General features: G+C 68.4%; 49 protein-coding genes and 1 tRNA gene (1 of these 50 running past the window's edge). 22 read left to right on the top strand and 28 right to left on the bottom strand.

The genetic code is table 11. From position 1 onward, the window contains the following. Window positions 1-509, top strand: partial view of a protein kinase gene (locus ABZ016_RS31020; protein WP_356920011.1) — the 3' end only. 1,048 nt of this gene lie to the left of the window's left edge; only the last 509 of its 1,557 coding nucleotides appear in the window; its start codon lies off the left edge, out of view; its stop codon occupies window positions 507-509. Window positions 510-546: 37 nt separating this feature from the next. Here ABZ016_RS31020 and ABZ016_RS31015 read toward each other — a convergent pair whose 3' ends face one another. Then, a complete protein-coding gene (locus ABZ016_RS31015; protein WP_356920010.1) occupies window positions 547-1,830 on the bottom strand; it encodes a hypothetical protein in 1,284 nt (427 codons plus the stop codon). Window positions 1,831-2,048: 218 nt separating this feature from the next. Continuing rightward, window positions 2,049-2,177, bottom strand: coding sequence for a DLW-39 family protein (locus tag ABZ016_RS31010; protein WP_003999697.1), 129 nt, complete (start codon window positions 2,175-2,177; stop codon window positions 2,049-2,051). Window positions 2,178-2,514: 337 nt separating this feature from the next. On the opposite strand from ABZ016_RS31010, the gene ABZ016_RS31005 reads away from it, so the two are divergent. After that, complete coding sequence (locus ABZ016_RS31005; RefSeq protein WP_356920009.1) at window positions 2,515-2,871, top strand: DUF6344 domain-containing protein; 357 nt, start codon at window positions 2,515-2,517, stop codon at window positions 2,869-2,871. 303 nt (window positions 2,872-3,174) lie between these two features. On the opposite strand, the gene ABZ016_RS31000 is transcribed toward ABZ016_RS31005, so the two are convergent. The 10 genes from ABZ016_RS31000 to dnaA form a co-directional block, all read right to left on the bottom strand. Next, window positions 3,175-3,753, bottom strand: coding sequence for a hypothetical protein (locus tag ABZ016_RS31000; RefSeq protein ID WP_356920008.1), 579 nt, complete (start codon window positions 3,751-3,753; stop codon window positions 3,175-3,177). Between the two features lie 654 nt (window positions 3,754-4,407). Next, window positions 4,408-4,484: transfer RNA gene (locus ABZ016_RS30995), tRNA-Ile, on the bottom strand. A 167-nt stretch (window positions 4,485-4,651) separates the two neighbouring features. Continuing rightward, complete coding sequence (locus tag ABZ016_RS30990) at window positions 4,652-5,476, bottom strand: DUF3566 domain-containing protein (RefSeq protein ID WP_356920007.1); 825 nt, start codon at window positions 5,474-5,476, stop codon at window positions 4,652-4,654. A gap of 18 nt (window positions 5,477-5,494) precedes the next feature. Next, window positions 5,495-8,089 (bottom strand): DNA gyrase subunit A, encoded by a 2,595-nt coding sequence (gene gyrA / locus ABZ016_RS30985; protein ID WP_356920006.1) that lies wholly within the window; start codon window positions 8,087-8,089, stop codon window positions 5,495-5,497. Window positions 8,090-8,131: 42 nt separating this feature from the next. Then, window positions 8,132-10,180, bottom strand: a complete 2,049-nt coding sequence (gene gyrB, locus ABZ016_RS30980) for a DNA topoisomerase (ATP-hydrolyzing) subunit B (protein ID WP_356920005.1) — start codon at window positions 10,178-10,180, stop codon at window positions 8,132-8,134. A gap of 388 nt (window positions 10,181-10,568) precedes the next feature. After that, window positions 10,569-11,096, bottom strand: coding sequence for a DciA family protein (locus ABZ016_RS30975; RefSeq protein WP_356920004.1), 528 nt, complete (start codon window positions 11,094-11,096; stop codon window positions 10,569-10,571). Beyond that, window positions 11,093-12,214, bottom strand: a complete 1,122-nt coding sequence (gene recF, locus ABZ016_RS30970) for a DNA replication/repair protein RecF (RefSeq protein WP_356920003.1) — start codon at window positions 12,212-12,214, stop codon at window positions 11,093-11,095. Before recF ends, ABZ016_RS30975 begins: the two co-directional genes overlap by 4 nt. Before the next feature lie 37 nt (window positions 12,215-12,251). Beyond that, the gene (gene gnd / locus ABZ016_RS30965) at window positions 12,252-13,127 is read right to left on the bottom strand and encodes a phosphogluconate dehydrogenase (NAD(+)-dependent, decarboxylating) (protein WP_356920002.1); all 876 of its coding nucleotides are present in this window, start codon (window positions 13,125-13,127) and stop codon (window positions 12,252-12,254) included. 173 nt (window positions 13,128-13,300) lie between these two features. Continuing rightward, window positions 13,301-14,431, bottom strand: a complete 1,131-nt coding sequence (dnaN, locus tag ABZ016_RS30960) for a DNA polymerase III subunit beta (protein WP_356920001.1) — start codon at window positions 14,429-14,431, stop codon at window positions 13,301-13,303. 858 nt (window positions 14,432-15,289) lie between these two features. After that, complete coding sequence (dnaA, locus tag ABZ016_RS30955; RefSeq protein WP_356920000.1) at window positions 15,290-17,320, bottom strand: chromosomal replication initiator protein DnaA; 2,031 nt, start codon at window positions 17,318-17,320, stop codon at window positions 15,290-15,292. Between the two features lie 392 nt (window positions 17,321-17,712). Here dnaA and rpmH point away from each other — a divergent pair, with 392 nt between their 5' ends. The 9 genes from rpmH (at window position 17,713) to ABZ016_RS30910 (ending at window position 24,658) form a co-directional block, all read left to right on the top strand. Further along, window positions 17,713-17,850: a 50S ribosomal protein L34 gene (gene rpmH, locus ABZ016_RS30950; RefSeq protein WP_005482975.1), complete on the top strand. Its 138-nt coding sequence runs from the start codon at window positions 17,713-17,715 to the stop codon at window positions 17,848-17,850. A 21-nt stretch (window positions 17,851-17,871) separates the two neighbouring features. Then, the gene (gene rnpA, locus ABZ016_RS30945) at window positions 17,872-18,243 is read left to right on the top strand and encodes a ribonuclease P protein component (RefSeq protein ID WP_003991512.1); all 372 of its coding nucleotides are present in this window, start codon (window positions 17,872-17,874) and stop codon (window positions 18,241-18,243) included. Beyond that, window positions 18,240-18,614 carry a membrane protein insertion efficiency factor YidD gene (gene yidD, locus ABZ016_RS30940; protein WP_356919999.1) on the top strand — a complete coding sequence of 125 codons (375 nt, stop codon included), beginning with the start codon at window positions 18,240-18,242 and terminating at the stop codon, window positions 18,612-18,614. Before rnpA ends, yidD begins: the two co-directional genes overlap by 4 nt. A 3-nt stretch (window positions 18,615-18,617) precedes the next feature. Next, window positions 18,618-19,901 carry a membrane protein insertase YidC gene (gene yidC, locus ABZ016_RS30935; RefSeq protein ID WP_356919998.1) on the top strand — a complete coding sequence of 428 codons (1,284 nt, stop codon included), beginning with the start codon at window positions 18,618-18,620 and terminating at the stop codon, window positions 19,899-19,901. Between the two features lie 15 nt (window positions 19,902-19,916). Continuing rightward, complete coding sequence (locus ABZ016_RS30930) at window positions 19,917-20,429, top strand: R3H domain-containing nucleic acid-binding protein (protein ID WP_356919997.1); 513 nt, start codon at window positions 19,917-19,919, stop codon at window positions 20,427-20,429. Window positions 20,430-20,554: 125 nt separating this feature from the next. Further along, window positions 20,555-21,271, top strand: coding sequence for a 16S rRNA (guanine(527)-N(7))-methyltransferase RsmG (rsmG, locus tag ABZ016_RS30925; protein ID WP_356919996.1), 717 nt, complete (start codon window positions 20,555-20,557; stop codon window positions 21,269-21,271). Window positions 21,272-21,536: 265 nt separating this feature from the next. Beyond that, complete coding sequence (locus ABZ016_RS30920; protein ID WP_356920064.1) at window positions 21,537-22,613, top strand: ParA family protein; 1,077 nt, start codon at window positions 21,537-21,539, stop codon at window positions 22,611-22,613. Beyond that, window positions 22,610-23,719, top strand: a complete 1,110-nt coding sequence (locus ABZ016_RS30915; protein ID WP_356919995.1) for a ParB/RepB/Spo0J family partition protein — start codon at window positions 22,610-22,612, stop codon at window positions 23,717-23,719. The genes ABZ016_RS30920 and ABZ016_RS30915 overlap by 4 nt, the downstream gene beginning before the upstream one ends. Window positions 23,720-24,040: 321 nt before the next feature. Next, entirely contained in the window at window positions 24,041-24,658 is a 618-nt protein-coding gene (locus ABZ016_RS30910; protein ID WP_356919994.1) for a GNAT family N-acetyltransferase, read from the top strand. Window positions 24,659-24,752: 94 nt separating this feature from the next. On the opposite strand, the gene trxA is transcribed toward ABZ016_RS30910, so the two are convergent. The 7 genes from trxA to ABZ016_RS30875 all read right to left on the bottom strand — a co-directional run bounded on the left by trxA (window position 24,753) and on the right by ABZ016_RS30875 (window position 34,494). Further along, window positions 24,753-25,085 (bottom strand): thioredoxin, encoded by a 333-nt coding sequence (trxA, locus tag ABZ016_RS30905; protein ID WP_003991504.1) that lies wholly within the window; start codon window positions 25,083-25,085, stop codon window positions 24,753-24,755. A gap of 44 nt (window positions 25,086-25,129) precedes the next feature. Continuing rightward, complete coding sequence (gene trxB, locus ABZ016_RS30900; RefSeq protein ID WP_356919993.1) at window positions 25,130-26,098, bottom strand: thioredoxin-disulfide reductase; 969 nt, start codon at window positions 26,096-26,098, stop codon at window positions 25,130-25,132. Window positions 26,099-26,263: 165 nt separating this feature from the next. Beyond that, window positions 26,264-27,184, bottom strand: a complete 921-nt coding sequence (locus ABZ016_RS30895) for a hypothetical protein (protein ID WP_356919992.1) — start codon at window positions 27,182-27,184, stop codon at window positions 26,264-26,266. Next, window positions 27,181-27,906, bottom strand: coding sequence for an RNA polymerase sigma factor SigM (gene sigM / locus ABZ016_RS30890; protein WP_356919991.1), 726 nt, complete (start codon window positions 27,904-27,906; stop codon window positions 27,181-27,183). The genes ABZ016_RS30895 and sigM overlap by 4 nt, the downstream gene beginning before the upstream one ends. 27 nt (window positions 27,907-27,933) lie before the next feature. After that, entirely contained in the window at window positions 27,934-29,634 is a 1,701-nt protein-coding gene (locus ABZ016_RS30885) for a protein kinase family protein (RefSeq protein WP_356919990.1), read from the bottom strand. A 119-nt stretch (window positions 29,635-29,753) separates the two neighbouring features. Further along, complete coding sequence (murJ, locus tag ABZ016_RS30880; RefSeq protein ID WP_356919989.1) at window positions 29,754-32,054, bottom strand: murein biosynthesis integral membrane protein MurJ; 2,301 nt, start codon at window positions 32,052-32,054, stop codon at window positions 29,754-29,756. A 43-nt stretch (window positions 32,055-32,097) separates the two neighbouring features. Continuing rightward, window positions 32,098-34,494 carry a DUF6049 family protein gene (locus ABZ016_RS30875; protein ID WP_356919988.1) on the bottom strand — a complete coding sequence of 799 codons (2,397 nt, stop codon included), beginning with the start codon at window positions 34,492-34,494 and terminating at the stop codon, window positions 32,098-32,100. A 258-nt stretch (window positions 34,495-34,752) separates the two neighbouring features. Between ABZ016_RS30875 and ABZ016_RS30870 the strand changes: the two genes are divergently transcribed. After that, complete coding sequence (locus ABZ016_RS30870) at window positions 34,753-36,198, top strand: CCA tRNA nucleotidyltransferase (protein WP_356919987.1); 1,446 nt, start codon at window positions 34,753-34,755, stop codon at window positions 36,196-36,198. 112 nt (window positions 36,199-36,310) lie between these two features. On the opposite strand, the gene ABZ016_RS30865 is transcribed toward ABZ016_RS30870, so the two are convergent. The 4 genes from ABZ016_RS30865 to ABZ016_RS30850 all read right to left on the bottom strand — a co-directional run bounded on the left by ABZ016_RS30865 (window position 36,311) and on the right by ABZ016_RS30850 (window position 40,103). After that, window positions 36,311-36,823 (bottom strand): hypothetical protein, encoded by a 513-nt coding sequence (locus ABZ016_RS30865; protein ID WP_356919986.1) that lies wholly within the window; start codon window positions 36,821-36,823, stop codon window positions 36,311-36,313. 125 nt (window positions 36,824-36,948) lie between these two features. After that, window positions 36,949-38,211, bottom strand: a complete 1,263-nt coding sequence (locus ABZ016_RS30860; protein ID WP_356919985.1) for an MFS transporter — start codon at window positions 38,209-38,211, stop codon at window positions 36,949-36,951. Between the two features lie 89 nt (window positions 38,212-38,300). Next, window positions 38,301-39,383, bottom strand: a complete 1,083-nt coding sequence (locus tag ABZ016_RS30855; protein ID WP_356919984.1) for an inositol-3-phosphate synthase — start codon at window positions 39,381-39,383, stop codon at window positions 38,301-38,303. A 45-nt stretch (window positions 39,384-39,428) separates the two neighbouring features. After that, a complete protein-coding gene (locus ABZ016_RS30850; RefSeq protein ID WP_356919983.1) occupies window positions 39,429-40,103 on the bottom strand; it encodes a PadR family transcriptional regulator in 675 nt (224 codons plus the stop codon). 781 nt (window positions 40,104-40,884) lie between these two features. On the opposite strand from ABZ016_RS30850, the gene ABZ016_RS30845 reads away from it, so the two are divergent. Further along, window positions 40,885-43,155 (top strand): transglycosylase domain-containing protein, encoded by a 2,271-nt coding sequence (locus ABZ016_RS30845; RefSeq protein WP_356920063.1) that lies wholly within the window; start codon window positions 40,885-40,887, stop codon window positions 43,153-43,155. Window positions 43,156-43,275: 120 nt separating this feature from the next. Then, entirely contained in the window at window positions 43,276-44,787 is a 1,512-nt protein-coding gene (locus ABZ016_RS30840; protein ID WP_356920062.1) for a glycosyltransferase 87 family protein, read from the top strand. Between the two features lie 104 nt (window positions 44,788-44,891). Here ABZ016_RS30840 and ABZ016_RS30835 read toward each other — a convergent pair whose 3' ends face one another. From ABZ016_RS30835 to ABZ016_RS30825, 3 genes are all read right to left on the bottom strand, one after another. Further along, window positions 44,892-45,923 (bottom strand): alanine racemase, encoded by a 1,032-nt coding sequence (locus tag ABZ016_RS30835; RefSeq protein ID WP_356919982.1) that lies wholly within the window; start codon window positions 45,921-45,923, stop codon window positions 44,892-44,894. Between the two features lie 113 nt (window positions 45,924-46,036). Next, window positions 46,037-47,158, bottom strand: coding sequence for a peptidoglycan bridge formation glycyltransferase FemX (gene femX / locus ABZ016_RS30830; RefSeq protein WP_003991488.1), 1,122 nt, complete (start codon window positions 47,156-47,158; stop codon window positions 46,037-46,039). A 167-nt stretch (window positions 47,159-47,325) separates the two neighbouring features. Beyond that, window positions 47,326-47,643 carry a hypothetical protein gene (locus ABZ016_RS30825; RefSeq protein ID WP_356919981.1) on the bottom strand — a complete coding sequence of 106 codons (318 nt, stop codon included), beginning with the start codon at window positions 47,641-47,643 and terminating at the stop codon, window positions 47,326-47,328. A 273-nt stretch (window positions 47,644-47,916) separates the two neighbouring features. On the opposite strand from ABZ016_RS30825, the gene rpsF reads away from it, so the two are divergent. The 4 genes from rpsF to rplI all read left to right on the top strand — a co-directional run bounded on the left by rpsF (window position 47,917) and on the right by rplI (window position 49,626). Beyond that, the gene (gene rpsF / locus ABZ016_RS30820) at window positions 47,917-48,207 is read left to right on the top strand and encodes a 30S ribosomal protein S6 (protein WP_003991486.1); all 291 of its coding nucleotides are present in this window, start codon (window positions 47,917-47,919) and stop codon (window positions 48,205-48,207) included. 78 nt (window positions 48,208-48,285) lie between these two features. Beyond that, complete coding sequence (locus ABZ016_RS30815; RefSeq protein ID WP_356919980.1) at window positions 48,286-48,879, top strand: single-stranded DNA-binding protein; 594 nt, start codon at window positions 48,286-48,288, stop codon at window positions 48,877-48,879. A gap of 45 nt (window positions 48,880-48,924) precedes the next feature. Then, window positions 48,925-49,161 (top strand): 30S ribosomal protein S18, encoded by a 237-nt coding sequence (gene rpsR / locus ABZ016_RS30810; RefSeq protein ID WP_003949403.1) that lies wholly within the window; start codon window positions 48,925-48,927, stop codon window positions 49,159-49,161. A gap of 18 nt (window positions 49,162-49,179) precedes the next feature. Beyond that, window positions 49,180-49,626, top strand: a complete 447-nt coding sequence (rplI, locus tag ABZ016_RS30805; protein ID WP_003991484.1) for a 50S ribosomal protein L9 — start codon at window positions 49,180-49,182, stop codon at window positions 49,624-49,626. A 139-nt stretch (window positions 49,627-49,765) separates the two neighbouring features. On the opposite strand, the gene ABZ016_RS30800 is transcribed toward rplI, so the two are convergent. Beyond that, a complete protein-coding gene (locus ABZ016_RS30800; RefSeq protein WP_356919979.1) occupies window positions 49,766-51,103 on the bottom strand; it encodes an MATE family efflux transporter in 1,338 nt (445 codons plus the stop codon). A gap of 460 nt (window positions 51,104-51,563) precedes the next feature. Between ABZ016_RS30800 and dnaB the strand changes: the two genes are divergently transcribed. Both dnaB and ABZ016_RS30790 read left to right on the top strand, forming a co-directional pair. After that, on the top strand, window positions 51,564-53,045 hold the full coding sequence (dnaB, locus tag ABZ016_RS30795; protein ID WP_356919978.1) for a replicative DNA helicase: 1,482 nt from the start codon (window positions 51,564-51,566) through the stop codon (window positions 53,043-53,045). Window positions 53,046-53,238: 193 nt separating this feature from the next. Beyond that, window positions 53,239-54,072, top strand: a complete 834-nt coding sequence (locus ABZ016_RS30790) for a PIG-L family deacetylase (RefSeq protein ID WP_356919977.1) — start codon at window positions 53,239-53,241, stop codon at window positions 54,070-54,072. A gap of 121 nt (window positions 54,073-54,193) precedes the next feature. On the opposite strand, the gene ABZ016_RS30785 is transcribed toward ABZ016_RS30790, so the two are convergent. Further along, window positions 54,194-55,309 (bottom strand): FAD-dependent monooxygenase, encoded by a 1,116-nt coding sequence (locus ABZ016_RS30785; RefSeq protein WP_356919976.1) that lies wholly within the window; start codon window positions 55,307-55,309, stop codon window positions 54,194-54,196. Window positions 55,310-55,410: 101 nt separating this feature from the next. Between ABZ016_RS30785 and ABZ016_RS30780 the strand changes: the two genes are divergently transcribed. Continuing rightward, window positions 55,411-56,094 carry a TetR/AcrR family transcriptional regulator C-terminal domain-containing protein gene (locus tag ABZ016_RS30780; RefSeq protein WP_356919975.1) on the top strand — a complete coding sequence of 228 codons (684 nt, stop codon included), beginning with the start codon at window positions 55,411-55,413 and terminating at the stop codon, window positions 56,092-56,094. Window positions 56,095-56,170: 76 nt separating this feature from the next. Then, window positions 56,171-57,556 carry a serine hydrolase domain-containing protein gene (locus tag ABZ016_RS30775; RefSeq protein ID WP_356919974.1) on the top strand — a complete coding sequence of 462 codons (1,386 nt, stop codon included), beginning with the start codon at window positions 56,171-56,173 and terminating at the stop codon, window positions 57,554-57,556. The last annotated feature ends 115 nt before the right edge of the window (window positions 57,557-57,671 follow it).

Below are 57,671 nucleotides of genomic sequence, written 5' to 3'. Positions count from 1 at the left end.
CCCACACCTCCGGCGGCACCGACGGCACCTGGCCCACCCCGGGCGCACAGGCCGTAGGCCCCGACCCACGCCAGGGCACCGCTTCCCCGGCCGCTCCCACCCCACCGCCTTCCATGTCGGACACCGGCAGCTTCCACCTGCCCCCTCCCCAGGCCACCGTCACCCCGTCCACGTCACCCGGTCGGCCGCACGACGCGCACCCGCTGCCCCCTTCCCAGCCACTCCCCCCGGCGTACGCCTACCCGAGCCACGCCGGCCCGACAGGCCACCCGAACCACTCGAGCCACCAAAGTCACCCGCTGCCCCCCGCAGCACAGCAGCGCACCGGCACGTCCACCGCCTCGTACACCGCCCAGTCCCCGCAGACCCCACCGCCCGGGCAGGCGACTTCCCGGCACCGAGCGCCTCGCCCTCCCCGATCCGGCCCTCCGGCCCGCGTGGCGATCCCGCTGCTGCTCCTCGCCCTGGTCTGCTACGCCGTCGGTTTCTGGGCCCTGAGCCGTATCTGAGGCCCGAGGGCCCCGCACCGGCATGGCGTCCGGCGGGCTATGCGGCGCTCCTTCGCCTGGCCAGCACGGTCCACACCCCGAGCCCCACCAGCAGTGCGCTCCCGGTGCCGATCCCGCCCACGGCGACCGCGCGCATCGCGGTGTCGTCACCGCCGGTCACGCCCTCGGCCGCCGCCTCCCGGTCCTGTTCCGTGACCTCGAAAACGCCCTTGGGCTCGGACTCCCCCGCGTACCGGGGCCCGTCCTGCGCCGCCCCGCTCACCCGTACGCGCAGGGTCATCTTGAAGGGCCCGTCCCCGAAGCTGTCGGCGACGCTCTGCGCGAGATGGGCGACGAGGTAATAGGAGCCGGCGAAGCGCAGCGCACCGATCTGCTCGGTGGCGGCGTTGCGGTTGGCGTGGGCGACCGGCGGCAGGACAGGCAGGCTGCCGGACTTCTGGTCACCGTCGTATCCGACGGCCACGTCGGCGACATGGCCGCGCGCGGGGTTGTAGAGGTCCAGGTCCAGGGCGCTCGACGTGTAGCCGGTGCCGCCGGAGTCCGAGCTGCCCAGCTCGGCGGTGATGTGGAGCTGCTGTCCCCAGTCGACGGGGACCTCGTAGAAGAGCGTCTGGCCGGGCCGGAGGTCGTCCCGCCAGACTCCTTGTTCCAGGGGTGTCGCTCCGGTGAACCCGGCGCCGCCGCGGCGCCGCTCGGCCTCGCCCTGGAGGGGCTGGGGTGAGGCGGAGTTCCACGCCTCGGGCGCGCTGGTCGGCCCGGCCTTCGCCGTGCGCGGCTCCGTCATGGCGAGGAGTTCCAGATCCCAGGCGTCGGGCGAGGAGCCCTCGCCGTGCGGGTCGACGCGTTCGACGGAGACGTAGTAGGTGCCGGCCTCCCGGCACAGCGACTGGGTGGGAGATATGTCGCGTCTGCCCCACGCGGCGATCGGGTGGGGACTGCGGGCGGCCCCGAAGCTCTCGGTGTCGACGGAGCAGGAGGTGCCGTCGTCGTTCTGCAGGGAGACCTTGAGCCCGTCGATGACGGAGACGGTGCTGTCGGGGGAGGGTACGGCGGTGACGGAGACGTAGGCGTTCGACGTGGCGTCGAGTTCGATGCGGTAGCTGATCTTGCCGCTGCTCGGGAGGGAGCTCCTGTAGGGCGTGCCGGGCGTCAGACTTTTGGCGTCGGCGGTGCTCTTCGCGCCCTCGATGTTCTGGGCGCCGGCGGCGAAGCCGTACGGGCTGGGTGACACGGCGGTCCCGGAGTCCCGTGGGACGGCCAGAGCGGCCCGGCCCGGGACAACCGCGGCTGCCGCCCCCAGTACCACTGCCACGGCACTCATGCGCAGGGCCACCGGCGGACGGCGGTGCCTCGCCCCCAGGAGCCGCCCCCGCGCCGCACGACACCGTCCCCTCACGCGCCACCCCTCACCGTCGCCGGACCACGAACCGTGAAACCGTGGCCCATCCTGCCCCGAGGGCCGGGCTCACGACCGGCCCTCGACACACAAAACCCCGACCGCGACGCGGCCGGGGTGTGCTCGTTATGGGTTGTCGTGACTCACGAACCCGTGGGCACGGAGTCAGTCGCCTCCGTCCACAGATCCTGCTCGGCGCGATCCGCCTGGATCTGGCGGTACACGAGGAGCCCGCCGATGGCGGCCAGTGCGACCAGGAGAAGCTTCTTCACCGCGCGACCTCGTCTTTCCTTGACGTAGGGGACCTCTGGCGCCCGACTATACACACCGACCGATACCGATCGGTGACCTGCGTCGGCCCTCAACTCCCGTCCGGGCAACCGGGATAGAAGCGGAGGTCACCGCTCCGATCGGAGGGTGATCACACGCCGACGGACGGTTACTTTGACCGCCCTTCTCCTCTCTCCTCACATTTTCGCCCCTCTTGCGCCCATCCGAGTGGTGTTCATCTGAACATCGCGGCGCCACGGGCGTCGGTCCACCACTTCTCGCCCCACATACACATCATGAGGAAAGTACGCAAATCGCCCGACCCGAAAGTGAGGGGTTATGGCCCGGAACAAGGTCATGACGCTGTGGACCACCATCGTCGCCGCCTTCGTCGCGCTGTTCACGGCGCTCGGATTCATCACGACGACCGCCGCGGCGGCCGTACCGCAGGCCGAGCAGAAGCGCAACAGCGAGCGCATCCCGCAGCAGCGCACGACATCGGCGTCTCCCAGGACCCATGCGAAGGCCCTGCCCCCGACGATGAAACAGCGCATCCGCGCCGAGGCCCACGGCAAGACCCCTCGCTGCCGCCACCGCCCCCTCACGGACCCGCCGTCATCCGGCACCACCGACTGCACCGACGACGACACCGACGCGGACCCGTCGGCGAGCTATCTCGCTCCCCTGCAACGCTGAACCTCCGGCACATCCGCACGGCGATCCCGCGTACGAGCCCGGCAGCTCGACAGAGCCGCCGGGCTTCCTCATGCCCCGACGAACCCCTCCCGCACCGGAGACAGAGAAAACCCCCAACCGCTACCGGTTGGGGGTCATCATGCTGTGGGGCTGCCAGGATTTGAACCTGTGGCCTCATCCTTATCAGGTCGATCATGTGTGTCTGATCGCCTGCGTCATCCGGTGATGTCAGACATCAGCGGACCACTTGCCGGTTCTCGCCGCAGGCAGCATGGACCACCAACCAGGAGGTGCGCCCGCGCCCTACTCGTGGAACCTCCGTATGCCGTCGGCGCCGAGGACCTCGGAAGCCGTACGAAGGAAGTCCAGGTAAGCGTCGTAGGACTTCTCACGCTCCTTCTCCAGGAGCTCGATGGCATCGGAAGAGCAACTTCCCTGTTGCTCAAAAGCAAGGAGACAAATCATCACATGGCCTCTGAACTCGGCGAGCGCACCGCTGAGCTTCACAGTGATGCTGGTGATGGTGCGTGGTCCCTCCACAGCGACCTGAGCGTAGCGGTGTTCAAGGTCTGCATCGTTGGTAGCTACGGTTTCGTATGCTGCCCGAGCTTGTGTGATGTGCTCGGCCTTACGTGCTCCTTCCGCCCCTTCGGCCAGCGTGAGTGACATGCCCGCGTCGGTCAACAGGCTGTGGTCTCTCAGCGCAGCCTCTGCGTATGCCGTATAGGCGGTCTTCCTCGGCTCCCTGATGAAACGCGCGTACTCAGCGCTGAGCTGTGAACGGGCCTGAGACCGCGTCAGCAGTGCTGCGACAATTCCTGCCCCTCCGGTGCCTACCGCGCCGACAGTGGCGCCCAATACGGCTGCGAGTCCTGCATCCATGGTGAGTACCTTGGCTCGGTTTCGTTGTGTAGTGCGGGTGTTTGAAGGGATGGGACGTTGTGATGGGAGCTCCCCGCGCGCACCACTACCGGCCCGCGGTCGGGAACGGCGCCCCCTCCATCCCGGCGCCGGCCGATCCCCCGCCGGAGGCACTGTTCTGACCTGCGGGCATTGTGCGGTGAATGACTCATGGCTACCGGCCCTATCCACGCGTGGGCGCGCGTCGGCGTAGCGCGGGCGGAGCGGGTCCACCCGCCGAAATCGACAACGGCCCAAGGCCGTGCAGCGACCGCCCCGTACTGTCCCGGCCCCTGCACGACCTGTTCCGGAGCTGTGCCACCGTCGATGACGGTTCCGTGACTAGGAAGCCTGGAAAGTCCCTCCCCTGCTCCTGCTCCGTAGGCGCCCACCGCCCCAGCGAGGCGCCTGAAGGAGCCCACTACACCGTGAGCCTTCGGCTCTGCCTCGACGCCGCCGACTGCGCCTGCGGAGGCACTGGCAGGCTGGACGGCGGCTTCTAGGTCTGGGAGGGAGACATTCACCTGGCGGCCGACATGCGGTGTCCGCTCCACGCCACCTGACGCGACCCTGGCGGTTGATGTCAACCGTAGATGTCAAAAGACCCCCGGACCGATGATCCGGGGGTCTTCTCGCTGGTGGGGCTAACAGGATTTGAACCTGTGGCCTCATCCTTATCAGGGATGCGCTCTAACCAACTGAGCTATAGCCCCGCCGCGCTCTGCGGTGTGTGTCCCGCGCGCTGACTCCTGAAGATTAGCGCACGACATGGGCAGTCCCAAAATCGGTTGTCGGGACAACGACCGGACGACGTCAGGGCCACGTCAGAACGAGGTCAGAAAGACGTCAGAACGACGCCAGAACGACGTCGAAGGGGACGTCACTCGTCCTCGGCGAGCGTCAGCTCCACACCGCCGACGAAGCCCGCGGAGAGGTTGTAGATGAACGCGCCGAGCGTCGCGAGGGCCGTCGCCAGGACGACGTCGATGACCGCGATGATCGACGTGAACATCAGGACGTTGGGCAGCGACAGGAAAGCCTGCAGGTCGAAGCCGTTGGACTCGTTCGAGCCGGTCGCCTCGGAGATCGTGCCGCCGACGGTCGAGAACACTCCCATCGCGTCCATGACCATCCACAGCACCGCGGCCGCGACGATCGTGCAGATGCCCAGCGCGATGGAGAGCAGGAAGCTGACCTTCATCACCGACCACGGGTCGGCCTTGGACACCCGCAGGCGGGCCTTGCGAACGCGGGGCGTGGTGCGCGCACCCGTGCGGGGACGGCGCACCGCGGCGGCGCCACCAGCAGCAGCACCGGCACCGGCCGCCTGCTGGGCCGGGTAGGCCTGCGGCGGGTGGTACGGCCCGGCCGGCTGCTGTGCCTGTCGTTCGCCCGGCAGGGGGGAGGCCGCCTGCCCGGCGGTGCCCTGCTCCTGCGCGGCCGCCTTGGGCTGTGGCTGCGGCTGCGGCTGGGCGCCGGAGGCGGCCGGGCCCGCCTCGGCGGTCTGCGGGCCTCGGGTGTCCGTCACAGTTCCCCCCTGGGATCCATGCGAGTCAGCTGAGGGCGAGTCCTTGGCCGGGGACTTGATCGCCTTCAGGTTGGTCGTGTGCGGGTCCGCCGCACGCGCGGCGGAGCCACGGCCGCCGCCGTCCTCGTCCGTACCCTTGGAGGTACCGGTCGGTCCGGCGCCCGTGGCTCCGCTCACGCTGACTCACTCCTCGTGCTACTCGGCCGAGGGCGCCTCACCCTCGTCCGTGCCGGTGGTCGCGGCACCGTCGGCGGTCTCGTCGACGACCACATCGCCGTCGACCTCCTCCGCCTCGCGCCCCGCCTCGGCGTTGCGAGCGATGCCCACGACGGCATCGCGCTTGCCCAGATTGATCAGTTGGACGCCCATGGTGTCACGGCCGGTTTCCCTGATCTCGTTGACTCGCGTACGAATCACACCGCCCGACAGCGTGATGGCGAGGATCTCGTCGGTCTCCTCGACCACCAGCGCGCCGACGAGGGACCCACGGTCCTCGACGATCTTGGCGGCCTTGATGCCGAGGCCGCCGCGACCCTGGACGCGGTACTCGTCGACGTTGGTCCGCTTCGCGTACCCGCCGTCTGTGGCAGTGAACACGAACGTACCGGGTCGAACAACATTCATCGAGAGCAGCTCGTCGCCTTCGCGGAAGCTCATGCCCTTGACGCCCGAGGTGGCACGGCCCATGGGACGCAGGGTTTCGTCCGAGGCGGTGAACCTGATCGACTGTGCCTTCTTGCTGATCAGAAGCAGATCGTCGTCCGACGAAACCAGTTCGGCGCCGATCAGTTCATCGTCGGAACCGTCCTCCATCGAGCGGAGGTTGATGGCGATCACACCGCCGGAACGGGGCGAATCGTAATCCTTCAGAGGCGTCTTCTTCACCAGTCCGGCCTTGGTGGCGAGGACGAGGTAGGGAACCGCCTCGTAGTCACGGATCGCCAGGATCTCGGCGATCGCCTCGTCGGGCTGGAAGGCGAGCAGGTTCGCGACGTGCTGCCCGCGCGCGTCCCGGCCGGCGTCGGGCAGCTCGTAGCCCTTGACCCGGTAGACGCGGCCCTTGTTGGTGAAGAACAGCAGCCAGTGGTGCGTGGTGGACACGAAGAAGTGGTCGACGATGTCGTCTTCCTTGAGCTTCGTGCCCCGTACGCCCTTGCCGCCGCGCTTCTGGGCCCGGTAGTCGTCGGTCTTGGTGCGCTTGATGTAGCCGCCCCGGGTGACCGTGACGACGATGTCCTCCTCGGCGATCAGGTCCTCGATGGACATGTCGCCCTCGTAGGGGATCAGCTTCGTCTGACGGTCGTCGCCGTACTTCTCGACGATCGCGGCCAGTTCCTCGCTGACGATCCCGCGCTGACGGACCGGGCTGGCGAGGATCTCGTTGTACTCGTTGATCTTCGCCTGGAGCTCGTCGTGCTCCTGGACGATCTTCTGGCGTTCCAGGGCGGCCAGCCGGCGCAGCTGCATCTCGAGGATGGCGTTGGCCTGGATCTCGTCGATCTCCAGGAGGTCCATCAGGCCGTGGCGCGCGATCTCGACGGTGTCACTGCGCCGGATCAGCGCGATGACCTCGTCGATGGCGTCCAGGGCCTTCAGCAGGCCGCGTAGGATGTGCGCCCGCTCCTCGGCCTTGCGCAGCCGGAAGCGCGTACGGCGGACGATGACCTCGATCTGGTGCGTCACCCAGTGGCGGATGAACGCGTCGAGCGAGAGCGTGCGCGGCACGCCGTCCACCAGCGCCAGCATGTTGGCGCCGAAGTTCGTCTGCAGGTCGGTGTGCTTGTAGAGGTTGTTCAGGACGACCTTGGCGACCGCGTCCCGCTTCAGCACGATGACCAGGCGCTGGCCGGTGCGCGACGAGGTCTCGTCACGGACGTCCGCGATGCCGCCGATCTTGCCGTCCTTCACCAGGTCGGCAATCTTCTGGGCGAGATTGTCCGGGTTGACCTGGTACGGCAGTTCCGTGACCACCAGGCACTGGCGGTTCTGGATCTCCTCGACCTCGATGACCGCGCGCATGGTGATGGAGCCGCGGCCGGTGCGGTACGCCTCCTCGATGCCCTTGCGGCCGACGACGAGCGCGCCGGTCGGGAAGTCCGGGCCCTTGATGCGCTCGATCAGCGCGTCCAGGAGCTCCTCGTGCGAGGCCTCCGGGTTCTCCAGGTACCACTGGGCACCGGCCGCGACCTCGCGCAGGTTGTGCGGCGGGATGTTCGTCGCCATGCCGACCGCGATACCGGCCGAGCCGTTGATCAGCAGGTTCGGGAAGCGGGCCGGCAGGACGGTCGGCTCCTGGGAGCGGCCGTCGTAGTTGTCCGTGAAGTCGACGGTCTCCTCGTCGATGTCACGGACCATCTCCATCGACAGCGGCGCCATCTTGCACTCGGTGTAGCGCATGGCCGCCGCCGGGTCGTTGCCCGGAGAGCCGAAGTTGCCGTTGGAGTCGACGAGCGGCATGCGCATCGACCACGGCTGGGCGAGGCGCACGAGCGCGTCGTAGATCGAGGAGTCGCCGTGCGGGTGGTAGTTGCCCATGACGTCGCCGACGACGCGGGCGCACTTGTAGAAGCCGCGCTCGGGGCGGTAACCGCCGTCGTACATGGCGTACAGCACGCGGCGGTGGACGGGCTTGAGGCCGTCCCGGACGTCGGGCAGCGCACGCGAGACGATGACGGACATCGCGTAGTCGAGGTACGAGCGCTGCATCTCCGTCTCGAGCCCGACGGGCTCGACGCGCATCGCCAGGGCGTCACCCTCGGGCGTCGTGACGGGAGTGTTCTCGTCGGTCATTGCTGGTGAAGGTCCTTCCTGGTGCGGTCAGCTGAGACCGACTCAGATGTCGAGGAAGCGGACGTCCTTGGCGTTGCGCTGGATGAACGCGCGGCGGGCCTCGACGTCCTCGCCCATGAGGACCGAGAACAGGTCGTCGGCCTGGGCGGCGTCGTCGAGGGTGACCTGGCCGAGGACGCGGTGCTCCTGGTCCATGGTCGTGATGCGCAGTTCCTCGGCGTTCATCTCGCCGAGACCCTTGAAGCGCTGCACCGAGTCGTCCTTGATGCGCTTGCCGGCGTTGCGGCCCATCTCGATCAGGGCGTCGCGCTCGCGGTCGGAGTACGCGTACTCGAAGTCGTCCTTGCCCCACTTGATCTTGTAGAGCGGCGGACGGGACAGGTACACGTGCCCGGCCTCGACCAGGGGCCGCATGAAGCGGAACAGGAAGGTCAGCAGCAGGGTGTTGATGTGCTGGCCGTCGACGTCGGCGTCCGCCATCAGGATGATCTTGTGATAGCGGAGCTTCTCGATGTCGAAGTCCTCGTGGACCCCGGTGCCGAAGGCGGAGATCAGCGCCTGGATCTCCTGGTTCTGCAGGATCTTGTCGATCCGCGCCTTCTCGACGTTGAGGATCTTGCCGCGGATCGGGAGGATCGCCTGGTACTCCGGGTTGCGGCCGGACTTGGCCGAGCCGCCGGCGGAGTCACCCTCGACGATGAAGATCTCGCACTTGGTGGGGTCGTTCGACTGGCAGTCGCTCAGCTTGCCCGGGAGGGAAGCCGTCTCCAGCAGGCCCTTGCGGCGCGTCAGGTCGCGCGCCTTGCGGGCCGCCACACGCGCGGTGGCCGCCTGGATGCCCTTGCGGATGATGTCGACGGCCTCGTTGGGGTTCCTGTCGAGCCAGTCCGCGAGGTGCTCGTAGACGACCTTCTGGACGAAGGTCTTGGCCTCGGTGTTGCCCAGCTTGGTCTTGGTCTGGCCCTCGAACTGGGGCTCGCTCAGCTTGACCGAGATGATCGCGGTCAGACCCTCGCGGATGTCGTCGCCCGTGAGGTTGTCGTCCTTCTCGCGCAGCAGCCTCTTGTCGCGCGCGTACTTGTTGATCAGCGAGGTCAGCGCGGCCCGGAAGCCCTCTTCGTGCGTACCGCCCTCGTGGGTGTGGATGATGTTCGCGAAGGAGTACACGCCCTCGGTGTAGCCGCCGTTCCACTGCATGGCGATCTCGAGGGACAGGTGCTTGTCCTTGTCCTCGGCCTCCAGGTCGATGACGGTGGGGTGCACCGCCTCGCCCTTGCGGGAGTTGAGGTACTTCACGAAGTCGACGATGCCGCCCTCGTAGTGGTACGTGACGGCCTTGACCTCGGCCTTCTCGTCCGCCCCGGCCTCGTCGGCACCGGTCACGGCCTTCGCCGACTCGCGCTCGTCCGTGAGTTTGATGGTCAAACCCTTGTTGAGGAACGCCATCTCCTGGAAGCGCCGCGAGAGCGTCTCGAAGGAGTAGTCGGTGGTCTCGAAGATGTCGCCGTCGGCCCAGAAGGTGACCGAGGTGCCGGTCTCCTCGATGGCCTCGTGCTGGGCGAGCGGCGCCGTCGGAACGCCCATCTTGTATTCCTGCGTCCAGCGGTGGCCGTCGGTCCTGACCTCGACGGAGACCTTGCTGGACAGGGCGTTCACGACCGAGACGCCGACGCCGTGCAGACCACCGGAGACCGCGTAGCCGCCGCCGCCGAACTTGCCGCCCGCGTGCAGCACGGTCAGCACGACCTCGACGGCCGGCTTGCCCTCGGACGGGACGATGCCCACCGGGATGCCACGGCCGTTGTCGACGACCCGGACGCCGCCGTCGGCGAGGATCGTCACGTCGATGGTGTCCGCGTGACCGGCCAGCGCCTCGTCGACCGAGTTGTCGACGACCTCGTACACGAGGTGGTGCAGCCCTCGCTCACCGGTCGAGCCGATGTACATGCCGGGTCGCTTGCGGACCGCGTCCAGACCCTCGAGGACGGTGATGGCACTGGCGTCGTACGAAGCAGTGGCTGAGGCCTCGGCGACTCCGGCCATGGCCTCGACGGACGGATTGTTCTCGTTGGGGTTGCCGGAATCGGCCACGAAGCGCCCTTTCTGGCACAGCACGAGCCAGGCTCGTCGGCGGGTTGCCGGAGCGGCTGCGGCATGTTGCGTTGGTAAGCCTTGATCAGCGTTGCTCAGCTTTTCCCGGACGGTCCCCAGCGAGTGGGGCGGGATTGCCTCCAGTCTACCGGTAGCACTGACACTGATGGGGGTTTGCCGGTACCTGAGTCCGCATGTGCCGCCCTCAACCGGTCTTCCCCGACTCCCGATATGCGGATGGGGGCTCCAAGAGGCTCACGGAGCCACTCAGCGCTTCCGGCCGTCAACCCTTGGCTACTTCGGAGTCAGGTCGCGATTCGCAACCGTGTGCGGTGCCATGACGGGAGGACTCAGCCGGTCACCACGGGCCCGAAAGACGTGACGTAAGTCACCTGTAGGAGTCGCCGGGACCACTGCTTCCCGGGGCCCGCAACGGGCCGAAACGGCGGGCCGGCCCACCGGGACCCAGGACCTTGATCTGCCGCACCGTGCCATGACCCAGGTCCTCGTTGAGACGCGCGACCAGACTGGGAGCAAGACGGCGCACCTCGGTCGCCCAGACCGGAGACTCGCACTGCACGATCAGGACCCGCTCGTCCTCGTCATACCTCTGAGGGGTGCAGTGATCGGCCAGCTTCTCACCGACGATCTGCGGCCAGCGGCCCATCACGCCACCCACCGCCGCCGGCGCCTCCCAGCCGCGCTCGGTGATCAGCCGGTTGATCGCCGAACCGAGCGCCATGGGATCGCGGCCGTCGGCCCGCGCCCCCGAACGCAGCCCGCCACGGCGTGCCTGCTTCTTCTGCCGCGCCGCGTCGCCACGCGCGCGTGCGGCCTCCTTGGCCGCGCGCAGCGCCACTCGCGCGAGATCGACACCGGAAGGCTCGGGGGAGTTGTTCGGCTCCTGATCGCTCATACGCGCTCCACCGCCCCCTCGGACACCGCGTACCGCGCCCCCGACAGCACATGCGGCACGTCATCGTCGACGGCGGCCGTCACCAGGACCTGCTCACCGGGCGCCACCAGCTCGGCCAGACGCTCACGACGGCGGGCGTCCAGCTCTGCGAAGACGTCGTCGAGCACCAGCACCGGTTCATTGCCCTCCGCGCGCAGCAGGTCGTAGGAGGCCAGGCGCAACGCCAGCGCGTAGGACCAGGACTCACCGTGCGACGCATAACCCTTCGCGGGCAGCCGGCCCAGCTTGAGCTGGAGATCGTCCCGGTGCGGGCCCACCAGCGTGACCCCCCGCTCGATCTCCTGCTTGCGGGCCTCGGCGAGCGCGGCCGTCAACTGCTCGAACAGATCCTCACGCGTATGCGCCTCACCCGGCGCCGACGGCTTGTACTCCAGGGCGACCGGCCCACCCCCCGGGGCCAGTTGCTCATAGGCCTTGTCGGCCAGCGGCTGGATCATGGCGATCAGATCAAGCCGCTGGGCGAGCAGTTCGGCGCCCGCCCGCGCGAGGTGCTGGTCCCATACGTCCAAGGTGGACATGTCCATGGAACGCCCGCCGTGCCGACGAGCCAGCGCGGCCGACTTCAACAGCGTGTTGCGCTGCTTGAGGACCCGGTCGTAGTCGGAACGGACCCCGGCCATACGCGGCGAGCGGGCGGTGATCAGCTCGTCGAGGAAGCGCCGCCGCTCCCCGGGGTCGCCCTTCACCAGGGCGAGGTCCTCCGGAGCGAACAGCACCGTCCGTACGATCCCCAGCACGTCACGCGGCCTGACCTGCGAGGACCTGTTGATACGGGCCCGGTTGGCACGCCCCGGGTTCAGCTCCAGCTCAACCAGCTGCTGCCGGTCACCCTGCCGGACCTGGGCCCGGATGATCGCGCGCTCGGCGCCCATGCGGACCAGCGGGGCGTCGGAGGAGACCCGGTGGCTCCCGAGGGTGGCCAGATAACCGACGGCCTCGACCAGATTGGTCTTGCCCTGCCCGTTCGGGCCGACGAAGGCCGTCACCCCCGGGTCGAGCGGGACCTCCACCCGGGGATAGGAGCGGAAGTCGGCCAGCGACAGATGCGTGACGTGCATGGTCGTTTCGCCGACCTCCCAAGCCCTCGGACGGTGCTTACTTCGTCTCGACCGCGTGGCCGCCGAACTGGTTCCGCAGCGCCGCGATCATCTTCATCTGGGGCGAGTCCTCCTGCCGGGAGGCGAACCGCGCGAACAGCGACGCGGTGATCGCCGGCAGCGGCACCGCGTGGTCGATCGCGGCCTCCACAGTCCAGCGTCCCTCGCCCGAGTCCTGTGCAAAACCCCGGAGCTTGTCCAGGTGCTCGTCCTCGTCGAGCGCGTTGACCGCGAGGTCGAGCAGCCAGGAACGGATGACCGTGCCCTCCTGCCAGGAGCGGAAGACCTCCCGGACGTCGGTCACCGAGTCGACCTTCTCCAGCAGCTCCCAGCCCTCGGCGTAAGCCTGCATCATCGCGTACTCGATGCCGTTGTGGACCATCTTCGCGAAGTGGCCCGCGCCGACCTTGCCGGCGTGCACCGCCCCGAAGTCACCCTCCGGCTTGAGGGCGTCGAAGACCGGCTGCACCTTGGCGACGTCCTCCTTGTCGCCGCCGTACATCAGCGCGTAGCCGTTCTCCAGGCCCCAGACGCCGCCGGAGACACCACAGTCGACGAAACCGATGCCCTTGGCCGCCAGCTCCCCCGCGTGCTTCTCGTCGTCCGTCCAGCGGGAGTTGCCGCCGTCCACGACGACATCACCGGGCTCCAGCAGTTCGGCGAGCTCGTCGATGGTGGACTGCGTGGCCTCGCCGGCCGGGACCATCACCCAGACCACACGCGGGCCGCTGAGCTTGCCCACAAGCTCCCGCAGGCTGTGGACATCGGCGAGGTCCGGGTTGCGGTCGTATCCCAAGACGGTGTGGCCGGCGCGGCGTATGCGCTCGCGCATGTTGCCGCCCATCTTGCCGAGGCCGACGAGACCGAGCTCCATCAGTTGTGTTCCTTAGGTGTGCGGGTGTCCGACGTGGCGTTTCGGCACTCACGTGCCGCGTCCGAGCCTAAACCCGGACGCTCGCGCACATCTGTGGGCATACGCGCTCATGCGCACGCCCTCACCTGCGGGTTTGTCCTCAGCCTGTGGACAACCGCCCGCGTTCCCCAGCCTCAGCCGCTCAGCCGCACCGGCATGATCAGGTACTTGTAGGCCTCGTCCGCCTCGGCGTCCAGCGCCGGCTTGCCGCTGAGCAGCGCCGGCTTCGTGGACGTCGTGAACGACAGCTGGGCCACCGGGGAGTCGATGGCGCTCAGGCCGTCCAGCAGGAACGTCGGGTTGAAGGCGATGGAGATGTCGTCGCCGTCGAGCTGCGCGTCCACCCTTTCCACAGCCTGTGCGTCGTCGCTGGAACCCGCCTCCAGGATGAGCACGCCCTGCTCGAAGCTGAGCCGCACCGGGGTGTTGCGCTCGGCGACCAGGGCCACGCGCTTGACGGCCTCCACGAACGGGGCGGTCTCGATGACGGCGACGCTGTTGAACTCCGTCGGGAACAGCGTCCGGTACTTCGGGAGGTCACCCTCCAGCAGACGGGTCGTCGTACGGCGGCCGGCGCCCTCGAAACCGATCAGGCCCTCGCCCGAGCCGGAGCCGGACAGCGCCAGGATCACCTGGTCGCCGCTCGTCAGAGCCTTGGCGGTGTCCAGGAGCGTCTTCGCGGGCACCAGGGCGACCGCGGAGGCCTCCGGGTTCTCCGGCTTCCACAGGAACTCGCGGACCGCGAAGCGGTAGCGGTCGGTGGACGCCAGCGTGACGGTGTCGCCCTCGATCTCGATGCGCACACCCGTGAGGACGGGCAGCGTGTCGTCGCGGCCGGCCGCGATGGCCACCTGGGCGGCCGCGGAGGCGAAGACCTCACCGGGGACGGTGCCCGTGGCGTTCGGCATCTGCGGCAGGGCCGGGTACTCCTCCACAGGCAGTGTGTGCAGCGTGAACCGGGAGGAGCCGCAGACCACGGTCGCCCGTACACCGTCTGTGGAGATCTCCACCGGGCGGTTGGGGAGGGCGCGGCAGATGTCGGCGAGCAGCCGGCCGGAGACCAGGACCGTGCCCTCCTCGTCGACCTCGGCCTCCACCGACACGCGTGCCGAGACCTCGTAGTCGAAGCTGGACAGGCTCAGCTGGCCGTCCTCGGCCTTCAGCAGCAGGCCGGCGAGGACAGGCGCCGGCGGACGGGCCGGGAGGCTGCGTGCCGCCCAGGCCACTGCCTCCGCGAGTACGTCGCGTTCCACCCGGATCTTCACTGTTGCCGCCTCCTGCTGTTGCCGGCGCTTCTCGCTCTGCCTGGCCCTCGTCGTCTGTCTCGGTGCCGACGGTCCCTGTGAGGGGGAGGACACCGGGGACCAGTCTGACGCACCGCACTGACAGTAGGTGCCTCTCGGGGTCAAGTCGTGACGAGGGGCGGCCGGGCACCGGAGAGCGAGTTGTGCACAGGACCCGCTTCGAAACGAATTCCCAGCTCTCTCTAGTTGGGAGTAGTAGTAGGGCCTGTGGATACCGTGGATAACCGCGTTTGCCCAGCTCAGAGCGGAAATTTTGTCCACGGGGCCTGTGGGTGGCGGCGGTGGACAACTCGGGGTCTCTGTGGAGAACGGAAAGTTCTGCACACCCCGTGCACAGGGGGAGGCGAGTTCTCCCCAGCGCTGTCCCCAGCTTTACCCAGCTTTCCCACAGCCCAACCCGGCAGCTTTGTGTGACGCCTTTCACTCGACACGGTGAGGAGGCGCGTCGTGTTGCCGAACAGTGGACAGCCATGTGGAGAAGCTGGGGATCGCTGGGGACAACCGACCCCAGCCTGTGGGTTGCCGGTGGACAACTCGGTGCACAGTCTGTGGATCAATCCTCCGTCCACAGTCTGTGGAGAATCTTCGTCCACGAATCCACATGCCGGTGACCTGGTCTGATGGTCCTTCAACAACGCTGCCTGTGGATACAGTCTGGACAACTTCGCAGTCCCCAGGATGTGGACGGGAAAAAGCCACCGAATCTGTGGAGAGTGGCCGTAACCCCGCAGGTAATCGAACAGCCGGCATCCGCGACATGACGAAGGGCGCCCCGGAGGAGGTCTCCGGGGCGCCCTCAGTGGCCTGCTGCGGTGGCCGTCAGCCGTTCTTGATGCGGTTGGTCAGCTCGGTGACCTGGTTGTAGATGGAGCGGCGCTCGGCCATCAGGTTGCGGATCTTGCGGTCCGCGTGCATGACCGTCGTGTGGTCGCGGCCGCCGAACAGCGCGCCGATCTTCGGCAGTGACAGGTCCGTGAGCTCGCGGCACAGGTACATGGCGATCTGCCGGGCCGTGACGAGCTGGCGGCCGCGTGAGCTGCCGCACAGGTCCTCGACGGTGAGACCGAAGTAGTCGGCGGTCGCGCTCATGATGGCCGTCGAGGTGATCTCGGGCGTCGCGTCGTCGCCACCGGGGATCAGGTCCTTCAGGACGATCTCCGTCAGACCCAGGTCCACCGGCTGCCGGTTCAGGGAGGCGAACGCCGTGACCCGGATCAGTGCGCCCTCGAGTTCGCGGATGTTGCGGGAGATCCGGGACGCGATGAACTCCAGGACCTCCGGCGGGGCGTTCAGCTGCTCCTGCACCGCCTTCTTGCGGAGGATCGCGATCCGGGTCTCCAGCTCCGGCGGCTGGACGTCGGTGATCAGACCCCACTCGAAACGGTTCCGCAGCCGGTCCTCCAGTGTGACCAGCTGCTTGGGCGGCCGGTCGCTGGAGAGCACGATCTGCTTGTTGGCGTTGTGGAGCGTATTGAAGGTGTGGAAGAACTCCTCCTGCGTCGACTCCTTGTCCGCCAGGAACTGGATGTCGTCGACGAGCAGGATGTCCATCTCGCGGTAGCGCTTGCGGAAGCTGTCGCCCTTGCCGTCGCGGATGGAGTTGATGAACTCGTTGGTGAACTCCTCCGAGCTCACGTACCGCACGCGGGTGCCCGGGTAGAGGCTGCGCGCGTAGTGCCCGATCGCGTGCAGCAGGTGCGTTTTGCCGAGCCCGGACTCCCCGTAGATGAACAAGGGGTTGTACGCCTTCGCCGGTGCCTCGGCGACGGCGACCGCGGCCGCGTGCGCGAAGCGGTTGGAGGCGCCGATGACGAATGTGTCGAAGAGGTACTTCGGGTTCAGCCGCGCGGTGGGCTCACCCGGGCCGGTCGCCGGCGCGGGCTGCGCGGCCAGCGGGCCGGGCGCACCGGTCGTGGGCAGGTTCGGCCCGACGGGGCCGCCGCGGTGCACGTGCCCCGAGCCGGGCGGCGGCTCGGGGAGTTCCCGGCGGACGGGGTCGCGCTGGTCGTACTCGGCGCGAGACGTTTCGTAGTCGGAGCGCGGCGGCTCGTAGGAAGGGCGCTCCATGGACTGCGGGCGGTAGTCCTGGGAGGGGGTGCCGTAGGAGTCCTGGGCGGACGAGCCGTAGGAGTCCTGTGATCCGCGGGGGCCGTACGAGTCCTGGGAGCCGTGGGAGCCGTGGGAGCTGTGGGAGCCGTACGAGTCAGGAGTGCTGTAGGAGTCCTGTGAGCCGTAGGTGTCCTGGTTCGGTGACGCGTACGGGTCACGCTCGGGGAAGCCGAGGCGCTGCTGCTGCCAGCCGTAATCGTCCTGCGTCGGCCGCGGCCAGGAGCCGGGTTCGGGGCGCTGGTACTCGGACGGGTAGGCGGGGCGGGCGGTGGGCAGTTGATCTCCGCGCGTAGGCGGGTGCTGGTCGCCGGCCGTTCCCGGCAGGGGGTCGGCGCGATGGCGGCCGTACCCCTCGTAGCCGTCGCGGTCCTGGCGCTCGTAGCTGTCGCGTTCCTGGCGCGCGGCCGGGATCTCGGGCTCCTCGTAGCGCGGCTGGGGCCGGGCCGGGGTGGCCGGGGGCTCGCCCGCGGAGTCGTCGACGGTGATCGCGATCCGGATCGGGCGGCCGCACTCGCGGCTCAGCGTCTCGCTGACGATGGGCGCCAGGCGTCCCTCGAGTACGCCCTTCGCGAATTCGTTCGGTACGGCGAGCAGGGCGGTGTCCGCGACCAGCGCCAGCGGCTGGCAGCGCCGGATCCAGTGCTCGTCCTTGGTCTCGACTCCCTGGCCGCGGCCTTCTCCGAGGAGTTGCTCCAGTACGCGTGGCCACACTGCGGCAAGATCGGCAGGTACGTCAGCCACAGGGCACGCTCTCTCACAGGTCCCACGAACGTGTGGTTCTGGGACGGGTCGGGATGTCATCCGGGTGGCGGGAGCAAACCCGCTGGGGCAGGGACAAGGGAACGAATCGGAGTTCCGTCACGGTAGTCAGGGCGGCCGGTAGGGTTCAAGTTGTTGTCCCCAGCCTGTGGACAAGTGTCTCCCGGCGACTCCTGGTTTGACCGGATGGCGTAGCCGCGCGTACCGTAACCAGGTCGAGTTGTCGATGGCTGCTGCCGCCTGCCTCCGATGGGCACAGATCATTTGGGTGATCGGTCAGCGGTGCACTCGGGCGTAACTGCGAGCTACTCGTGGGCGCACGGTGACAGCCAGGACGGCACCCCGCAACTACCGATTTCTTCTGGAGCCCCCGAGTGAGCAAGCGCACCTTCCAGCCGAACAACCGTCGTCGCGCGAAGACCCACGGCTTCCGCCTGCGGATGCGCACCCGTGCCGGCCGCGCGATTCTCGCGAACCGCCGCAGCAAGGGTCGCGCCAGCCTGTCCGCCTGATTCCGATCAGGTCATGACGTCGTGCTGCCTACCGAGCATCGGCTGAGGCGGCGCGAGGACTTCGCGACCGCGGTACGGCGAGGACGTCGGGCAGGACGCCCGCTCCTCGTCGTCCATCTTCGAAGCGGTGCCACGGACCCGCATGTGCCTGGGGAGAGCGCTCCCCCGACGCGTGCGGGTTTCGTCGTGAGCAAGGCGGTGGGCGGCGCGGTCGTACGCAACAAAGTCAAGCGCAGGCTTCGCCACCTGATGCGCGAGCGAGTCGCCCAGCTGCCCCCCGGTAGCCTGGTAGTCGTACGAGCGCTGCCCGGATCGGGCGACGCCGACCACGCACAGCTGGCCCGAGACCTGGATGCCGCTCTCCAGCGGTTGCTGGGAGGGGGCGCGCGATGAAGTACCCGCTGCTGGCTCTGATCAAGCTCTACCAGTGGACGATCAGTCCGCTGCTGGGGCCGGTCTGCAAGTACTACCCGTCGTGTTCCCACTACGGCTACACGGCCATCGACCGGCACGGTGCCATCAAGGGAACGGCACTCACGGCCTGGCGCATCCTGCGGTGCAATCCGTGGTCGCTGGGTGGTGTGGACCATGTCCCGCCGCGTAAGCGCCCGCGGTGGCACGAAATGCTGCGTAACGCGTGGCGTGCACGCAAGGGCGGGCCCTCCGCCGCCGAACCGGCCACCGAGGGACAGACTTCTCCCACAAGTCAGTCCAGTCCTTCGAGCCCGGCCGCAGAGACACCGTCCCATGCCCAAGGAGCATGATTAGTGGACACGATTGCCAGCCTCTTCAGCTTTATCACCACACCCGTCTCCTGGGTCATCGTCCAGTTCCACTCGGTGTACGGCGCCATCTTCGGCCCTGACACCGGCTGGGCCTGGGGCCTGTCGATCGTGTCCCTGGTGATCCTCATCCGTATCTGCCTCATTCCGCTCTTCGTGAAGCAGATCAAGTCGACTCGGGCCATGCAGACGCTGCAGCCCGAGATGAAGAAGATCCAAGAGCGCTACAAGAACGACAAGCAGCGTCAGTCCGAAGAGATGATGAAGCTGTACAAGGAGACGGGCACCAACCCGCTCTCCTCGTGCCTTCCCATCCTGGCTCAGTCGCCGTTCTTCTTCGCCCTGTACCACGTGCTCAACGGCATCGCGACGGGCGACACCATCGGCGTGATCAACCAGAGCCTGCTGCAGAGCGCGCAGAAGGCGCACATCGTCGGGGCTCCGCTGGCCGCGAAGTTCACGGACAGCTCCTCGAAGGTGGAGGCGCTCGGTGCCTCCCTCACCGATGTCCGCGTGGTCACCGCCATCATGATCGTCCTGATGTCGGCCTCGCAGTTCTTCACCCAGCGCCAGCTGATGACGAAGAACGTCGACACCACGGTGAAGACGCCGTTCATGCAGCAGCAGAAGATGCTGATGTACGTCTTCCCGGTCATGTTCGCCGTCTTCGGTATCAACTTCCCCGTCGGTGTCCTCGTCTACTGGCTGACCACCAACGTGTGGACCATGGGCCAGCAGATGTACGTGATCCGCAACAACCCGACTCCGGGTTCCAAGGCGCAGGCCGCGTACCTGGAGCGCCTGGTCCAGCACGTCACGCAGCACGACAAGGTCGGCCGGCGCCGTGACCGGGTCATCGTCAAGGCGATCGTCGCCAAGGGACGCGACCGCAACGAGTTCGAGCGCAAGTTCATCAACGGCCTCAGCAAGGCGGGCCTCGCCGCCCAGGCCGACGGCACGGTGATCAAGAGCGAAACCGCAGCCGCCGCCCAGGCCGAGGACGGTACGCCGGCCACCGCCGCCCCGAAGCGTCAGCAGCCCAAGCGGCAGAGCAAGTCGCAGCGCCAGCACTCCGGTGCCGGTGGCGCGAAGGCGGCCGGTGAGCACGAGCCGAAGACGTCGCTGAGCAAGTCCGACGAGCCCGAGGACGCCAAGCCCGCCGCCGCTGCCCAGAAGGGCGGAGCGAAGCCCGCCGGCGGTACCCGCAGCAAGGCCCAGTCCGGACAGCGCAAGGGTCCGCAGCGGCCCAAGTCCCCGTCCAAGAAGTAAGAAGGAGTCCATCCCGTGACGGAAGGCACCACCTCCGCCGCTGCCGAGGGTGCAGACACCCTGACTCGCCTGGAGCAGGAAGGCGAGATCGCGGCGGACTACCTGGAGGGTCTGCTCGACATCGCCGACCTCGACGGCGACATCGACATGGACGTCGAGGCCGACCGCGCCTCCGTCTCGATCATCAGCGACGCGGGCGGCCGTGACCTGCAGAAGCTGGTCGGCCGTGACGGCGAGGTGCTGGAGGCGCTCCAGGAGCTCACTCGCCTGGCCGTGCACCGGGAGACCGGTGATCGCAGCCGTCTGATGCTCGACATCGCGGGGTACCGCGCCAAGAAGCGCGCCGAGCTGTCCGAGCTGGGTGCCAAGGCCGCCGCCGAGGCCAAGAGCAGCGGTGAGGCCGTGAAGCTGAAGCCGATGACGCCGTTCGAGCGCAAGGTGGTGCACGACGCGGTGAAGGCCGCGGGGCTGCGCAGCGAGTCCGAGGGCGAGGAGCCGCAGCGCTTCGTCGTCGTGCTGCCTGCCTGACCGGCTCTACGTTTTCCGGCCCCGTCTGTTGCGCAGGCGGGGCCGAAGTTTGTCAGCCTTGATAGTTCTGGTGGTTCTGGTGTCGGCGCTGGGTGCGCTGACGCGGTACGGAAGGACGGTCCCCCGTGACGGAGGCAGCGGAGCTTCCCCCCGCGCCCGAGCAGGCGCGCGAGGTGTTCGGCGATCGCTTCGCGGATGCGGTGCGGTACGCCGAGCTGCTCGCTGAGGCAGGCGTGCAGCGCGGCCTCATCGGCCCGCGTGAAGTACCGCGCCTGTGGGAGCGGCACCTGCTGAACTGCGCGGTGCTCTCGGAGGTCGTGCCCGAGGGGGTGACCGTGTGCGATGTGGGCTCCGGTGCCGGGCTCCCCGGCATTCCGCTCGCGTTGGTTCGGGAGGATCTGAAGATCACGCTGCTGGAGCCGTTGCTGCGACGCACCAACTTCCTCACCGAGGTCGTGGAGCTGCTCGGCCTCGATCACGTGACCGTGGTGCGTGGCCGGGCCGAGGAGGTCATGGGGAAGATCCATCCCGTCCACGTCGTGACGGCCCGTGCCGTCGCACCCCTCGATCGTCTCGCCACCTGGGGCATCCCGCTGCTGCGGCCCTACGGGGAGATGCTCGCCCTCAAGGGCGACACCGCCGAGGAAGAGCTGAAGAGCGCGTCGGCGGCCCTGAGCAAGCTGGGTGCGGTCGAGACGTCCATCCTGCATGTCGGGGAGGGTGTGGTGGATCCGATGTCCACGGTCGTACGGGTCGAGGTCGGGGAGAGCCCCGGCGGTGTGCGCTTCGCCGCGAAGCGCGCCAAGGCCGCTCGCACGGGGCGTGCGCGCCGGCGACGCTGATCCGTCCTGCGGACGAGACGTACTCCACACAAGCTGCCAAACCTACGCATGCCGGAGTGTCGCGCCGATCCGGCCACCGCTGCTGTGCATCGTGTTTCACGTGAAACGTCGCTCACTTCTGCACGGCATCATCAGTCGTGGCCGCGCTGCGGCCGAACCCCGCGACCGTAAGCCTCTCGGGTCACTCGATGAGGGATCTGAGTTGTCCACAGAGGTGGATTTCTCCACAGAACGTCAGGCCTCACTGGTTCACGACCCCGAAGGCATGGGAGGCTCTGTTCATTGCGAGCCTGAAGTCGAGGAGAGTGAATCCTTGCGGTCCGACGCCAACATCGCGGGACCGATGACCGATCCGGTCCCCGGTCCCCGTACCGAGTCGATGGGGGCGGATGTTTCACGTGAAACACCGCCTCCGATGGACGACACTCCCATCGGTCGTGCTGCCCAACTGGCGATGGAGGCTCTGGGCCGCGCAGGCGAGGGCCTGCCGCGGCCCGAGCAGACCCGAATCATGGTGGTCGCCAACCAGAAGGGCGGTGTGGGCAAGACGACGACGACCGTCAACCTTGCCGCGTCACTGGCCCTGCACGGTGGCCGGGTGCTGGTGGTCGACCTCGACCCACAGGGCAATGCGTCCACCGCGCTGGGCATCGACCATCACGCCGAAGTCCCTTCGATCTACGACGTGCTGGTGGAAAGCAAGCCGCTCTCCGAGGTCGTCCAGCCGGTTCCCGATGTCGAAGGTCTCTTCTGCGCTCCGGCCACGATCGATCTCGCCGGTGCGGAGATCGAGCTGGTGTCCCTGGTGGCCCGGGAAAGCCGGCTGCAGCGCGCCATCCAGGCGTACGAGCAGCCGCTGGACTACATCCTCATCGACTGTCCGCCCTCCCTCGGCCTCCTGACGGTCAATGCCTTGGTGGCAGGCCAGGAGGTCCTCATCCCGATCCAGTGCGAGTACTACGCGCTGGAGGGGCTGGGCCAGCTGTTGCGCAACGTCGACCTGGTGCGGGGGCACCTCAACCCCGCCCTGCATGTGTCGACCATCCTGCTCACCATGTACGACGGCCGGACACGTCTCGCGTCCCAGGTCGCGGACGAGGTGCGCACCCACTTCGGCGACGAGGTCCTGCGGACGAGCATCCCCCGTTCCGTCCGTATCTCCGAGGCGCCGAGCTATGGGCAGACGGTATTGACTTACGATCCTGGTTCGAGTGGTGCCCTCTCCTATCTTGAGGCGGCACGAGAGATCGCGCTGAAGGGCGTTGGCGTCAGCTATGACGCGACACACGCCCACATCGGCGCACAGCAGAACGACCCGAGCATGGTGGAGGGCATCCAGTGAGCGAGCGACGGAGGGGGCTGGGCCGTGGTCTCGGCGCACTGATCCCTGCTGCGCCGACGGAGAAGTCGGTGGCCCAGGCTGCGGCGGGGGCCGCTTCGGCATCACCCACGGCAGTGCCCGCGCTGCCGAACGACCGTGGGGTGGCGGCGGCGAAGGTGGCGACTCTGCCGACTGTTTCACGTGAAACAGAAGAGCCGCCGGCTCAGCCTGCTGCTCCCGCTGCTCCTGCCGCGCCCGCGGCGCCGATCGGTGCGCACTTCGCCGAGATCCCCCTCGACGCCATCACGCCGAACCCGCGCCAGCCGCGTGAGGTCTTCGACGAGGACGCGCTGTCCGAGCTCATCACCTCCATCAAGGAAGTGGGGCTCCTTCAGCCGGTCGTCGTACGGCAGGTGGGCCCGGCACGCTACGAGCTCATCATGGGCGAGCGTCGCTGGCGGGCCTGCCGGGAGGCGGGCCTGGAGGCGATCCCGGCCATCGTGCGGGCCACGGACGACGAGAAGCTCCTCCTGGACGCCCTGCTGGAGAACCTGCACCGTGCCCAGCTGAACCCGCTGGAAGAGGCAGCCGCCTACGACCAGTTGCTGAGGGACTTCAACTGCACGCACGACCAGCTCGCGGACCGCATCGGCCGATCCCGCCCGCAGGTCTCCAACACCCTGCGCCTGCTGAAGCTTTCGCCGGCCGTGCAGCGCCGGGTCGCCGCCGGGGTGCTCTCCGCGGGCCACGCGAGGGCTCTGCTGTCCGTCGAGGACTCGGAGGAGCAGGACAGGCTGGCTCACCGCATCGTGGCCGAGGGGCTCTCGGTGCGGGCCGTCGAGGAGATCGTGACCCTGATGGGGTCGCGGCCCCAGAAGGCACAGCGGCCCAAGGGCCCGCGTGCCGGTGCCCGGGTCTCTCCGGCCCTGTCCGACCTCGCCACGCGGCTTTCGGACCGCTTCGAGACGCGGGTGAAGGTCGACCTGGGGCAGAAGAAGGGCAAGATCACCGTCGAGTTCGCCTCCATGGAGGACCTCGAGCGGATCCTCGGCTCACTCGCTCCCGGTGAAGGGCCCGTCCTGCAGAAGAGCCTCCTGGAGGGCGACTCCGAGGAGGACGAGTCCTGAGACTCCGACAGGAGCCTCCACAGTCCCTTCGGCAGAGCGGGTCGTGTCCGGTGTGTACCGGAACATGGCCCGCTCTTTCCTTTCTGGCGGTATCGATGCAATCACATCGTGGATACGATGCGTTCGAGTACGGCGTAACCGACCCGGTAGCACCTCTGAGAGGGAGGCAGGGGCGATGCGAACGATGAGCCGCACCGGACTGGTGAGCGCTGGTCTGGGGCTGGGAGCCGTCGGTGGGTTCGTCGGCAGTCTCCTCAAGGAACGGAGCGCTCTGACAGCCGCCCGCGATGCGGCGGGAGAAGGAAGCGAGGAACAGCCTTCATGGGGCGCCGGCTCGTACCGCTCACGTTGGACAACCTTCAGGACCTTCCCAAGCGCTGTCGCACGTGTGTCTTCTGGGAGCTCGACCCGGTCAGCGGTGAGGCCGCGGTAAAGGCGGGCACGCCTGCGTTGGAGAAGGAAGCCTGGATCTCAGCCGTCCTGCTGGACTGGGGTTCCTGCGGCCGGGTCGTCTACGTCGACGATGTGCCGGTGGGCTTCGTGCTCTACGCCCCTCCCGCCTACGTCCCTCGGTCCATGGCGTTCCCCACGAGTCCCGTTTCGCCTGACGCGGTTCAGCTGATGACCTCGTTCATCATTCCGGGCTACCAGGGGCAAGGGCTCGGTCGGGTGATGGTCCAGGCCGTCGCCAAGGATCTGCTGCGGCGGGGCTTCAAGGCCATCGAGGCGTTCGGGGACGCGCGCTGGAAGGAGCCGGCCTGTGTGCTCCCCGCCGACCATCTTCTGGCGGTGGGCTTCAAGACGGTCCGGCAGCATCCCACCTATCCCCGGCTCAGGCTGGAACTGAGGTCGACGCTCTCCTGGAAGGAAGACGTCGAGATGGCGCTGGACCGCCTGCTGGGAGCCGTGCAGAAGGAACCGGCGCTGCGCCCGCTGTAGGGGCATGCGGACAAGCGAATGGGCCAACCCTTCCGGGTTGGCCCATTCGTGTTTCACGTGAAACATGCACCGTCGGTGCGGCGGCAGCGCCGTGTCACTCGGCGATGAAGTCCTCGAGGTCGCGAACGATCGCGGCCTTCGGCTTCGCGCCGACGATGGTCTTGGCGACCTCGCCACCCTGGTAGACGTTCAGCGTCGGGATGGACATGACGCCGTACTTGGCGGCCGTACCCGGGTTCTCATCGATGTTCAGCTTGACGACCTCGATCTTGTCGCCGTACTCGGCGGCGATCGCCTCGAGGGACGGCGCGATCTGACGGCACGGACCGCACCAGGCGGCCCAGAAGTCCACCAGGACGGGCTTGTCGCTCTTGAGGACGTCCTGCTCGAAGGAGTCGTCGGTCACATTCTTCAGGGTGCCGGCCACGGCGGGCTCCTTAACTGGTTGGTGCGTGGGGCGGGTAGGGAGGGTCAGACAGCGGTCTTCTCGGGCTCCGGCTGCTCCTCGTCCGAGAGGGCGGCGAGGAAGCGCTCGGCGTCGAGAGCGGCGGAGCAACCGGTCCCGGCCGCGGTGATCGCCTGACGGTAGGTGTGGTCGACCACATCGCCGGCAGCGAAGACACCGGTCAGGTTCGTACGCGTCGACGGCGCGTCCACCTTCAGGTAGCCCTCTTCGTCCAGGTCGAGCTGGCCCTTGAAGAGCTCGGTGCGGGGGTCGTGCCCGATGGCGATGAAGAGGCCGGTCACCGCAAGGTCCGAGAGCTCGCCGGTCTTGAGGTTGCGCAGCTTCAGGCCCGAGAGCTTCGGGTCGCCCTGAATCTCGGCGACCTCGCTGTCCCATACGAACGAGATCTTCGGGTCGGCGAAGGCGCGCTCCTGCATGGCCTTGGAGGCCCGCAGGGTGTCGCGCCGGTGGACGACGGTCACGGACTTGGCGAACCGAGAGAGGAAGGTGGCCTCCTCCATGGCGGTGTCGCCACCACCGATCACGGCGATGTCCTGGTCCTTGAAGAAGAACCCGTCACAGGTGGCGCACCAGGACACTCCACGGCCGGAGAGGGCGTCCTCGTTCGGCAGGCCGAGCTTGCGGTGCTGCGAGCCCGTGGCCACGATGACGGCCTTGGCCCGGTGGACGGTACCGGCCGTGTCCGTGACGGTCTTGATCTCACCGGACAGGTCGACGGTCACGATGTCGTCCGGGACGAGCTCGGCACCGAAGCGCTCCGACTGGGCGCGCATGTTGTCCATGAGCTCCGGGCCCATGATGCCGTCCTGGAAGCCCGGGAAGTTCTCCACGTCGGTGGTGTTCATGAGCGCACCACCGGCGGTGACGGCGCCCTCGAACACCAGTGGCTTCAGCGACGCGCGCGCGGTGTAGAGCGCCGCCGTGTAGCCGGCGGGCCCGGAGCCGATGATGATCACGTTACGGACGTCGCTCACGGCTTGATTCCTCGTCTCTGGACTGCGTCGTTCGACCGGTGGGAGCTTCTCTCGGAACTCTCACCCCACCCAACGGATCCTAAGGGGCTCGCATTCCCACTGTGTCCGGGCACACGGAGATGTGGACACCGTGCGGGTAACCATGCAGGGCCGGGAAGCCCGCCCTCAGGAGGACGGGTAGGAGCGCTGCAGAAGGATCTTTCCCGTGGCGGTGGACGCCGAGTGATCCACACAGGTCGCGTCGACGATGTAGGCGGTGACCCGCGTGGCGTCGGAAGCGTCGGGGAGCAGCACGAGCATCGCCTTCTTCCCCTCGTACCTGCCGTTCTCGACGGCGAGGGCAGCATCCTTGCGGCCGATGCCGTCGCGGACGCAGCCCGGCACTGTGGGCTCCCTGAAGACCCTGGGGTGGTTGGTCCCGGCGGTCGCCGCGCCGAACGGGGTGCGGGAGCTGCCTCCCTCGCTCTTGTTCTCGCCCAGGAGGTCGGCGACCTGTTTCTGCAGCTTTCCCTCGGAGAAGGTGTCCGCGGCGGTGGTCTGCTGTTCGCCCGCCGTGTCACGCGGCGGTTTGCCGTCGTCGAGTGACGCCAGCAGCACGGAGCCCAGCCCCAGGGCGGCGACGGTGAAGACGGTCCCCAGAACGGCGATCCTCCGGCGCCCGCTCCGCGTGCGTCCCTTGCGGCCGGGGCCGGTGGTGGACGAGCGGGGGCGTCCGGCGGGCCGGTCGACAGTCACCGATGTTTCACGTGAAACACGCAGATCGCTGTCGCCCTCGGACGGGAAGGCGGGCGCACTCATCGGAGCCGGGCTCTCGTCGGGCACCGCCTCCCTGGAATGCAGCAGGGCCTCTGCGGCGAGAGCGGCGTCGATGCGGCCTGCGACATCGGCCGGCATGCGCGGCGGGCCCGGCAGCGTGCCGAGCAGTCCGCGGATCTCCTCCAAGGAGGCATGGACGTCCGCGCAGAGCTCGCACTCGTCCAGGTGCCTGCGTACGTCGCTGCTTCGGGACGGCGGGAGCAGGCCCTCGGTGAGGTCGGAGATCTCCGCGACGTCCGGGTGCCCGGCCATGTCTGTCGTCGACGTCACGCTCGTCCACCTCCGCCCTTCACTGCGGCTGGGTCGCTCGGTCCTGTGTCCGGTGGTTCCGCTCGGTGCGGTCCCGCTGCGGGTGGGACGGTCGGCTCCTGCGTCCGGTTCCGTTCTCCGCCCGGCTTCTTGCCGTCAGCGCTGCCGTCGGGTCGTAGATGGGTGAGCAGCGGCAGGAGTCTGGCTCTGCCACGGGCACAGCGGCTCTTCACCGTGCCTGTCGGCACGTCGAGGACACGGGCCGCCTCCGCGACCGGGTAGCCCTGCATGTCGACCAGGACGAGCGCCGCACGCTGGTCGGCCGGCAGGGTTCCCAGAGCCTCGATGAGCTGCCGGTGGAGATCATTGCGCTCGGCGGGCGCGGAGGCCGACTCGTGCGGCTCCAGCAGCTGCTCGAGGCGCTCGGTGTCGTCGACGGGCGAGGTCTTCCGGGAGGCCGCCTTGCGGGCGCGGTCCAGGCATGCGTTCACGGTGATCCGGTGCAGCCACGTCGTGACGGCCGACTGGCCCCGGAAGGTGTGCGCGGCCCGGTACGCGGAGACAAGGGCGTCCTGTACCGCGTCAGCGGCCTCCTCGCGGTCTCCCAGCGTCCGCAGGGCGACGGCCCAAAGTCGGTCGCGATGCCGCCGCACGAGCTCGCTGAAGGCGTCGGGGTCGCCTTCCACGTGGTGGGCGAGCAGGTCCTGATCGCTCACGCCGTCGTACCCGGTGCCGTCTGCCATCGGCCTCCTTCCTCGAGGCAGATGCCGTCAGCTGGTCACCTTGATGTCCGCCACCCGGCCGCGCCACTTGCCGTCGTCCGCCTGGACGGGAAGGTCGGTCAGCCACACGAGGAGGTACCGCGTCTTGAGGGCCTTGCCCGGCTTGAGGTTCACGGTCGTTCCCGAGCCGTCGGCGACCTTCTCGTACGCGTCGAAGGACGTGGGCTCCGAGCCCGCGTCGGAACCGGCGCTGCGGAGCTCGACCGAGGTGTCCCCCACGAACTTGACGGTGACCTTCCCGACCTGCTGGACCTTGCCGAGGTCGAGGATCACGCCGACGCCCGACTTGAGGCGGCCGAAGTCGGAGCTCTCGTAGTAGCTCGTCTGCCAGTACGAACTGGGATCGCTGTCGTCGACCTTGTTGATGTCTTCCGGATTCTCGGATCCGTCCGAGCCGAACGGGTCGAAGTCGCGGACTCCCTCGATGGCGACGGGCTTGCCGCCCGTCGGCTTCTTCGGGCTCTTGTCGTTCCCGTCGTTCGTCTGGGTCTTGCCCGGGTCCTCGGTCTTGCCGCCCTGGTCCATGAGCGCGTCGGCCAGCTGCCAGCTGCCGAGGCCCAGTGCGGCGATCAGGAGCGCGGAGACGGCCCACTTCAGTGCCTTGCCCGTGCGGCTCTGCAGCGGGGGCGGCGGGGTCGTGATCGGCTGGGTGGCGCCGGGGTGCGGGCCCTGGCGGCCGTAGGTGCCCTGCTGGTACGTCGTGCGCTGGTACTCGGGCGGGGCGGTGAACGCCGGCTCCGGCGGGCGGATGCGGGGCATCTCACCGATCGCCTTCACCAGCTCTTCCGGCGTGGTGCACGGCGACTCGTGCCGGGAGGCGGTGGCGCCGTCGTTGACGAGTGCGCGCATGGACAGCTCGGACAGCCCGCGGTGCACACCGGCGCGCACCTGGTCGGGCGCGATCAGGCCGATGTCCTTCGGCAGGCCCGCCAGGCCGTAGGCGTCGCTCTCGTACGGCCAGCGCTGGGTGAGCGCGGCGTACAGCAGGGCGCCGATGGCTTCGGTGTCGGTGCGCTGCGGGGTCTCGGACGAGATGCCCCGCAGGGCGGCGTTCACGGCGAGGCCGCGGATGCGCCACTGGCCGGTGGAGGCGCGCAGGACGGCGTTGGGGTTCAGCCGCAGATGTGCGAGGCCCTCGCGGTGCGCGGCGGCCATGGCGGAGGAGACCTGGCTGACCATCTGGTAGGCGTCGTACGGCTCCAGCGGCCCGGAGGCGAGCAGCGTGCCCAGTTCCGTCGCATCGGGAAGCCACTCGTGGACGACGTAGACGAGGTCGTTCTCCTCCACCGCGTCCAGCACCTGCACGAAGCGCGGGTCGCCCAGGAGGGCCGAGGAACGGGCGGCGGCCAGGACGGAGCGGGCCCGTGAGTGGTCCGCGGGCAGGATGTGCACGCCGACGGCGCGGCGGAGTTTCTCGTCCACGGCACGCCAGCTGCTGAAACCGTCCAGACGGGTGACGCACTCCTCGAGGCGGTAGCGTCTGGCGAGCTTGTGCCCACTGTGCAGTTCAGGCGGCGAGGTTTTTCCGGAACCGTCGGTCCGGGCGCTCTCCTGTACCTCGTCGCTGTCCGTGTCCCGCTCCCGGTTCTTGGCCACCCCGTCGGCCGTGGACTGGTCCGCTTGTGCGGTCAGCGACGTCTCGTCGCTGTTGTCTGCCACGTCGACGGCAGCCGTGCTCCGTTCCGCCACCGTCGTTCCTGCCTCCCCATCCATTGCGCGCCGTCCGACGCCGAAACCAATTGTGCCCACAGTCCGCCGCTATGCACGACACGCGGTGGCTGACGATGGTTGTGCGCCTACCCCCCGCCTCAGCGTCCCAGGCGCCCGCGGACCATGCCGACCAAGGAGTTGAGTTCCTCGATGCGCATGCGGCGGGCGGCGACGAAGAAGACCGCGAGGAGCACCGCGCCACCGGCCAGTACCGCGGCGAGCGATCCCGCGACTCCTTGGCCGAGCGTGTGGCCGATGCCGTAGCAGGCCGCTCCGCTGAGCAGGGCGGCCGGGACGGAGGCGATGCAGAGCCGGGCGTAAGTCCGCAGGACCCGGGCGCCGTCGAGGTCCCCGCCCAGCCGCTTGCGCAGCCGGCGCCAGGCGACACCGACCCCGATCGCGTAGGCCAGACCGTAGGAGGCGGCCATGCCGACGACGGCCCAGCGGGACGGGATGACGAAGTAACAGACCGCCGAGGCGCCCGCGTTGACCGCGGCCACGATGACCGTGTTGTAGAAGGGCGTCCGGGTGTCCTCGTAGGCGTAGAAGGCGCGCAGGACCACGTACTGCACGGAGTACGGGATCAGACCGAGACCGAAGGCCATCAGCATGAAGCCCATGTTGGTGGCCTCGTCGGTGCCCGAGGAGCCGAACATCAGCGTGCACATCGGGATGCCGAGCGAGAGGAAACCGAACGCGACCGGCACGATGGCGACCGCCGTGGTGCGCAGGCCCTGGGAGATGTCGTCACGGACGGCGCCGCCGTCGCCTTCGGCCGCCGAGCGCGACAGCCGCGGCAGCAGGGCGGCCATGAGCGACACCGTGATGATGGCCTGCGGCAGGCCCCAGATGAGCTGTGCGTTGGCGTAGGCGGAGAAGCCGGTGCCGTCGACGGGCGAGGCCTTGCCCGCCGCGGTGGACAGCCAGATGACGATCATGGCGCCCGCCTGGTTGGCGAGGACGAACAGGACCGTCCACTTGGCGAGCGTGATGGCCTTGCCGAGGCCCTGGCCCTTCCAGTCGAAACGCAGTCGCAGCCGGAAGCCGGTCTCGCGGAGGTAGGGGATCATCGCCAGCGCTTGGACCACCAGGCCCAGCAGCACACCGATGCCGAGGAGACGCTGGCCCTCCGCCGGGATGGTGGTGACTCTCATCCCGGAGTCGGCGGCGGTGCCGTAGACGTAGATGAACATGCCCAGCGTCACGATGATGACGATGTTGTTCAGGACCGGGGTCCACATCATCGCGCCGAACTTCCCGCGGGCGTTGAGGATCTGGCCCATCACCACATGGACGCCCATGAAGAAGATCGAGGGCAGGAAGTACTGCGTGAAGGTGGTGCCGACCTGGTTCGCCGCGGGATCGCCGGCGACCGAGGGGGACATCATGCGGATCAGGAGCGGTGCGCCGAGGATTCCCAGCGCGGTGAGTGCGCCGAGCGCCACCATGACGAGGGTCAGCAGGCGGTTGGCGTAGGCCTCGCCGCCGTCCTCGTCGTCCTTCATGGCGCGCACGAGCTGCGGCACGAAGACGGAGTTGAGACCGCCGCCGACCGTGAGGATGTAGATCATCGTCGGCAGCTGGTAGGCGACCTGGAAGGTGTCGCCCAGGAAGCCGACGCCGATGGCCGACACGATCAGTGCGGAGCGGATGAAGCCGGTGAGGCGGGAGACCAGCGTGCCGGCCGCCATCACGGCGCTGGACTTCAGCAGGCCGGCGGCGCGGCCCTTCTTCTGGGAGGGCGGGGCGGCGGACTCCGCGGCGTGGGTGTCGTCCACCGCCGGTGTCTCCGCGGTCCCGCCGGGCGCCGCGTACGGGCCCTGCGCGTACGCGCCCTGGGCCGCGTACTGGCCCTGCGCCATCTGGCCGGAGGCCGGAGCGGGGCCGGGGACCGAAGGCGACTCGTACGAGGGGTGACCGCTGTTCTGCTGCTGGTCCCGGAAGAGATGCGCGAACGCGTCGGGTTCCTGCTGTGGATCGCCGGCCTGGGAGACGAGGTCGTCCACGCCCACGAACTGTGTGGTCCGGGCGGCGTCGCCGTACGGCAGGTGCCGTGTGGGGCCCTCGGGCTCCGGCGCGGGGGTCTGGGCCCACACCTGCGGGTCGGGCGCGTAGGGCGACTGCGGCGGCTGTGCGTACAGCTGCTGCGGCTGATACGTGCCCGGCGGGGGAGGCGGGTGCGCGGCACGGTCGTAGAGGGCCTCGGCGACCGGGTCCTGGGCGGAGAGGTCCTGTGCCCGGTAGGGGTCCTGGTCGTAGGCGTCCTGGAGGTACATGTCCGCGGGCGGCTGCGGCGGCACCTGGCCGTGCTCGGGCGGCGAGCCCTCGGGCGCCCCCGACTCGGGGTAGCCCGAGCTGCCCACGGCACGGCCGTGGTCACCGTCGTACGGCGCGTTCATGGTTACCCCACCTCATCGTCCCGGGCCCACCGGCCACGACATCTCAACGGTCCACTCTCTCACCCGTGCCGGACGGGTCTGCGTTTTCCGTCGCGGTGTCCGGGGCCGGGTCACTCGGCTGCTCGGGGCCGTCGGCCCGTGCGCCGGCCTCGGACTCCTCCTTGAGACGTTCGCCGGGGGCTTGCGGGTTCTGCGCGGCATCGGCCTGGCCGTCGGCGCTGCCGTCCGCCTCGGTGGCGTCGTCCTCGGCGGTCTCGCGGGCGGCGGCGCGCTGGCGCTGGGTGTACATCCGGAAGCCGGCGAGGACCAGGAGCAGGACGCCGCCGCCGATGACCAGCATCACGGTGGCCGTGACCTCGGTCACCTTTACGTCGAAGGTGACGGGGGCGCCGTACTTCTGCCCGTCCTCGGTGTACAGCTGGGCGACCACTTCCGCCCGGCCGTTGGCGTTGGCGGACGTGGGGAACTTCACCGACTGGCTGTGGCCGCCGTTCACGGTGACCTGCTGCTCCTCGTAGGCGTCGCCACCGATCTTGAGTCGGGTCGGGTTCTTCGACGTGAGCCGCAGTTTCAGGTGCTCGACGCCCTGGACCAGGTTGTTCTGGACGGTCACGGGGATCGTGGCGCTGCGGCCGGAGAGCTTGGTCTCCGACTTCTCGATCAGCTTGACGCCGTCGATGAGCCCGTCGAGGTACGACTCGATGCCGTCGCGGTAGCCGACCGCCGCGATGCCCTGGCCGCGCCAGGACACGGACATCTCGCGGTTCATGGCCCGTCCGAAGGGGGTCACCACCCGGGACTGGCGGGTGAGCACCACCTTGAACTTGTCGAGCTTGTTCTGGGTCCTGGCGATCTGCTCGAAGGCGGCCCGTGGCAGTTCCTGCTTGCGCAGCGCGGCCGGGTAGGCGGAGGACGACGGGACCCTCGTGTTGGCCGCCGGGTCCGGCTTGGCCTTGGCGGCCGCCGTCAGGTCCTGCGACTCGGACCAGTTCCCGAGCTGGAGTGCCTTGAGCGCATCGGCCATGGCCTGTGCCTGGTGCACGGTGGGCATGCGCTGCGGTGCGACGACCACGCTGCGCTGCTTGCCGCTCTGGAGGCCCAGGGTCAGGCTCTGGGCCAGGAAGCGCTGCTCGGCGAGCGTGGACGCGGAGGCCTTCGTCAGGTCGCCCTGGAACGCCGTGGACATCCTGGAGTCCGCGACGACCGCCGTGGTGCCGCCGCCGACGGGCCGGGCCGCAGAGGGGGTGTACGACAGGTCGTCCTGGAGGCTGTCACTGCGGGCGATCACCTTGTCGGCACCGGCGGACGTCGCGACCTTCATGATCGACGGGTCGACGGCGCCGTCCACGGGCCACGCGAAGTCCGTGGACGGTTTCACGTGGAGCACCGTCGGGATCGTGTTGTCGACGACGTCGGTGGCTTCCTTGAGGTGGCTCAGGGTGCCGGTGACGTTCGTCCCCTTGTGGGCGACGGAGGCCAGGTCGGGGTCGCCGTAGGGCAGGGCGACGACCTCCTTGCCCGTGACCGCCTGCTGGAGCTCGGCGAGCCAGCGGTTGGCGACCGCCTGGTGGGTGCCGGCGGTGTTGGTGCCGTCGGCGCCGCGGACCTCGTAGCTCTTCGTCATCGCGTCGACGGACGCCACCAGGTCCGGGTCGATCACCCAGGTGATGTCGAGCTCCTTGCCCAGCGACACCATCTGGTCGAGGCGGCCGCCCGGGGAGATCTCCTTGGCGAGCTCGTCGTCGCGGAAGACCGGCGTCTGCTGTTCGTTCGACCCCGTCTCCGCCGCCATGTGGGCCGAGGAGACGAGCGGCCACAGGAACGTGGTCTTCGTCTTGGTGCCGGCCTCCTCGGGCTGCCACGGCAGGAACGTGCGCTGGACGCCCAGTACCCGGTCGACGGGCTGTGCGGAGGTCTCTCCGGAAAGTGCGACGGCCAGCTGGTAGACGCCGTCCGCGCCGAGGTCCAGCGCGTCGGCCGGTACGGAGATGTTGAAGGGCTCCGCGACGCCGGGGGTGAGCTTGGGGAACTTCTCGGTGTACTTGCCGCCGACCGCGTCGCCGAGCGGGCCCTGGACGTCGTCGCTCTTCTTGGCGAGGGTGTCGATGCCCGAGCGGGTGTCGAGCTGGGGCCCCACCCGCAGGTCGACGTGGGCGTCGGTGACCGCCTGCTTGCCGTTGTTGGTGACCGTGCCCGTCACGGTCACCGTGTCACCCTCTGTGGGGGCGCTGGGACTGAGCGAGTCGACCGCGACGGACACCGAGCCGGCGCCGGAGGCAGCCTGCGGTGCTTCCTGTCCGGCCGCGTCCGCCGGGTGCGCGGCGGGCAGCTGAAGGAATCCGGCCAGCAGGGGCGCACCGGCGAGCAGTGCCCCGGTACGCCGCAGCCACCGGCGGGCAGGTGAGGCACTGGTCCCCTGGAAGTCTGCCGCCTCGGCCACGCGCTCGTCCGTCCCTAGTCGTCGTCAGTGGTCGTCGGAATGTGCGTCCACGCATGGTAACGATGTGCGCTGAGGGGAAGTGCCGCGGTCCGTTCCACAAGATCGCGGCCGGGCAGTCGGCTGTCTGGTATGTCGCCCTATGGGTGTGGGCGGTTCCTTGCGTCTCAAGGGCAGCGCTTGTGCGCGTATTGACGGACGTGTCCGCATGCGTCAAAAGGGGGAGCTCCCGGTCGCCCGGGCCACGTACCCTCTTCTGTTGTGCCGAACGCCAACGAAGAAATGTCCAGTGCCCTGAGCCAGGTGCAGCACCGCGCGGTGAACGAACTGCTGCGGGTCGCGCCTGTCGCCGACGATCTCGCCCGCCGCTTCCAGGAGGCCGGGTTCTCACTCGCCCTGGTCGGCGGCTCGGTTCGGGACGCGCTGCTGGGCCGGCTCGGCAATGACCTGGACTTCACGACCGATGCCCGGCCCCAGGACGTACTGAAGATCGTGCGCCCGTGGGCGGACGCCGTCTGGGAGGTCGGGATCGCCTTCGGCACGGTCGGCGCCCACAAGGGCGGTTACCAGATCGAGGTGACCACCTACCGGTCCGAGGCGTACGACCGGACCTCCCGCAAGCCCGAGGTGTCGTACGGCGACTCCATCGAGGAGGATCTCGTCCGCCGTGACTTCACGGTCAACGCGATGGCCGTGGCACTGCCGGAGAAGGAGTTCATCGACCCGCACGGCGGGCTCGAGGACCTCGCGTCGCGCGTGCTGCGTACACCCGGCACCCCGGAGGAATCCTTCTCGGACGACCCGCTGCGGATGATGCGGGCCGCCCGCTTCGCGGCTCAGCTCGACTTCGAGGTGGCTCCCGAGGTCGTCGCGGCGATGGGAGAGATGGCCGGACGCATCGACATCGTCTCGGCCGAGCGGGTGCGGGACGAGCTGAACAAGCTGATCCTGTCCCCGCACCCGCGCAAGGGGCTGACGCTGCTCGTCGAGACCGGTCTTGCCGACCGGGTACTGCCCGAGCTGCCGGCCCTGCGCCTGGAACGTGACGAGCACCACCGGCACAAGGACGTCTACGACCACACGCTGATCGTCCTGGAGCAGGCGATGGCTCTGGAGGCCGACGGTCCCGACCTGACGCTGCGCCTGGCCGCCCTGCTGCACGACATCGGCAAGCCGCGCACCCGCCGCTTCGAGAAGGATGGCCGGGTCTCGTTCCACCACCACGAGGTGGTCGGAGCCAAGATGACCAAGAAGCGCATGACGGCGCTCAAGTACTCCAACGAGCTGGTGAAGGACGTCTCGCGTCTGGTCGAGCTCCACCTGCGCTTCCACGGCTATGGCACGGGGGAATGGACCGACTCCGCGGTTCGCCGTTACGTCCGTGACGCCGGCCCGCTCCTCGACCGGCTCCACAAGCTGACCCGCTCGGACTGCACCACGCGTAACAAGCGCAAGGCTGCTGCCCTCTCGCGTGCGTATGACGGGCTGGAGGAGCGGATCGCCAGCCTTCAGGAGCAGGAGGAGCTGGACGCGATCCGCCCGGACCTCGACGGCAACCAGATCATGGAGATCCTCGGTATCGGGCCCGGCCCGGTCATTGGACGCGCGTACAAGCACATGCTGGAGCTCCGGCTGGAGAACGGGCCGATGGAGCCTGACGCCGCGGTGACCGCCCTTAAGGAGTGGTGGGCCGAGCAGAAGGGCTGAGGCTGTGGAACGGGGTCATGTTTCACGTGAAACATGACCCCGGGGAGACAGAACGAGGTGACGGCGGAGGGGCGGTGTTTCACGTGAAACACCGCCCCTCCGCGTGCGTGCCTTACTTCTTGTAGTCCTTCAGGCAGAGCAGGAAGTCCTTGCCGTCACCGCTCTCGGTGTACGTGTACTGGAAGTCCTTGGCCTCGGACTCGCACTTGCTCGATGCCAGAGTCTCCGTGAGGTAGGCGCCCTCGATCTTCGCCAGCACCTTGTACTGGGCCTTCGCGTCACTGCACTCGACGACCTCGAGATCGGGGTTGCTGTCGTTGGTGCTGCCGCGGTGCATGCAGCTGCCGACGGACGCCGTGTTGGCGTCGTCCCGGCTGGCTATGTAGCCGCCGATGGCCATACCCGCCACGGCGATGACGACCACGATGTTCTTGATGGTCTTGAAGCTGAGCTTGCGACCGGACGGCTGCGGCGGAACCGGAGCGTACGGAGCCGCGCCCTGGGGCGGGAAGCCGGGCTGGCCGGCCTGCTGGGGGAAGCCACCCTGCGGCGGGTACGGAGCCTGGGGCTGACCCGCGGGCTGGGCCTGCGCGAACGGATTGCCCTGGGGCGGCGGAGTAGTCACTTTGGGGGTCCCCCTAGAACATGGATGAGTGACGCGAACATGTCGCGAGATAAGACCCACGTAAGTTATCGGTCCCCACTGACAAGCCAGTAGTCAGGAGTGGCTCTGTGTCATTGATGTGACACTTACTGGCGGCCAAAACGGAACATAGCCACAGCTACCGTCGCGTAGATAACGGCGATCGTGATCACCAGCGGCACGGATCGGCCGTCCGGTGGCAGCATCAGGGCGGCCACGGCGGCGGCCCCGACGAACGCGGCGTTGAAGAGGACGTCGTAAACGGAGAAGATCCGGCCACGGAAGCCGTCCTCGACGGAGGACTGGATGATGGTGTCCGTGGCGATCTTCGCGCCCTGGGTGGTCAGCCCCAGGACGAAGGCCGCGGCCAGCAGAGGGGCGGTGGCGAACGGCAGTCCGAGAGCGGGCTCGAGCAGCGCGGCGGCCCCCGCGCACATGACGATCCAGCCTGCCGGCCCGAACGTGCCCGCGGTCCAGGGCGTCACCACGGCGGCCGCGAAGAAGCCGGCACCGGAGACGCCCAACGCCAGTCCCAGCAGGGCGAGTCCGTCGTCCGTCGTCGAGGTGAGCGCGTACCGGCAGAGCATCAGCAGCATCACCAGCAGGGCGCCGTAGCAGAACCGCATCAGCGCCATCGCCGCGAGCGCCCAGGCAGCCTCCCGGCGCTGTGGCGCGGCCAGATGACGGACGCCCGCCAGCAGGTCGCGGGCGGTGCCCGTGAGGGCGGCACCGAGCCGCTCACGCACCAAGTTCTGGTCAGGACCCAGGAGTTCCCGGGCCATGCTCAGCGTCGCCAGGGCCGCGCACAGGTACAGCCCGGCTCCCACGAGCACCACGGCCGCGTCGGAGTCCGCCACGACCAGGCGGACGACGAAGGCGAGCCCGCCGCCCGCGGTCGCCGCCAGTGTCCCGGCCGTCGGGGACAGCGAGTTGGCGATGACGAGGCGCTCGGTGTCGACCACGCGCGGCAGAGCGGCGGAAAGACCGGCGAGCACGAACCGGTTGACCGCGGTGACACACAGGGCGGAGACGTAGAAGAGCCAGTCCGGGGCCGGACTGAGGATCAGCAGGGCGGTCGCGGACGCCAGCAGGGCGCGCAGCAGGCTGCCGTGAAGCAGGACCTGACGACGCCGCCAGCGGTCCAGCAGGACACCGGCGAAGGGGCCGACGAGGGAGTACGGGAGCAGCAGCACCGCCATCGCGGAGGCGACCGCGGCCGCCGAGGTCTGCTTCTCCGGTGAGAAGACGACGTACGCGGCGAGCGCGACCTGGTAGACGCCGTCGGCGCCCTGGGAGATCAGCCGCACGGCGAGCAGACGCCGGAAGCCCTGGAAGCGCAACAGGACGCGCAGGTCACGGACGACGGCCATGGGGCACAGCCTCACATACGGGGAGGGTCCCCGGGTCATGCGACCCGGGGACCCTCACAGCCCTGGCAGGAGCGACTCGTTGGGGCGCGTCAGCGCTCGACCTCACCCTTGATGAACTTCTCGACGTTCACGCGGGCCTCGTCGTCGAAGTACTGCACGGGCGGGGACTTCATGAAGTAGCTCGACGCGGAGAGCACGGGGCCGCCGATGCCGCGGTCCTTGGCGATCTTCGCGGCGCGCAGGGCGTCGATGATGACGCCGGCGGAGTTCGGGGAGTCCCAGACCTCCAGCTTGTACTCCAGGTTCAGCGGGACGTCACCGAAGGCGCGGCCCTCGAGACGGACGTAGGCCCACTTGCGGTCGTCCAGCCAGGCCACGTAGTCGGACGGGCCGATGTGGACATTGCCCTCGCCCAGTTCGCGGTCGCGGATCTGGGAGGTGACGGCCTGCGTCTTGGAGATCTTCTTCGACTCGAGGCGGTCGCGCTCGAGCATGTTCTTGAAGTCCATGTTGCCGCCGACGTTGAGCTGCATCGTGCGGTCCAGGACGACGCCCCGGTCCTCGAACAGCTTCGCCATGACGCGGTGCGTGATGGTGGCGCCGACCTGCGACTTGATGTCGTCGCCGACGATCGGGACACCCGCCTCGGTGAACTTGTCCGCCCACTCCTTGGTGCCGGCGATGAAGACCGGGAGGGCGTTGACGAAGGCGACCTTGGCGTCGATGGCGCACTGGGCGTAGAACTTCGCCGCGTCCTCGGAGCCCACGGGCAGGTAGCAGACGAGGACGTCGATCTGCTTGTCCTTGAGGACCTGGACGACGTCGACCGGCTCCTCGGCGGACTCCTCGATGGTCTCGCGGTAGTACCGGCCGAGGCCGTCCAGGGTGTGGCCGCGCTGGACCGTCACGCCGGTGCGGGGCACGTCGCAGATCTTGATGGTGTTGTTCTCGGAGGCGCCGATGGCGTCCGCGAGGTCGAGCCCGACCTTCTTGGCGTCCACGTCGAACGCGGCGACGAACTCGACGTCGCGTACGTGGTAGTCGCCGAACTGGACGTGCATCAGGCCCGGCACCTTGGACGCCGGGTCGGCGTCCTTGTAGTACTCGACTCCCTGCACCAGCGATGCGGCGCAGTTGCCCACACCGACGATGGCTACGCGAACCGAACCCATTCCGGTTGCTCCCTGTGTGTACGAGTGAGGCCCTTGAGGGGGCTCTCACGTGGCGGTGTCGTCGGGCGTATCCGGCCTGGGGTCGCCCCCCGGCCGGGGCAGGCCGCCCGACGCTCCAGATGTGGTGTCACGCGAAGCGGGCTCCCCCGGGGCGGAACCCTTCAGGTCCCGCCCCGCCCGTTCGCTCTCGATGAGCTCGTTCAGCCAGCGCACCTCGCGCTCCACGGACTCCATCCCGTGGCGCTGGAGCTCAAGCGTGTAGTCGTCGAGTCGCTCGCGGGTCCGGGCCAGGGAGATGCGCATCTTCTCCAGACGCTCCTCCAGCCGGCTGCGCCGGCCCTCCAGAACGCGCATGCGGACGTCGCGTGAGGTTTGCCCGAAGAATGCGAAACGGGCTGCGAAGGTCTCGTCCTCGTACGCGTCGGGCCCGGTCTGCGAGAGCAGCTGCTCGAAGTGTTCCTTACCTTCCGCCGTCAACCGGTAGACGATCTTTGCGCGGCGGCCGGTGAGGGGCGCGGTCTCGGCGTCGGGCGCCGGTTCCTCCATCAACCAGCCGTTGGCGACCAGCGTCTTGAGGCAGGGATAGAGCGTCCCGTAGCTGAACGCACGGAACACACCCAGCGACGTGTTGAGCCGTTTACGCAGCTCATAGCCGTGCATCGGAGATTCACGGAGCAGGCCGAGTACGGCGAACTCGAGGATCCCGGATCGCCGGCTCATCGTCGCCTCCTCTCTGCCGCGGTACCCGTGTCTCGTACCGATGTCTCGGACCGATGTGTCGAGCGGATGTATCGACTCGATACATCTCGACGATAGAACGGCCTTCCGGATGCGACAAGGGGAGGTGTGGTGAACGGGATCACATCACCGATTCGCCGGACGCGAGTTGCCTGATTTGCGGTGAACTTCGGGCCTCGGCAGGTTTTGGCGGTGCGTAGTCTGTGCGCCATGACCATCGCCGGGAACCGAGTGACGCCTGAGAGCGTCGTCGTCTTCGGTGTAGTACGGGTGCACGCGGGACCGATGAATGCGGAGCCGACCGCATCCGTACTTCGGGGGGACCGGAAACCAGCCGCCGTTTCCAGGCGCGCAAGGGTGCGCCTGCCCGAGGAGTAGTCGTTCGATGAGCGAGCACCGTCGCAAACCGCCGCAGCCGCAGGGAGGCGGACGTGCCGCGGCCCGACGCGGCCAGTCCGGTTCGTCCTCCGGCCGCCGTGCGGCACCGCGAGGCGCCACCGGGTCTCCGTCCGACTCCTATGGGTCGGACTCCTACGGCTCGGGGGGTGAGGAGCGTGCGTACGGCGGCCGTGCCGAGGCCCGGCGTGCGGCGCAGAGAAGTGGGGGCGGTCGCCGTAGAGCGGCCGAACCACCCCGTGGCGGCCGGCGCGCCGCTCCCGGCGGGCCGAACGGGCCCGGACGGGGCAATGCCGGCGCGGTCATGTATGACAAGAAGCGGCTGATCGACTATCCGCGGGCCGGTAAGTACGGCTGGCGCCGCTGGATGCCCTCCTGGAAGCTCATCTCCGGCCTGTGCATCGGTTTCATCGGGAGCCTGGTGGCCGTGGCGGGTATCGGGTACGCCATGGTGGGCGTCCCCAACGAGGAGAACGCGGCGGCGCTGTCGCAGAACAACGTCTACTACTGGGCCGACGGCAGCCAGATGGTGGCGTCGGGCAGCGGCCAGAACCGGCAGAACGTCACGATCGACCGGATCCCCGAGGCCATGCAGTGGGCCGTGATCTCGGCCGAGAACAAGAGCTTCTACCAGGACTCCGGCGTAGACCCCATGGGCATCGCACGGGCTCTGGCGAACATGGCCCGGGGCGGCGACACGCAGGGTGGTTCGACGATCACCCAGCAGTTCGTCAAGAACACCTACCTGAGCCAGGAACAGACGGTCACCCGTAAGTTCAAGGAAATGTTCATCTCCATCAAGGTGGGCACCAAGCTCTCCAAGCCGGAGATCCTCCAGGGCTACCTGAACACCTCGTACTACGGCCGTGGCGCCTACGGCATCCAGGCCGCCGCCCAGGCCTACTACGGCAAGGAAGCGAAGGACCTCACGCCGGGCGAGTGCGCCTTCCTGGCCGCGCTGCTCAAGGGCCCGACCTACTACGACCCGGCGGGCAACGAGGGCATCGACCCCACGGCGACCCGCGATGCCAACCGCAAGCGTTCCCAGGCGCGTTGGGGCTGGATCCTCGAGCAGATGCACAACGACAAGAGGATCACCGACAAGGAGTACCAGGACGCCATCAAGAAGTACCCCATGCCCCAGGACCGCAAGGCGACCAAGGGCATGAGCGGCCAGATCGGCTACCTGGCGGACACCGCCAAGAAGTACGTCCTGAATCACTCCGACATCACGGAGAAGCAGTTCGACCAGGGCGGCTACCAGATCAAGACGACCTTCCAGAAGGACAAGGTCGAAGCGCTGGCCAAGGCCGTCAAGAAGGTCGAGAAGGAGAAGCTCGACCCGGAGAAGCGCGAGCTGGACAAGCACGTCCAGTTCGGCGCTGCGTCGGTGAAGCCCAAGGACGGCGCGATCGTCGCGCTCTACGGCGGTGCCGGCTACAACAACGGCCACTTCAACAACAACGCGGACACCGCCGGTGTCCCCGTCGGTTCGACGTGGAAGCCGTTCGTGCTGGCCGCCGCCATGGAGCACGGCACCTATCGGACCGATGGCAGCCCTCTCTCGCCGCTCAGCAAGTACAACGGCAACGACCATCTCAAGGTCCGGAACAACGACGGCACGTACGTGCTGAAGAAGGACAACACGCCGTTCTTCCAGGAGAACGAGAGCGACCACCCCTGGGGCTACATCTCCTTGCGCAAGGCGATGGAGCAGTCCGTCAACACCCCGTTCGTGCAGCTCGGTATGGACGTGGGGATGAGGAACGTACGGGACGTGGCCGAGAAGGCGGGCATCCTGGACTCCAGCTTCGCCACGCTCAACCCGTCGTTCGCGCTCGGTACGTCGACTCCCAGCGCGATCCGCATGGCCGACGCCTACGCGACGTTCGCCGCCGCCGGCAAGCAGGCCGCTCCGTACTCGGTGACGAGCGTCAAGTCCAACGGGCAGGAGGTTCCCGGCTTCGAGAAGCCGAGGATCACGCAGGCGATGCCCGAGAAGGTGGCGAACAACGTCACGAACGTTCTGGAGAACGTCGTCCAGAACGGTACGGGCAAGAACGCCCTGGCCCTGGGCCGTACGGCGGCCGGTAAGACCGGTACCACGGACGAGAACAAGTCGGCCTGGTTCGTCGGCTACACCCAGCAGCTGTCGACCTCGGTCGCGATGTTCCGTGAGGATCCCAAGAGCGCCAAGCTGCTCTCCATGAACGGCACGGCGGGTGAGGAGTCCATCCACGGTGGTGACACTCCCACCCAGGTGTGGACCGAGTACATGAAGGCCGCGCTGAAGGGCGAGACCGACCTGGGCTTCCCGGAGGCCGAGAAGATCGGTGTGATCCAGGACGAGGTGGGCGCTCCGACGCCGAAGCCGACGCCGAGCGTGGAGCCCAGCGAAACGGTGACCGAGTCGCCGAGCCCGACGCCCAGCGAGAGCTCCTCTCCGTCGCCGTCGCCGACCGACACCTGCGGGTTCTTCGGCTGCGAGAGCGACGGCGGCACGGAGAATGGTGGTCAGGACAACGGCGGCACGGACGGAGGGGTGACCTCCACGCCCACACCGACCGATACCAACGTGGACGGCGGCAACAGCAGAGGCAATGGCAACGGAGGCCTCTTCGGAGGCCCCGGCGGATAGCCGACCGATTGCCCGGCTTGGGTGTTTCACGTGAAACGCGAGGTTGTTTCACGTGAAACACGGGCCGCCGCACCACCTGGTGCGGCGGCCCTCGGTGTTTTGACAGACGCGTACGGCAGGATGTGCGGCATGGCCAGTGCAGAATCGACGCAGACGAGCGTCCATGAGCCGGACCCGGTGCGGCCGACCCAGGAGGACGGCGTCGCCGCGGCCGGCAGCGAGCTGATCGGTGGCCCGCTCGGGCGGCGTGCTCTGCTCGGGACGTCCTGGTGGACTCCTGTGCGGGTGATCGCGCTGGTGGCGATCGGCATGTTCGCCCTCGGACTGGTTCAGAAGGCGCCCTGCTACAACGGCGCGTGGTTCTTCGGTGCCAGCTCGCAGTACACGCATGCGTGCTATTCGGACATCCCGCACCTCTACCAGGGGCGGGGCTTCGCCGACGGGCTCGTGCCGTACTTCGACAAGCTCCCCGGCGACATGCAGTACCTGGAGTACCCGGTGCTGACCGGTGTCTTCATGGAAGTCGCCTCCTGGCTCACGCCCGGCAGCGGCACCATCCAGGACCAGGAGCAGTGGTACTGGATGGTCAATGCCGGGATGCTCATGGCGTGTGCGGCGATCATCGCCGTCTGTGTGACCCGTACCCACGCCCGGCGTCCCTGGGACGGTCTGCTGGTCGCCCTCGCGCCCGCCTTCGCGCTGACGGCGACGATCAACTGGGACCTGCTGGCGGTCGCTCTGACGGCCGCGGCGATGCTGATGTGGTCCCGTGGCCGCTCCCTCGCCTTCGGCGTCCTGCTGGGGCTCGCCACGGCTGCCAAGCTCTATCCGTTCCTGATTCTCGGGCCGCTGCTCGTGCTGTGCTGGCGGGCCGGCAAGTGGCGGCAGTTCGGGACGGCTCTGGGGGGTGCCGTCGCCGCGTGGGTCGTGGTGAACGGGCCGGTGATGCTGTTCGCGTTCGACGGCTGGTCGAAGTTCTACACGTTCAGCCAGGAGCGGGGCGTGGACTTCGGCTCCTTCTGGCTGATCCTGGCGCAGAACTCGGACGACCCGCTCAGCACCGACACCGTCAACACGCTCGCCACGCTGCTGATGCTGGTGGCTTGCGTAGTTGTCGCGGTGCTCGCGCTGACCGCCCCACGGCGCCCGCGGTTCGCCCAGCTCGCCTTCCTGATCGTCGCGGCGTTCATCCTCACCAACAAGGTCTACTCACCGCAGTACGTCCTGTGGCTAGTGCCTCTGGCCGCCCTCGCCCGGCCGAAGTGGCGGGACTTCCTGATCTGGCAAACCTGTGAGGTGGCGTACTTCCTGGGCATCTGGCTGTACCTCGCGTACACGACCAGTGGAGACGCCCACAAGGGGCTGCCCACCGACGGCTACCACTGGGCCATCGGCCTGCACCTGCTGGGCACGCTGTACCTGTGCGTCATGATCGTGCGCGACATCTTCATGCCGGATCGGGATCCGGTCCGCAGGTCCGGGGCCGACGATCCCTCGGGCGGAGTGCTCGACGGTGCCGAGGACGTCTTCGTCGTCGGCCCTGCGGCCCGCCCCCGGCGGCACGAGGCGGCCCAGTTCGACGGGCCGCCGGTCGAGTGGGGCAAGCCGGGCACGACGGGCGGTTCGCTCTGAGCGAACGGCCCCGAGAGGTCGTCCGGGAAACGCGTAAGGCCGTACACGGAGAACCGTGTACGGCCTTCTCGCTGTGTTGCGCCGACGTACTGTGCGCGGGCCGCTCAGCGGTCCACGATGCGGTCGAACTGCGTGGTGGTGTGCCGCAGATGGGCCACCAGTTCCTCGCCGACCTTCGGCTCCGGTGCGTCCGAGGGCACGAACAGGATCGACACCTGCATGTGCGGCGGCTCGGCGAACCAGCGCTGCTTGCCGCCCCAGACGAACGGGGAAAGGTTCCGGTTGACCGTGGCGAGGCCGGCCCGGGCGACGCCCTTGGCACGCGGCATGACGCCGTGCAGCGCCTTGGGAGCCTCCAGCCCCACCCCGTGCGACGTACCGCCCGCCACGACCACCAGGAAGCCGTCGGAGGCCGCCTTCTGCTGCCGGTAGCCGAAGCGCTCGCCCTTGGCGACGCGCGAGACGTCCAGGACCGCTCCGCGGTACTCGGTGGCCTCGTGGTCCCCCAGCCACAGCCGTGTGCCGATGCGGGCACGGAAGCGCGTCTGCGGGAACTGCTGCTGGAGCCGGGCGAGTTCCTCGGCCTTGAGGTGGCTGACGAACATGGTGTGCAGGGGCAGCCGGGCCGCACGCAGCCGGTCCATCCAGCCGATGACCTCCTCGACCGCGTCCGAGCCGTCGGTGCGGTCCAGCGGCAGGTGGATGGCGAAGCCCTCCAGGCGGACGTTCTCGATGGCCGCGTGCAGCTGGGGCAGGTCCTGCTCGCTGATGCCGTGCCGCTTCATCGAGGACATCACCTCGATCACCACACGGGCACCGACCAGGCCGTACACGCCGTCTATCGACGAGACCGAGCGGATGACCCGGTCGGGCAGCGGCACCGGCTCCTCGCCGCGCCGGTACGGCGTCAGCACCAGCAGATCACCGCCGAACCAGTCCTTGATCCGGGCGGCCTCGTACGTGGTGCCGACGGCGAGGACGTCCGAGCCCAGCCGCGTGGCCTCCTCCGCCAGCCGCTCGTGCCCGAAGCCGTAGCCGTTGCCCTTGCAGACCGGCACGAGACCGGGGAACTGCTCCTGCACGTGCTTGTGGTGCGCCCGCCAGCGCGCGGTGTCGACGTAGAGCGTGAGCGCCATGGCCGGACCTGGAACCTTTCTCGTGGTCGCCGTGTATCAGCGGTTGCCGTGTGTCAGCGGTTGCCGTTGTCAGAGGTTGCCGTTGTCAGAGGTATAGAAGCACTGACGTGACGTCAGCGGCGCGACATGTAGATGTCGAGCGCCTTGTGCAGCAGCTTGTTCAGCGGGAAGTCCCACTCGCCCAGGTACTCGGCGGCCTGGCCGCCCGTGCCCACCTTGAACTGGATCAGGCCGAAGAGGTGGTCGGTCTCGTCCAGCGAGTCGGAGATGCCGCGCAGGTCGTAGGCGGTGGCGCCGAGCGCGTAGGCGTCGCGCAGCATCCGCCACTGCATCGCGTTCGAGGGCCGCACCTCACGGCCGATGTTGTCGGAGGCGCCGTAGGAGTACCAGACGTGCCCGCCGACGATCAGCATCGTCGCCGCCGACAGGTTCACGCCGTTGTGACGGGCGAAGTACAGCCGCATGCGGTTGGGGTCCTCGGTGTTGAGGGCCGTCCACATGCGCTGGAAGTAGGACAGCGGACGCGGCCGGAAGTGGTCGCGCACAGCCGTGATCTCGTACAGCCGCTGCCATTCCTCGAGGTCCTGGTAGCCGCCCTGGACGACCTCGACACCGGCCTTCTCGGCCTTCTTGATGTTGCGGCGCCACAGCTGGTTGAAGTTCTTGTGGACCTCTTCCAGGGAGCGGTTGGCCAGTGGTACCTGGAAGACATAGCGGGGCTGGACGTCGCCGAAGCCGGCGCCGCCGTCCTCGCCCTGCTGCCACCCCATGCGGCGCAGCTTGTCGGCGACCTCGAAAGCGCGCGGCTCGATGTGATCGGCCTCGATGTCGCGCAGGCGCTTGACGTCCGGGTTCTGGATGCCCTGCTTGATGGAGGAGGCCTCCCAGCGCCGGATGATCACCGGCGGGCCCATCTTCACGGAGAAGGCGCCCTGCTGCTTCAGGTGCGCCAGCATCGGCTCGATCCAGTCCTGCAGATTCGGCGCGAACCAGTTGATGACCGGGCCCTCGGGCAGGTAGGCGAGATAGCGCTTGATCTTGGGCAGCTGCCGGTAGAGGACCAGGCCGGCACCGACCATCTCGCCGGTCCTGTCGTCGAACCAGCCGAGGTTCTCGGAGCGCCATTCCGCCTTGACATCAGCCCAGGCCGGGACCTGCATGTGGCTCGCGGACGGCAGGCTCTGGATGTACGCCAGATGCTGCTCGCGGCTGATGGTCCTCAGGGTCAGGCTCATTCGGGGCGCTCCTCGGGCTGGTGTGTCCCCATGGGGTCAGGGGCTCCGGCTCTCGCGCGAAGCCTACTGCGCCTTGGGAGCGCGCCGGTTGGGCGTACGGCACCCGCGCCCCGGCCCGTGAGCGGCCGGGGCGCCATGCGATGTTCAGGAGGAGGTGTTCCCTGGCGTCAGTCGATGAGACCGCCGAACAGGCCGCCGTGCGCCATGCCCAGGAAGAACCCGACGCCCGCCGCGCCGAGGCCGAGGATCAGTCCGAAGCGCTCACGGGTCGTCTCCGAGATCCACTGGCCGTAAGCCCCGGTGAGAATGCCCACCAGGCCGGTCCAGGAGCTGAGCAGGTGCAGGTCGTCGTCGACGAGTGCCGAGATGAACGACGTGACGCCCAGCACCAGAGTCACCGCGAGAAACGTGGCCTGGAGGGGGTGGGGCTTTCCGTCCGTGGCGAAGAGGCCGCCGGCGGTGTTGGGTCGCAATGCCTGTGCCATAGGGCACCTCCTGCGAAAGGCGGCGCATCGTAGCGCCATACACACCCGATGTGTACAGATTGGCTGCCCACGCGGCCTGATTTCAACCGCAAGCCGCTGTGCGGGTACTCTGTACCGTCCGCACCGGTGTCTGCCCATGTCACGTCAGGGCTTCTCCACGGAACCCCCGATTGTCAGTGGTGGCCGATACCGTTGCCTACGCATCACAACGCATCACAACCCTCCTGCCACGGAACGACCGTGGCCGCTGAGTCCAAAGGAGGTGGGTTCCACATGCGTCACTACGAGGTGATGGTCATCCTCGACCCCGATGTCGAGGAGCGCGCTGTCTCTCCGCTGATCGAGAACTTCCTTTCCGTCGTCCGTGATGGCGGCGGCAAGGTTGAGAAGGTCGACACCTGGGGCCGTCGTCGTCTCGCGTACGAGATCAAGAAGAAGCCCGAGGGCATCTACTCGGTCATCGACCTGCAGGCCGAGCCTGCGGTCGTCAAGGAGCTCGACCGCCAGATGAACCTGAACGAGTCGGTCCTCCGGACCAAGGTCCTCCGCCCCGAGACCCACTGAGCTCTCCCGCTCAGCTGATCCCGGGATCCGAGTAGCAGCAACAAGCAGCCAGCAGCAAACCCGCCGAGAGGTTCCCCCATGGCAGGCGAGACCGTCATCACGGTCGTCGGCAATCTTGTCGACGACCCCGAGCTGCGCTTCACCCCCTCCGGTGCGGCGGTCGCGAAGTTCCGTGTCGCGTCCACTCCCCGCACCTTCGACCGCCAGACGAACGAGTGGAAGGACGGCGAGAGCCTCTTCCTGACCTGCTCGGTCTGGCGTCAGGCGGCGGAGAACGTCGCCGAGTCGCTCCAGCGAGGCATGCGCGTCATCGTGCAGGGCCGGCTGAAGCAGCGGTCCTACGAGGACCGTGAGGGTGTCAAGCGCACGGTCTACGAGCTGGACGTCGAGGAAGTCGGCGCCAGCCTGCGCAACGCCACGGCCAAGGTCACCAAGACCACCGGTCGCGGTGGCCAGGGCGGCCAGGGTGGTTACGGCGGCGGTGGCGGTGGCGGCCAGGGTGGCGGCGGCTGGGGCGGCGGCCCCGGTGGCGGCCAGCAGGGCGGCGGCGCTCCCGCCGACGACCCGTGGGCGACCGGCGCTCCCGCCGGTGGCCAGCAGGGCGGTGGCGGCGGCTGGGGTGGAAACTCCGGCGGCAGCGGCGGCGGCTACTCGGACGAGCCCCCCTTCTAGGGGCGGGTTCGCACTCACACTTCTTGATCACACAGGAGAATCACCATGGCTAAGCCGCCTGTGCGCAAGCCGAAGAAGAAGGTCTGCGCTTTCTGCAAGGACAAGGTCACGTACGTGGACTACAAGGACACGAACATGCTGCGGAAGTTCATTTCCGACCGCGGCAAGATCCGTGCCCGCCGCGTGACCGGCAACTGCACGCAGCACCAGCGTGACGTCGCCACGGCCGTCAAGAACAGCCGTGAGATGGCGCTGCTGCCCTACACGTCCACCGCGCGCTAAGGAAAGGGTGACCGACTCATGAAGATCATCCTTACCCACGAGGTCTCCGGCCTCGGCGCCGCCGGCGACGTCGTCGACGTCAAGGACGGCTACGCTCGCAACTACCTCATCCCGCGGAAGTTCGCGATCCGCTGGACCAAGGGTGGCGAGAAGGACGTCGAGCAGATCCGTCGTGCTCGCAAGATCCACGAGATCCAGACCATCGAGCAGGCCAACCAGGTGAAGGCCCAGCTCGAGGGCGTCAAGGTCCGCCTGGCCGTCCGTGCCGGCGACGCCGGTCGCCTCTTCGGTTCCGTCACCCCGGCCGACATCGCCTCGGCGATCAAGGCTGCCGGTGGCCCCGAGGTCGACAAGCGCCGCATCGAGGTCGGTACGCCGATCAAGTCGCTGGGCGCCCACCAGACGTCCGTGCGTCTGCACCCCGAGGTTGACGCCAAGGTCAGCATCGAGGTCGTCGCGGCCTGAGTGCCGCGCTCGCTCGCGCAGTGAGCGAGGGGGCCGCATCCTTCGGGATGCGGCCCCCTCGTCGTTTGTGTTTCACGTGAAACGTGGTGTTTCACGTGAAACAGGTCTGCCGAGCCGGGCGGTCAGCGGGTCGCGCTCATCAGCGGGTCGCACCGGTCACGATCCAGCGGCCTGAACGGGTCCGGGCCCACAAGGTCAGCATCCGCACGGTCATCATCAGCGTCATGGTGGCCCAGAGGGCGGTGAGTCCACCGCCCAGTACCGGAACCAGCAGGGCGACGGGCGTGAAGACCGCCAGGGTGAGCAGCATCGCCCAGGCCAGATAGGGGCCGTCACCGGCGCCCATCAGAACCCCGTCCAGGACGAAGACGATGCCGGAGATCGGCTGGGAGAGGGCGACGATCACGAGGGCGGGCAGCGCCGCGTCCTTGACCGCGGAGTCACTGGTGAACAGGGGGAGGAACGCCGGTCGGGTGAGAACCACCAAGACCCCGAGGACGACGCCGACGGCGATACCCCACTCCACCATGCGACGACAGGCTTCCCGAGCGCCCTGGGTGTCACCGGCTCCGAGGTAGCGCCCGATGATGGCCTGCCCCGCGATGGCGATGGCGTCGAGAGCGAACGCGAGCAGGTTCCACAGGGACAAGATGATCTGGTGAGCCGCGATGTCGGCATCCCCGAGACGGGCGGCGACCGCTGTGGCGATCAACAGGACCGCTCGCAGGGAGAGGGTGCGTACCAGCAGGGGCACACCGGCCTGTGCGGAGGCCCTGATCCCGGCGGCGTCCGGACGCAGTGAGGCACCGTGCTTGCGCGCACCGCGCAGCACCACCGCGAGGTAGACCGCTGCCATGCCGCACTGGGCGATGACGGTGCCCCAGGCGGAGCCGGCGATGCCCAGGTCGGCGCCGTAGACGAGCCCCGCGTTCAGAGCACCGTTGGCGACGAAGCCGGCGACGGCGACGTAGAGCGGAGTCTTCGTGTCCTGTAGACCGCGCAGCAGGCCGGTCGCAGCGAGGACGACGAGCATGGCCGGGATGCCGAGTATGGAGATGCGCAGATACGTGGTCGCGTAGGGGGCCGCCGCCTCCGACGCGCCGAACAGATTCACAAGGGCGGGCGCCGTCGGCAGGGTGATGGTGACGAGGGCGGCTCCGAGGAGCAGTGCCAGCCAGATGCCGTCCATGCCCTGGCGGATGGCGGCCTGGAGATCGCCGGCTCCGACGCGACGGGCCACCGACGCCGTCGTGGCGTAGGCGAGGAAGACGAAGACGCTGACGGCGGTCAGCAACAGGGCCGAGGCGACGCCGAGACCGGCGAGCTGGGCCGTGCCCAGATGGCCGACGATGGCGGTGTCGGCTATGAGGAAGAGGGGTTCGGCGACGAGGGCGCCGAAGGCCGGCACGGCCAGCGCGACGATCTCTCGGTCGTGCTGTCTCCGGCCGGCTGGGCGGCGCGCGGGGGCCTGTGTCATGTGCACCAATCTAATCGTCCACAGGTAAGAGATGCAAAGCCTTTGCGGTCCTTACTTTGCGTCCTGGGGTGCGCACTGCTGTGCACCATTCGAAGCGATCTTGAGCCGGGTGGGGAAGTTTTTCTTCTGCACAGCCGGTGGATGGCAAAGCTGCAGGTCAGCGTGGTCTCCTTGCGTGAACCCGGAGCTTGTTCACAGGGCTGTCCACCGGGTCGTGCACAGGTTTCGAGGAGTTCTCCACAGCATTGGGGCCGTCGTCCACATGGCCTGTGGATAACCAGATTGGCTGACGGTGCCGACAGGCCTAACGTGGTTCGGCGCCCGCTCCGTCCGCCGGCTTTCAAAGCGTCACAAAACCGGCGCCTGTTCACCGGAGTTGGGCCTCTCATTTGTCAGTGCCGTGCCGTAGAAAAGAGGGGCACGGCGAGGTCTGCTGCGGCGGACGGGAGGAGGTGGCTCGGTGAGCATTTCCGAGCCCTTGGACGACCCGTGGGCCGACAGCGGACCCAGTGATCGTCTGCCCGCCTCCCGCCGGCGAGGCGACGGGGCCCGGGGTCGCGACGAACAGCACGAGCGCGGCAGGGACGACGGAAACTGGGACGGCGGCGGCAGCCCGGCATTCGAGCGGGTACCGCCGCAGGACATCGATGCGGAGCAGTCCGTCCTCGGCGGCATGCTCCTGTCCAAGGACGCCATCGCCGACGTCGTGGAGATCCTCAAGGGCCACGACTTCTACAAGCCGGCCCACGAGACGATCTACCAGGCGGTCCTGGACGTCTACGCCAAGGGCGAGCCGGCCGACCCCATCACGATCGCCGCCGAACTCACCAAGCGCGGCGAGATCAACAAGGTCGGCGGGGCCTCGTATCTGCACACCCTGGTCCAGACGGTCCCCACGGCGGCCAACGCCGCCTATTACGCGGAGATCGTCCATGAGCGTGCCGTCCTGCGCCGCCTGGTCGAGGCCGGTACGCGCATCACGCAGATGGGATACGCGGCCGACGACGACGTCGACGAGATCGTCAACCGCGCCCAGGCGGAGGTCTATGCGGTCACCGAGCAGCGCACCAGCGAGGACTACCTGCCGCTCGGCGACATCATGGAAGGCGCGCTCGACGAGATCGAGGCGATCGGCTCGCGCAGCGGTGAGATGACCGGCGTGCCCACGGGGTTCACGGACTTCGACTCGCTCACCAACGGCCTGCACCCGGGCCAGATGATCGTCATCGCCGCGCGTCCTGCCATGGGTAAGTCCACGCTCGCCCTCGACTTCGCGCGGGCCTGCTCGATCAAGAACAACCTGCCGAGCGTGATCTTCTCGCTCGAGATGGGGCGCAACGAGATCGCGATGCGTCTGCTGTCCGCCGAGGCCCGGGTCGCCCTGCACCACATGCGGTCCGGCACGATGACGGACGAGGACTGGACGCGTCTGGCCCGGCGGATGCCGGACGTCTCGGCGGCCCCGCTCTACATCGACGACTCCCCGAACCTGTCGATGATGGAGATCCGCGCCAAGTGCCGCCGCCTCAAGCAGCGCAACGACCTCAGGCTGGTGGTCATCGACTACCTCCAGCTGATGCAGTCCGGTGGCTCCAAGCGGGCCGAGAGCCGTCAGCAGGAGGTCTCGGACATGTCCCGTAACCTCAAGCTGCTGGCCAAGGAGCTGGAGATCCCGGTCATCGCGCTCTCCCAGCTGAACCGTGGTCCCGAACAGCGCACGGACAAGAAGCCCATGGTCTCCGACCTGCGTGAGTCCGGCTCCATCGAGCAGGACGCCGACATGGTCATCCTGTTGCACCGTGAGGACGCCTACGAGAAGGAGTCGCCGCGTGCGGGCGAGGCCGACCTGATCGTGGCCAAGCACCGAAACGGCCCGACGGCGACGATCACGGTCGCCTTCCAGGGCCACTACTCGCGCTTCGTGGACATGGCGCAGACCTGATCCGGTCGCTCTCGTGTCTCCGCCGGGAACAGCCGGTCCGGTCGGCACAGTTGCATCGAGCGAGGGACCGGCGCCGCATGGGCGGGGGAACACGGAGATCGAGATCGTCCACCCCAGCAGGGCCCGGGCCCCGGGACGCGGTACGCACGCCGCTCCCTCGGACCACGACGCATTTCTGCAGGAGGACTGTCTCATGACTGACCGGCCCTTGACGCTCATGGCAGTGCACGCCCACCCCGACGACGAGGCCACCGGAACCGGAGGGGTCCTCGCGCGGTACGCGGCGGAAGGCATCCGCACGGTTCTCGTGACGTGTACCGACGGCGGTTGCGGTGACGGACCGGGGGGCGTCAAGCCGGGCGATCCGGGGCACGATCCGGCGGCGGTCGCCTCGATGCGGCGTCGCGAACTCGAGGCGAGCTGTGAGGTCCTGAAGATCAGCGATCTGGAGATGCTCGACTATGCCGACTCCGGAATGGTGGGCTGGCCGAGCAACGACGCCCCCGGATCCTTCTGGCAGACCCCCGTGCAGGAAGGCGCGGCCCGACTCGCGGAACTCATGCGGCACTACCGACCTGATGTGGTCGTCACCTACGACGAGAACGGCTTCTATGGTCACCCCGACCACATCCAGGCCCACCGCATCACGATGGCGGCGCTGGAGATGACCGCTCTGACACCGAAGGTGTACTGGACCACGATGCCCCGCTCGATGATGCAGCGGTTCGGCGAGATCATGCGCGAGTTTCATGAGGACATGCCGGAGCCGGATCCGGCCGAGGCCGCCGCGCTGGCCGAGATCGGCCTCCCCGACGACGAGATCACCACGTGGGTGGACACCACCGCGTTCAGCGGTCAGAAGTTCGACGCGTTGGCCGCGCACGCCAGTCAGGGCGAGAACATCTTCTTCCTCAGGATGGGCAAGGAGAGGTTCGGCGAGTTGATGGGCATGGAGACCTTCGTACGTGTCCGGGACACCACCGGCGCGGCCACACCCGAGAACGATCTCTTCGCCGGACTGCGCTGATCCGCCCGGCGGTCTGCTCCGGCCGGGGCAGACCGCCGAGGAAGCGACAGGAAGCTGAGGCTCCGATGTCCGCCACGCCCGGACGGTCCTGAACGGAGACCCCGGCAGACCGCGTGGGGTCTCAGTTTCCGTCCGGTCGGAAGAATGCGAGCAATTTCTGCGCGGCATCCGGCGACATCAGCAGTTTCTGCACATCCGCGGACATCCGGGCGGCAGCGCTGGTGCGTTCGAACATCTCGCGTTCGTATTCCTTGACGGCAGCGGCGAAGTCGTCCGGGTGAGCGGCCAGCGCGAGACCGAGCGCGGCGCCGTCGAGCAGCGCCATGTTGGCGCCCTCTCCCACCGGCGGCATCAGGTGCGCGGCATCGCCGAGCAGTGTGACGCCGGGCGTCGACGGCCAGGTCAGGCCGACCGGGAGGGTGGTGATCGACCGCGGCACGACCGTGTCGTCGCAAGCCGCGATGAGCGCGGTGAACCGTGGGTGCCAGCCGGGAAGCAGGTCGATCAGCCGCGCCCGGGCGGCGGCCGGGTCGTCGAACGGTATCCCGCTGGTGGTGAACCAGTCCTCGTCGGTGTGGTAGAAGCTGATGCCGATGCGAACGCGGCCGTCGCCGTTGCGCTGCGCCGCCAGGGACACTCCGTTGCCGAGCACCCAGTAGTTGCCGCGCCCGACCATCTCCGCGAGGTCGGGGTGTGTGCGGTCGATGTCGGGAATGCCGATCTCGACGACGTTCTGGCCGATATGCGCCGGGCGGGCGTCGGTGAGCAGCGCGCGGACCCGGGACTGTGCGCCGTCCGCGCCGACCAGCAGGTCGTACGTCGCCGTGCTGCCGTCGGCGAAGTGCAGCAGGCCGTTGTCGGCGGATGTGAAGGCGTGGCCCCAGCGCACCACGCTCTCCGGGAGGGAGTCGAGCAGCAGGTCGCGCAGATCGGCGCGGTCGACCTCGGGCCGGTCGAGCGGGGCGTCGTCGGGCGTGTCCTCCTGGAGCAGCAGCGTGCCGTCCGGTTCGAGAAGACGCATGTCCTGGCCTTCACCACGGGCTATCGCGTGGAACTGGTCGATCAGCCCGGCCTCACGCAGCGCTCGCTGGCCGGAGTGGATGTCGAGCATGCCGCCCTGGCCGCGCGCTCCGCGTGACGATTCACGTTCGTACACGACGGAATCCATGCCGTTCACGTGCAGCACACGGGCGAGAGCCAGGCCGCCGAGGCCGGCTCCGACGATGGCAATGGTCATGATCGCTCCCCCTTCGATGCGCCTGCGCAATCTGTCCGTACAGTCGATACGGCGTACGGCCCGATACACTGTATCGGCCGATGCGATGTATTGTCAGCGACATGTTGGTGTGGGAGAGGCCGGAGCCACCGAATCGACCCGTACCGGCCCCGTTGAGCCGGGAACGCATCGTGGGGGCGGCGATCCAGCTGGCCGACGCGGACGGCCTGGACGCGGTGTCGTTGCGCAAGGTCGCCACGGCGCTGGACGTCCGCCCGATGCGGTTGTACGGCTACATCGCCAGCAAGGAAGAGTTGCTCGACCTGATGGTCGACGCCGCCCACGCCGAGATCCGGCCCGTCGGAGACGGCTGGCGAGAGGTGCTCCGGTCTCTTGCCGACGTCACTCGGCACGCCGTCCACGAGCACGAATGGCTTGCCGATCTACTGGGCGGCCGACCTCAGCTCGGACCGCACGCACTGGCCAGTGGGGAGACCTTGGCGGCCGCCTTGGGCGACGTCGACCTGGACGACGTCATGCCGATGGTCGCCGCGGTCAAGGCGTACGTGATCGGCGCGGTGCGTCGGGAGATCGCCGAGCGGCGTGCCGAGCGGGCCACCGGGATGGACGAGAGGCAGTGGCAGGCCTCACTCGGGCCCTATCTGGAACGGACCTTCGCCACCGGCCGATTCCCTGCGCTGGCCACGGTGGTGCGCGATGCCGCCCACTTGGACGCCGACCAGACTTTCCGGATCGGCCTCGACTTCCTGCTCGACGGCATCGAAGCTCGTATCGCACGGCTCTGAGACCTCACAGGCCGGCAGTGCGATCCCCTGCCGAATGTGCTCGACGTGGAGCTGTCGGGCCGGGTGGACTGGGCTCATGACGACATCTCAGGAAGAGCTCCTCCCCGGCACGCGTCGGGCGTTGCTGCACCGGATCGCCGTCGCGCAGGCCGAAGGGCGGGCGCCGTCGCTCGTCGCGGCCGTCGTGCGGGACGGCAAGACGGTGTGGACGGGCGAGCGGACCTCCGTGGAGGGGCATGCGCCGGACGAGAACGTGCAGTACCGGATCGGCTCGATCACCAAGACCTTCACGGCCGTTCTGGTCCTTCGGCTGCGCGACGCGGGCGCACTGGATCTCGGCGATCCCTTGGAGAAGCACCTGCCGGGCACCGGAGTGGGGGAGGTGACGGTGGCCGAACTGCTCGCGCACACAGGAGGGCTGGCGGCGGAGACGCCGGGGCCCTGGTGGGAGCGGAGCCCGGGGTCCTTGCGGCCCGGGCTCGACGACGTGCTGGGCGAGAAGCACCTGCTGACCCCGCCCGGTCGCCGGTTCCACTATTCGAACCCGGGTTACGCGCTGCTCGGCGCACTCATCGAGAAGCTGCGGGGTGCCTCCTGGGAGGAGGTCCTTCGGCGCGAAGTGCTCGAACCCCTGGAGCTGCACCGCACGAGCGTCCGGCCGCAGGCGCCACATGCCGGTGGCTGGGCGGTGCACCCGTGGGCCGATGTGATGCTCCCCGAGCCCGTCGAGGACCTGGGGCGGATGGCCCCGGCCGGTCAACTGTGGTCGACCACGGGAGACTTGGCGAAATTCGCGGCCTTCCTGGTCAACGGCGACGAGCGGGTGCTGAGCACCGAGTCGCTGCGGGAGATGAGGACGCCGGCCGCACCACACGAAGCGGGGGACGTGGCGAGCGGCTACGCCTACTGCCTGGGCATGGAGATCAGGCGGCGGAACGGGCGGTCCCTCGTCGGCCACACTGGCTCGCTGCCCGGCTTCCTCGCGTGCCTCATGATCAGTGTCGAGGACGACGTGGCCGCGGTCGCCCTGGCCAACAGCACGTCCGGGCCACTGCTGTTCCCCGTGGCGGCCGATCTGGTCCGCATCGTCGCCGAGGCGGAACCGCGCATCCCCGCCCCGTGGAAGCCTGCGACCGCTGTCGACCCGTCGCTGCTGGAGCTGACGGGGCAGTGGTACTGGGGGACACATGTTTTCGCCCTGCGGCTGATGGCCGACGGGCTCGTATCGCTGGGGCCGCTGTCCGGCAGCGGCCGCCGCTCCCGCTTCCGCCCGAACGGCGACGGCACGTGGACCGGGATGGAGGGCTACTACGCCGGTGAGCTCCTGAAGGCCCTACGGCGGCCGGACGGAACCGTGAGCCACCTGGACCTCGGATCGTTCGTGTTCACGCGGCAGCCGTACGACGAAGGGGCTCCTGTGCCGGGTGGGGTCGATCCGGAGGGATGGCGCGGGATCGGTTAGCCGGCGCTGTGGGAGGGTGCGCTGTTTCACGTGACTGGGAGGCCGTGCAGCCGCTGGCGGAGCAGGGGTGGCGGCTGTGGCATCCCTTCGACCCCACCCGGGCGGAGGCCGCGCT

This window comes from Streptomyces sp. NPDC006372, from assembly GCF_040612515.1.
GTDB lineage: Bacteria > Actinomycetota > Actinomycetes > Streptomycetales > Streptomycetaceae > Streptomyces.
This window is presented reverse-complemented; position numbering and strand designations above follow the sequence as displayed.

Coding starts and splice junctions, on each gene's coding strand:
- ABZ016_RS31015 (WP_356920010.1), bottom strand. CDS start 1,830: ATGAGTGCCGTGGCAGTGGTACTGGGGGCGGCAGCCGCGGTTGTCCCG.
- ABZ016_RS31005 (WP_356920009.1), top strand. CDS start 2,515: ATGGCCCGGAACAAGGTCATGACGCTGTGGACCACCATCGTCGCCGCC.
- ABZ016_RS31000 (WP_356920008.1), bottom strand. CDS start 3,753: ATGGATGCAGGACTCGCAGCCGTATTGGGCGCCACTGTCGGCGCGGTA.
- gyrA (WP_356920006.1), bottom strand. CDS start 8,089: ATGACCGACGAGAACACTCCCGTCACGACGCCCGAGGGTGACGCCCTG.
- ABZ016_RS30975 (WP_356920004.1), bottom strand. CDS start 11,096: ATGAGCGATCAGGAGCCGAACAACTCCCCCGAGCCTTCCGGTGTCGAT.
- recF (WP_356920003.1), bottom strand. CDS start 12,214: ATGCACGTCACGCATCTGTCGCTGGCCGACTTCCGCTCCTATCCCCGG.
- gnd (WP_356920002.1), bottom strand. CDS start 13,127: ATGGAGCTCGGTCTCGTCGGCCTCGGCAAGATGGGCGGCAACATGCGC.
- yidD (WP_356919999.1), top strand. CDS start 18,240: ATGAAGTACCCGCTGCTGGCTCTGATCAAGCTCTACCAGTGGACGATC.
- ABZ016_RS30920 (WP_356920064.1), top strand. CDS start 21,537: ATGGGAGGCTCTGTTCATTGCGAGCCTGAAGTCGAGGAGAGTGAATCC.
- ABZ016_RS30910 (WP_356919994.1), top strand. CDS start 24,041: ATGGGGCGCCGGCTCGTACCGCTCACGTTGGACAACCTTCAGGACCTT.
- sigM (WP_356919991.1), bottom strand. CDS start 27,906: ATGGCAGACGGCACCGGGTACGACGGCGTGAGCGATCAGGACCTGCTC.
- murJ (WP_356919989.1), bottom strand. CDS start 32,054: ATGAACGCGCCGTACGACGGTGACCACGGCCGTGCCGTGGGCAGCTCG.
- ABZ016_RS30860 (WP_356919985.1), bottom strand. CDS start 38,211: ATGGCCGTCGTCCGTGACCTGCGCGTCCTGTTGCGCTTCCAGGGCTTC.
- ABZ016_RS30855 (WP_356919984.1), bottom strand. CDS start 39,383: ATGGGTTCGGTTCGCGTAGCCATCGTCGGTGTGGGCAACTGCGCCGCA.
- ABZ016_RS30850 (WP_356919983.1), bottom strand. CDS start 40,103: ATGAGCCGGCGATCCGGGATCCTCGAGTTCGCCGTACTCGGCCTGCTC.
- ABZ016_RS30845 (WP_356920063.1), top strand. CDS start 40,885: ATGCCCTCCTGGAAGCTCATCTCCGGCCTGTGCATCGGTTTCATCGGG.
- ABZ016_RS30840 (WP_356920062.1), top strand. CDS start 43,276: ATGTGCGGCATGGCCAGTGCAGAATCGACGCAGACGAGCGTCCATGAG.
- ABZ016_RS30835 (WP_356919982.1), bottom strand. CDS start 45,923: ATGGCGCTCACGCTCTACGTCGACACCGCGCGCTGGCGGGCGCACCAC.
- femX (WP_003991488.1), bottom strand. CDS start 47,158: ATGAGCCTGACCCTGAGGACCATCAGCCGCGAGCAGCATCTGGCGTAC.
- ABZ016_RS30825 (WP_356919981.1), bottom strand. CDS start 47,643: ATGGCACAGGCATTGCGACCCAACACCGCCGGCGGCCTCTTCGCCACG.
- rpsF (WP_003991486.1), top strand. CDS start 47,917: ATGCGTCACTACGAGGTGATGGTCATCCTCGACCCCGATGTCGAGGAG.
- ABZ016_RS30815 (WP_356919980.1), top strand. CDS start 48,286: ATGGCAGGCGAGACCGTCATCACGGTCGTCGGCAATCTTGTCGACGAC.
- rpsR (WP_003949403.1), top strand. CDS start 48,925: ATGGCTAAGCCGCCTGTGCGCAAGCCGAAGAAGAAGGTCTGCGCTTTC.
- rplI (WP_003991484.1), top strand. CDS start 49,180: ATGAAGATCATCCTTACCCACGAGGTCTCCGGCCTCGGCGCCGCCGGC.
- ABZ016_RS30800 (WP_356919979.1), bottom strand. CDS start 51,103: ATGACACAGGCCCCCGCGCGCCGCCCAGCCGGCCGGAGACAGCACGAC.
- ABZ016_RS30790 (WP_356919977.1), top strand. CDS start 53,239: ATGACTGACCGGCCCTTGACGCTCATGGCAGTGCACGCCCACCCCGAC.
- ABZ016_RS30785 (WP_356919976.1), bottom strand. CDS start 55,309: ATGACCATTGCCATCGTCGGAGCCGGCCTCGGCGGCCTGGCTCTCGCC.
- ABZ016_RS30780 (WP_356919975.1), top strand. CDS start 55,411: ATGTTGGTGTGGGAGAGGCCGGAGCCACCGAATCGACCCGTACCGGCC.
- ABZ016_RS30775 (WP_356919974.1), top strand. CDS start 56,171: ATGACGACATCTCAGGAAGAGCTCCTCCCCGGCACGCGTCGGGCGTTG.